Genomic DNA, 57,671 nt, shown 5'->3' on the forward strand with positions numbered 1-57,671 from the left:
ATCTGCAAAAAGGCGAACAGCGTTATTTTTCGGAAGGAGAGCTGATACGGCCGTTATTGGCTTCCGCCGCCCTTCCCCCTGTTTTCAGTCCTGTAGAACTTGAGGGTGAACTATTCGCAGACGGGGGTATAATGAACAATTTTCCGCTGGAACCTGTCATGGGAAATGTAGATTATATAATAGGAAGTAATGTTTCAAAAGTGAGCGAACTCTATAAAAACGCCCTAAAAAACTCGTGGCAGATTACCGGTAGGGTAACCAGTTTAATGATATACGCTGTCAACCGCCAAAAATTGGAGTCTTGCGATCTGCTATTGGAATTTCAGGCTTTGGAAAAAATTGGGGTTTTAGACCGTAAGGGTATCGAAAAGGCCTATTTGGTCGGGTACGAATATGCCAGTCGGGTGTTGGATGATGTATTGGAATAAACTACCCTAAAAAGTGTAGCATTTTATTCTTTTATGTGTTTATGCCCTGTTTTATGTATTACTACTGCCAACTTTTTTAAACATCATCATAATCCACTTTCAAGACCGGCGTCAATGGATGCGCCTGGCATGTAAGTATGAATCCTTCCGCAATTTCGCCATCGGTCAAAATCTGGTTTTTGGCCATTTCGGCCTTACCCTCGGTGACACGGGCAATACAGGTGCTGCAAACGCCGCCTTGGCACGAGTATGGAGCATCGATGTTCTGTTTTAGCACGGCATCGAGTACACGTTCCTTTTTCTCCATGGTCAGCTCGAAAACCTCGTCATCGACCGTGACCGTAAGCTGGGTCTTGCCGTCGGGCCTGTCGGGCAGCTCGTCCAAAATTTCGGTGCTGGTAAAGAGTTCGAAATGGATTTTATCCTTGGGGATATCGTTTTCTTGTAAGGTATCGGAAACCAGATCGATCATGGCTTCAGGCCCGCAGAGATAATAGGCATCGAAATCCGTATTCTTATGCTTGTTCTTTAAGGCGTAGTTGACCATGGAGGTATCGATACGGCCGAAACGGGAATCGTCTTCCTGGGTCTGACTGGTCACGAAATACACAAAGAACCGGTCGGAATGGTCCAGTTCCAACTTCACCAAATCAGTGTAGAACATGGTATCCTTGAATGATTTATTGCCATAGACCAAGACAAATTTACTCTTCGGATGGCTATCCAGTACCGCTTTGGCTATGCTCATAATCGGGGTAATACCGCTGCCGGCGGCAAAAGCGGCCATTGTTTTCGGCTGACCGGTAGCTTGAAAAGTAAAACGGCCTTCGGGCGGCATGACCTCCAAGGTATCGCCAACGGACAATTGGTTATGGGCAAAATCTGAAAACCCACCTTTATCGACTTTTTTGACGCCAATGGTAAAGCAATCCTTTCTTGGGGAAGAGCATATGGAATAAGCCCTGCGCAATTCCTTTCCTTTGATTAAAGTTTTGATGGTGATGTACTGTCCCGGGATAAAGTCAAAAGTCTGAATCAATTCCTTGGGAATACTGAACGTAATCGCCACTGCATCCGGCGTCAGCGGTTTGATGTGTTTTACGGTTAAGGGATGGAAATCTGCCATGGTTTATCAAGTAAAAATTTAAAAGGTACATACTGCCAAATGCAACGATGGCTGCCTACCTCTTTTAAGAGGATTGCAAAAATACGGATTGGGAAATCGAATTAAAACGGAAAAAGCAAAAAAACATACCTCGAATTCTTATGCATAAGAAAATTATGTATATATTTGAATGTCCATGGCAAACTCAAAACTATACAAAGGAAGTCTGAACACCATCATCCTAAAATTGTTGGAAGAGCAGGGAAAGATGTACGGCTACGAGATGGCCCAAAAGGTCAAAGAACTGACCAAGGGCGAACTTAACATCACCGAGGGCGCCCTGTATCCCGCCTTGCACAAATTGGAAGCCGAAGGTTTGCTCGATGTCGAGGTCGCCAAAGTTGACAATCGCCTTCGCAAATATTACAAACTCACCGAACAAGGAGAAAAAGAAACCATAAACCGCCTTGCCGAACTCGAAGAATTTATACGCAGCATGCAACGTTTAGTCAACCCGGATTGGAGTATCAATTAAATCTTTGGAAGATGAACCTCACCCAAGACCAAATAAAAGACCCCTCACGATTTCACTCGAATGCAATACCTCGAGCACTTCGACCTAAAGACCGAACCCATAGGCCATTTAGCCAATGAACTCCTCTCCGAGATTTATCCGGAATATAAAATGGTGTAACAAATTTTGTAGATGGACTACTAACCTTAAGATCAACCTCCGAACCCTATGCTCAAACACTTCCTAAACCTCCAAAGGAAATCATTTTTTAGGGCCGCCTCCTTCAAGACCAACTTGATTTTCAAGTTCTTTATGGGCTTTATGGCGTTGTATTTTATGGTTGTCTTTCTTTCGATGGGCGTCGGGGCGTTTTATCTTCTCGAAAATTCCGGGTTGGGCGACCCACTTAAAATTGTAAACCAATTTTTGATTTATTACTTGGCGATCGATCTAGCTTTTCGGTATGCCGTTCAGAAAATGCCCATCACCAATATAAAGCCTTTGCTGTACCTGCCGTTTAAAAAAGCACAGGTGGTGCGCTACTCCTTGGGCAAAACGGTAGTGTCCTTTTTTAATCTGGCCCATGCTTTTTTCTTCGTACCGTTTTCGATTGTGCTCTTGATCGAAGGATATTCTCCGTTAGGGGTCATAGGTTGGCATTTGGGCATCATGGCGCTTTTCTACTGCAACAATTTTTTGAATGTCCTTTTGAATAATAAAGATAGCATCCTCATTCCTTTGGCCGTGGTCTTTGCCATTTTAGGAATTTCGCAGTACTACGACTATTTTGACATTACCCAGTACACCGCTTTCTTTTTTGATGCCCTCTATGATGTACCGTGGATGGCCATACTACCATGGGCACTTCTTGTAGGACTTTATACCGCGGCATTTAACTATTTTAAAAAACACATGTACTTAGATGCCGGTCTCGCACAAAAACATGCCGTGGCCAAGACCGAGGATTTCACTTGGCTGGACCGTTTTGGAAATCTGGGGCTCTTCCTAAAAAACGATATCAAGCTTATCAAACGTAACAAACGTTCGAAGACTACGGTGTTGACCAGTGTTTTCTTTCTATTTTATGGACTGTTATTTTTTACCGGAGCTATTGAAACCTATGAGGGTCCGGTCTGGAAAATTTTTGCCGGGATTTTTATTTCCGGTGGATTCCTGTTCACTTTCGGACAGTTCGTGCCGAGTTGGGACAGCTCGTACTATCCTCTGATGATGAGCCAGAACATCAGGTATAAAGACTATTTGAACTCCAAATGGTACCTGATTATAATTGCCACCCTGATCAGTACGGTACTCGCATCGCCTTATTTGTATTTCGGCTGGGGCGCATATGTAGCGGTTTTGGTAGGGGCGGTTTATAACATGGGCGTTAACTCATATCTGGTGCTATGGGGCGGAGCCTATATTAAAACGCCCATCGACCTGACGTCCAATAAAAAAGCTTTTGGCGACAAACAGTCTTTTAACCTAAAGACCATGTTGCTGACGATACCAAAATTACTCTTGCCTTTGTTGATTTATGGCCTAGGGCATTATCTGCTCAATCCGACAGCGGGTTACATTTTTGTAGCCTTGACCGGTGTTGCAGGTTTCGCTTTTAAGAATATCGTATTCAAACAAATAGAGAAAGTCTATAAGAAGGAGAAGTACAAGACGCTTTTGGCGTATAAGCAAACCTCCTGAGATTGAAAGTTAAAGAGAAAAACGTATGATAACAACGCAGAACCTCACCAAAACATACAATTCCCAAACTGTTTTAAATATCAAAAACCTAGAAATTCCCAAAGGCCAAAGTTTTGGCCTTGTAGGTAACAACGGCGCTGGAAAGACCACTTTCTTTAGTCTGTTGCTCGATCTCATCCAGCCTACCACGGGCCATATTATCAATAATGAGGTTCAAGTGGACCAAAGCGAGGCGTGGAAACCTTTTACCTCGGCCTTTATTGACGAGACTTTTTTGATCGGATACCTAACCCCCGAAGAATACTTCTACTTTATCGGGGAATTGCGCGGACAAAACAAGGCAGATGTAAACGCCTTGCTCGCGAATTTTCAGGATTTCTTCCATGGCGAAATCCTAGGGCAGAAGAAATACCTTCGCGACCTCTCCAAAGGCAATCAAAAAAAGGCAGGTATCGTCGCCTCCTTTATCGGCAACCCCGAAGTGATAATTTTGGACGAGCCTTTTGCCAATCTCGATCCCACCACCCAAATCCGCCTCAAAGACATCATAAGGGATTTGGCATCGAAGCAGGGTGTTACCGTTTTGGTGTCGAGCCATGACCTAATTCATGTGACCGAGGTCTGCGAGCGCATCGTAGTGCTGAACAAGGGCGAAATAGTTAAAGATATCGTGACTTCGGCCGAGACACTGAAGGAATTGGAGCTGTTTTTTAGTGGAAATGAGGGGACGGAAAGCGCCTTTTCGGAAAGAAATACTTCTCTTTGAGCGATTCTTAAAACTGACCGGGTAGTCGGTTTTAGTCTCTCGTTATCCTGATTAAAATTAAATTTACTTCGATTTATGGTCAAAAAGCACCCACAAATCACCAAAAACACGAAGGTATAATTGGCGAACGGCTAATTTACAAACTAGGTGGTCACTTTTCTCGACGAACCACATAATAATCCAACTGTTTTTCAGTTAAGATTACATAGGTACCTTTGCAATCTTGAAACATCCATACAAATACATCCTTTTTATTCTTTTGGTGAGCCTCGTTTTTAACGCCTGCTCTACCAAAAAGGATAAATTCGTGAACCGCAACTGGCACGCGCTGAACACCAAGTACAACACTTTGTACAATGGCAACATCGCCTTTGAGGAAGGCCGCGAGGAACTCAACACGAATTATAAGGACGATTACTGGGAAATATTGCCCGTAGAACGTCTAGAGGTTACCGAAGATATCAAACTCGATTCCGAAGACAACAATCCCAATTTTATCATTGCGGAAGAAAAGGCGAGCAAGGCCATACAGAAACATAGTATGGATATCAAGGATGAGGAGCGCAATCCGCAGACCGATGAGGCTTTCCTGTTATTGGGCAAGGCGCGCTACTTCGACCAACGGTATATTCCCGCTTTAGAGGCCTTCAACTATATCATCAACAAATATGATTACAGCGACAAACTGGGCGAGGCGCATATCTGGCGTGAGAAGGTCAACATCCGTCTAGAGAACGAAGACCTTGCGATCAAGAACCTCAAACGTGTTTTCAAATATGAAAACCTTGACGATCAGGAGTATGCCGACGCAAGAGCTATGCTGGCACAGGCGTATATAAATCTAGATTCTTTGAGCAAGGCTGTGCAGCAGTTGAAAATCGCATCCTATCATACCAAAAAAAATCCTGAAAAAGGACGGTATTATTTTATTATCGGGCAGCTCTATAACCGATTGGAGCAGAAAGACAGCGCCAATTATGCGTTCGACAAGATTGTTGAACTGAACCGCAAATCTCCACGGGTATACATGATCAATGCGGAAATCGAAAAGATAAGGAATACCGAAGTTACCCCGGAAAACAAGTTGGAAATGCTAGAATTCCTTACTAAAATGGAAGAAAATCGCGAAAATCGGCCGTTTTTGGACAAAATCTACCGTCAAGTCGCGGAATACCATCTCGAACAGGAAAACGATAGTATGGCCTTGGTATACTTTAACAAGTCGCTGCGCGCTACGGAAATCGAACCGAAATTGAACGCGCTGAATTATGAAAACCTGGCCGTGTACAACTTCGACCAGAACGAATACAAGCTGTCAGGAGCCTATTACGATAGCGTATTGACCAATCTTGAGGATAATACCAAGAAATTCCGTTCGACCAAGAAAAAGCTGGATAATTTGGAGGATGTCATCAAATATGAGGATATCGCCCAAAATGCCGATAGCATTATTACACTATACAAGCTTCCGGTTGACGACCAGATTGCCTATTTCGAAAAATATGTGGCCCAACTGCAAGCTGAAAAGGCCGCCGCCGCTAAAAAGGAAGATGAACGTATTACCGCCGGTTTCGCCCAGTTCGCCGAAAGCAAAGGCGGAAAGGAAAATAAGGGGAAGTTCTACTTCTACAACCTGACCAGCCTAGGCTACGGCAAGAACGATTTCGTTCAAAAATGGGGAAAACGGCAACTCGAAGACGACTGGCGCTGGAGCAAAAAAAACAGATTATTGCCTTCCGAAGCGACGGGTGAACTAGTCGCTGCCAACGACAGCCTAAACGACGAACCGACCGAGGAGGAAAGGTTGACAGTCGATTTTTATATGGATAGAATCCCAAAAGAAGAATCTTTTATCGACAGCCTGAAGACCGAACGCAATTTTGCCAATTATCAATTAGGACTCATCTACAAAGAAAAGTTCAAGGAAAATGGCTTGGCCGCTGGAAAGTTGGAAGATGTGCTGGCATCCGATCCCGAAGAACGATTGATTCTTCCATCCAAGTACAACCTGTATAAAATATATGAGGAAGAAGGCAGTCCGCTGATGGCGCAGATGAAAGCGAACATTCTACAGAACCATGCCAATTCTCGGTATGCTGAGATATTATTGAATCCAAGAGCGGTTCTGGAAGATGATGCCGATAGCCCCGATGCCCGCTATGCCGCGTTGTACCGGTTGTACCAAAAGCAAGAATTTTTACAAACGATTACCGGTGCTGAAGAAAATATTGAGAAATATACCGGGGACCCGATCGTACCAAAATTCGAAATGTTGAAAGCAAACGCCATCGGAAGGTTGAACGGCTTCGTACCCTTCAAGGAGCAATTGGATTATGTGGCATTGACCTATCCCAACAATCCCGAAGGTAAAAAAGCGGAACAAATGGTGGCCGAGCAATTGCCAAAATTGGCTATAAAAGATTTCTCTTCGGAAACAGGTTCTTCAGGCACGGGCAATTGGAAAGTCGTTTTTCCGTTTAGAAGAAGTAATAACGAAATAGCGCTAAGGGTACAGCACGACTTGGAAGAAGCCATAAAAGATTTAAAGTACAAGAACATGGTCTCCAAAGATATTTACACGCTGGAAGATCAATTTGTGGTCGTTCACGGCTTCCCATCGAAGGACTACGCCTTAGGCTTCGCCGAACTTATAAATTTTAACAAGGATTATCTTATAAAGGAAGAGAATTTTGTAATTTTATCTTCCAACTATAAAATAATCCAAGTACATAAAAACTTACAGGAATATAAGGAGCAAATATTGAATTAAATCATTTCGATATACTAAACCACCCAATTATTTCGTTGAACTAATCTAAACTATCGATAAAGGTGTTTAGGAGTTCACTAACCCCAAAACCATAACAAATGTTTTCTGACAACAAAAAACCAAGAACCATGAACGAAATAGGCGGACAACCCAACAGAATTGAAAAGAATACCAAGATCACGGGTAATATTGAATCCGAGGCGGATTTCCGCATCGACGGAAAACTGGACGGTAACGTAAAGACTTCCGGCAAGGTCGTTATCGGTAAAGATGGCTATATTCACGGAAAAGTGGAATGTGTAAACGCCGATATCGAAGGTAGCTTCAACGGTGAGCTTTTAGTTTCCGATTTGTTATCTTTGAAATCCTCGGCGGTTATCGAAGGTACCGTCGAGGTCTCCAAACTTGCCGTTGAGCCGGGGGCGACCTTTAACGCCACCTGTTCGATGAAGGGCAAGAGCGGATCGTTAAACCGGAACACGAGCGATTCGAGTTCAAGTTCATCGGCGACCAACGATTTTAAATCATCATTGACAAACACCAGCCCGAGTAGAAGCAATGAAACCGCAAAAGCCTCCTAAAGAGAAAAATAGTACGGTCAAGAATGTAGCCCTACTTTCGGGCATTGCCTTCGAAATGGGCGCCATCATCTACTTGGCAGCCCAGGGCGGTATTTGGCTCGACGAAAAGTATCAAAACGAAAAACGGATCTATACGGCGATTGCCACACTCATTGGTGTGGCAATTTCACTATGGGTGGTGTTGCGGCAAATTAAGAATGTGAAGTATTGACTGGGGTAATGAACTGCCCTGATGCATACAATATATCAAATTCTAAAAATAAATTCCAAATTCCAAAGAAGGAAAACTATGCAAGTGGCGGGAATTATGACCCTAGTTAAACGTCGCCTACGTCTTGAAAATTAGTATTTTTGGCTCCGGATCATTCAAAATCAAGAGCCATACCAATGCCCAAACTGAATCCCATCACTCTCTTTCTCCTTATTTTAGTCACCCTGCTAGGGGCGAGCTTCTTCTTCCACACCATCATCCTACAAAACTATAGCCTCCCAAAATATGGTGACAAGATTGTACTATCCTATATCATAAACTTCCTAGTAGCTTCTATCATTTATATGGGTCTTTATAGGTTCAGAAATAAATTAAAGACCCAGATCGGATTCGTTTTTATGGGCGGTAGTTTTTTGAAATTCATCCTGTTCTTTATCCTTTTTTATCCATCCTATAAAACGGACGGGGAAATGGATAGCTCGGAATTTGCCGCATTTTTTGTGCCCTACGCCATTTGCTTGGTCGTAGAGACGCTTTTTACCGCCAAAATGCTTCAGAAAATGGAATAAATCAACACCTGGAAATCACTAGAAAATAAACCATTGTAATGCTTTTTTATTTTTGAAAGAATACCGTACATTTGCACGGATTTTCAGAGAACCCTTTTTGGGCCTAGAGACCGATATTTTCGAGTGATATGCAAAACTTCTTCGTAAAATTACTTTTTGTTACCACATTGTTTATAGGCAATGGTGCTTTCGCTCAAGACCATGAAAGTGAGCCGACCGATAAGAAGACCGAGGTCAAGGCATATATTCAACATCACCTCAAAGACTCTCACGACTTTAACCTGTTTTCCAGTACCGACGAAAGTGGTGAAGTGCAACACTACGGTTTTCCATTACCGGTTATTTTATGGGATGGCGGACTAAAAGTCTTTTCTTCTTCGAAATTTCATCATGGTGAAACCTTGGCCGAGGTTGATGGCAATACCTATAAATTATACCATAGCAAAATCTATAGGACCGATGAGGAAGGAACCATTAACTATGATGAAGAGCAACATCCCGCCAATCCTAAACCTCTAGATTTTTCGATTACCAAAAGTGTAGTAATGATTTTCATTACCGGTCTTTTGATGTTGTGGTTATTTTCCAGTCTTGCAAAATCATACGCAAAGAATGGGCTTATAGCCAAGGGTGCCGGTCGCTTTTTTGAACCTATAGTACTCTACATACGTGATGATATAGCACGATCTAACATTGGCGAAACGAAGTACAAAAAATATATGCCGTATTTATTGACCATATTCTTCTTTATATTTTTCTTGAATATTTTTGGTCTGACCCCACTCGGAGTAAACGTGACGGGCAATATTGCCGTAACGGTAGCTTTGGCATTGATCACTTTTTTACTAACGAATTTTACGGGGACCAAAGACTACTGGAAGCATTTGTTCGACCCGTTGGGAAACACAATGCCATGGTATGCCAAGATACCTTTATATATTATTTTGGTCCCAATTGAGTTGTTGGGCCTGATCATTAAGCCTTTTTCACTGTTGATTCGTTTGTACGCGAATATGCAGGCCGGTCATATCGTTTTGATGAGTTTGATCGGGCTAATGTTTATTTTTAAGAGTTGGTTAGGCAGTTCATTATCTTTCGGTTTGGCTTTCGCCATTTCTTTGATAGAGATTTTGGTTGCACTTTTGCAAGCCTATATATTTACGATGCTTTCGGCACTGTACTTTGGTTTTGCGAGCGAAACCCACGATCACGCAGATGGACACGAAGGAGAGATACAGCATTTATAATTTAGGTACATTATTATTCCGGTGAAGGCCGGGATTTGTTGCATTGAATTTTTAATTTTTAAACTAGATAGATTATGGAAATTCCAGTAATGGTAGGTGCAGGTTTGGTTGTTATCGGTGTTGGTATCGGTATCGGTAAAATCGGGGGTTCAGCGATGGACGCAATTGCCCGTCAGCCTGAAGCTTACGGTAAGATTCAAACAGCGATGCTGATTGCAGCAGCGCTTATTGAAGGTATTGGGTTTGCTGCCCTTTTCGCAGTATAATCAGAAATTGGACATTGGCCACAACGGTTGGTTGTGGCCGATGTTTTTAAAAATTAAGGATTCATAAGGTTTTTATATTATGGAAAAGCTAATAAATGAGTTTTCAGTAGGTTTGTTCTTCTGGCAGACCGTTCTGTTCATAATTTTACTTTTATTATTGCGCAAATTTGCTTGGAAGCCTATTCTCGACGCAGTGAATGATCGTGAAGCTGGGATAAAAAATGCTTTAGTTGCCGCTGAGGAAGCCAAAAAGGAAATGCAAAACGTAACGGCGGACAGCGAAAAGCTTTTGAAGGAAGCCCGCACCGAACGGGAGGCCATGCTCAAGGAAGCCCGCGAGATCAAGGACAAAATGATTGCCGATTCCAAAGAACAGGCCAAGATCGAAGGCGACAAAATGATCAAGCATGCCCAGTCCGCCATCGAAAGTGAAAAGAAAGCGGCCGTGGCCGACATCAAAAACCAAGTGGCCGAACTTTCTATCGCGATTGCAGAGAAAGTTTTAAAGGAAGAATTATCCAACAAAAAAGAACAGTTAAAACTCGTCGAGAACTTGCTCGGCGACGTCAAGCTGAATTAAATTAGTATGAACGATTCAAGAGCAGCCTTACGTTACGCAAAAGCAGTCTTGGACCTAGCGGTCGATAACAAGGCGACCGCCGCGGTCGAAAAAAACATGCGCAGCGTTGCGGCGACCATTGCCGGCAGTAGTGAGTTACGGTCGGTGTTGGCTAGTCCAGTAATAAATGGCGAATCCAAAAAAGGGGCCTTGAACGTTATTTTTAAGGAGGGCGGCGAGATTACCAAAGGCCTTATTAACACCTTGACCGAAAACAAGCGTATCGGTCTTTTGAACGAGGTGGCCTTGAAATACATCATCCTCAACGAAGACCTAAAAGGTGAGGGCGTTGCCTATGTCACTACGGCCGTACCCCTGACTCCCGAACTGGAGAAAAAGGTCTTGCAACAGCTAGCCAAAATTACGGACGATAAGGTAACCATCGAAAACAAAATCGATGAAAATATTATCGGAGGATTTATACTGCGCGTCGGCGATTTACAGTACGATGCCAGCGTATCAAACAAATTGAGCAACATTAAAAGAGAGTTCACAAATAGTTTATAAGACACTTGTTGAATATTAGGAAAAGGGTAATGCCCATCGTCTAATAGCTTACGTCTAACATCTAAACGTCTAGAAAAAATGGCAGGAGTAAAAGCCGCCGAAGTATCGGCAATCTTAAAAAAACAATTATCCGGATTCGATTCATCGGCCACATTGGACGAGGTAGGAACGGTATTGCAGGTAGGTGACGGTATTGCCCGTGTCTACGGACTATCTAACGTTCAATACGGCGAATTGGTAGAGTTCGAAGGCGGACTCGAAGGCATCGTTCTGAACTTAGAGGAAGACAATGTGGGTGTGGTACTTTTAGGCCCATCCAGATACATTAAAGAAGGTGATACGGTAAAACGTACCCAGCGTATCGCCTCCATCAAAGTGGGCGAAGGTATTGTAGGCCGTGTCGTTGATACTTTGGGAACTCCCATAGACGGGAAAGGACCTATTGCAGGGGAAACTTACGAAATGCCCTTGGAGCGCAAGGCACCGGGCGTAATTTTCCGCGAGCCGGTAACGGAACCTTTGCAAACCGGTATAAAAGCGATCGATGCCATGATTCCCGTGGGGCGTGGACAAAGGGAGTTGGTTATCGGCGACCGTCAAACAGGTAAGACTACCGTTTGTATCGATACCATCCTGAACCAAAAAGAATTTTACGACGCCGGCGAACCGGTATACTGTATCTATGTAGCCATCGGCCAAAAAGCATCTACGGTCGCCGCTATCGCGCAGAACTTAGAAGATAAAGGCGCTTTAGCCTATACAACCATTGTGGCCGCAAACGCATCCGATCCTGCGCCGATGCAGGTGTATGCTCCCTTTGCGGGGGCATCCATAGGAGAATATTTCAGGGATACGGGCCGACCTGCCTTGATTATTTATGATGATTTATCGAAACAGGCGGTTGCCTACCGTGAGGTATCCTTGCTTTTGCGACGTCCACCAGGGCGTGAAGCTTATCCCGGCGACGTTTTCTACCTTCACTCCCGTTTGTTGGAGCGTTCGTCAAAAGTCATCAACGATGATAAGATTGCACAGAACATGAACGATTTGCCCGACGTGTTAAAACCGATGGTCAAAGGCGGTGGTTCGCTAACGGCCCTGCCGATCATCGAGACACAGGCAGGTGACGTATCCGCATATATCCCTACCAACGTAATTTCAATTACAGACGGACAGATATTCTTGGAGCAAGATCTCTTCAACCAAGGGGTGCGCCCCGCGATTAACGTAGGTATCTCGGTATCTCGTGTGGGAGGTAATGCCCAGATCAAATCCATGAAAAAAGTGGCGGGTACGCTGAAATTGGACCAAGCTGCCTTCCGAGAGTTGGAAGCTTTTGCCAAGTTCGGATCCGATTTGGATGCCGCAACCCTCAACGTCATCGAAAAAGGACGTCGTAACGTTGAAATCCTAAAACAGGCCGAAAACGATCCATTTACGGTAGAAGACCAAATCGCCATCATCTACGCCGGTTCGAAAAACCTATTGCGTGATGTACCCGTTAATAAAGTAAAAGAATTCGAAAGGGATTATCTGGAATTCTTAAACGCCAAGCATCGTGATACTTTGGATACGTTGAAAGCTGGGAAACTGACGGATGAGGTTATTGACACACTGACGACAGTTGCTAAGGATTTATCCGGGAAGTATAGAAATTAGTAGTGAGTACAAAGTATTAAGTATTAAGTAATTTGTTAAGAGGTTTAAACTCATCTATACTAACTACTTACTACTCCATACTAAATACTAAGAAAAATGGCCAATTTAAAGGAAATACGAAACAGAATCTCATCGGTATCTTCGACCATGCAGATTACGAGTGCCATGAAAATGGTATCCGCGGCAAAGTTGAAGAAAGCACAGGATGCCATAACGGCCATGCGACCGTATGCAGATAAACTAACGGAACTGTTGCAAAGTCTAAGCGCCAGCTTGGATGATGATTCCGGAAGCAAGTATTCCGATAACCGGAAGGTCAATAAGGTGTTGATTGTTGCTATTACCTCGAACAGAGGTCTTGCAGGTGCTTTCAATTCCAACATTTTAAAACAATGCACGCTGTTATTAAACGAGGTCTATGCGGGCAAGCAGGTCGACTTTATGGCTATCGGGAAGAAGGCGAACGATTTTTTAAAAAAGAAATCCACCGTAATTTCAAATCACAGCAGCCTGTATGAAGACCTGACCTTTGACAATGCATCTACCATCGCCGAAGAGCTGATGGCCCAATTTACGTCGGGAAATTACGACCGTATCGACATTGTATACAACAAGTTCAAGAACGCTGCCACACAAATTGTGATGACAGAGCAATTCCTGCCCATCGCACCTGCGGAAGGCGCAGAAAACCTCAGTACCGATTACATATTTGAGCCTTCGAAAATCGAAATCGTAGAGCAGTTGATTCCGAAATCGCTCAAGACCCAGTTGTACAAATCTATACGGGATTCCTTCGCCAGTGAGCACGGGGCCCGTATGACGGCTATGCACAAAGCTACCGATAACGCCACTGAACTTCGTGACGACTTGAAGTTGAAATACAACAAAGCACGTCAGGCATCGATTACTAATGAGATTTTAGAGATTGTTGGTGGGGCAGAGGCTTTGAACAACTAATCCACTATATCCACTTTATTAGGTTGCTGGGTATGGCAGAAGTTTTCTCCGCAGGCCATAGCATAAAAAATGTAAGACGAGACATAAACCCCACCAACCAGTGGGGTTTTTTATTTTTATTTACTAAATCCATGTTAGGTTTTTATCCATTTTTTAAACGACTTTTGCATCGTTTATGACCTCCAAAAAATCCGCCTTACTCTTTATCTTTATCACTATTCTGGTCGATGTCATCGGTATAGGTATCATCCTTCCCATAATTCCTGATTTGATAATGGAACTGACCGGAGAAGGCATAGATACAGCGGTTATTTATGGCATGTGGTTGACTACCGCCTTTGCGGGTATGCAGTTTTTGTTTTCGCCGGTTTTAGGGGAAATCTCCGATCAGTATGGTAGACGGCCGATTCTGTTGATTGCGCTACTCGGCTTGAGCATCGATTATTTGATACATGCTTGGGCGCCTAGCATCGCATGGCTGTTTTTAGGACGTTTTCTAGCGGGTATTACGGGAGCCAGTTTTACCGTGGCTTCGGCTTACATTGCCGATGTCAGTACGAAGGAAAACAAGGCCAAAAACTTCGGATTGATCGGTGCGGCCTTCGGATTGGGTTTTATCATTGGCCCCGGTATCGGAGGGTTTTTTGGTGAAATCGATATCCGTCTGCCTTTTTATATCGCTGCGGGCCTGACTTTTGCCAATTTTCTCTTCGGATGGTTCTTCGTTCCGGAATCTTTGGTGCCCGAAAATAGAAGACCGCTCGATATCAAAAAAATGGTTCCCGGGGTTTCCTTGGTGAGCCTTCGAAACTATAAGGGGGTGTTGCTACTTATTCTTGCCTTTTTCCTAGCCAATTTAGCGGGACAGGCTTTGCCCTCTACCTGGTCGTATTACGGCATAGAACGTTATAACTGGAGTCCAAAGGAAATCGGGGTTTCATTAATGGTCGTCGGACTTTTGGTCGCCATCGTTCAAGGTTTTTTAGTCGGGGTTGTAGTCAAGAAATTCGGGAAACGAAATGCAATCACCTTCGGTTTCCTATTTTGGACTATCGGCATGTTCCTCTTTTCGCTGGCTACAGAACCATGGATGTTGTATGCCTTTTTAGTTCCCTATGCGCTCGGTGGCATTGCCGGACCGACGGTGCAAGGCGTTATTTCAAATCAGGTATCCGAAAAAGAACAGGGCAACTTACAGGGGGCCATTACCAGCTTATTGAGCATCACCGCTATTTTAGGCCAATTGGTATTTTCTCCGGTTTTCTATTTCTTTATCCGTCCGGAAGGTGATATTTACTATCCAGGCGCACCCTATACTTTGGCAGCGTTGTTTTTATTGACCGCTTTTGTTTTTGCACTTCTGGCAATGAGAAGCATGAACCTTCAAGATGAGGAGTGAGATAGTCCGCTCGGACTGATTGAAATACAGGCCATAATCAGCTAAGTGCAGAATAATAAAGTCAGGTACGAGAGAATAGATGGCATCCAGCAGAAGCTACTGGTTATCTATCCGACCGAATCGGCCAAAACTAAGCAATAGCCCTGAATTTGTAGATGAGGGATTCAAACTTTGCCACATCCCCATAAAGAGGTACTTTTGGGACTTAATCCGCACTGGTATTGAACCCGCTCAAAAAACTCTTCCAACAAACCGCAATCTATGGTCTGGCAACTGTACTACCCCGGATGCTCTCCTTTCTTTTGGTACCTATCTATACCGAGGTCATGGCGCCCGAAAAATATGGTGTTGTTACCATTATCTTTTCGTGGTTTGCCATCTTTAATGTTTTTTTGGCCTATGGAATGGAAACCGCTTTTTTTCGATTTTACAACAAAGCGGAGAATAAGGAATCTGTAGTATCCACTACCTTAATTTCATTGTTGGGAAGCACTTTATTTTTTTTGGTAGTGGGTCTGCTATTTCAAGGTTGGTGGTCCGCTATTTTAGATATCGAACGCGTTTATGTTAAATATCTTTTTCTGATTTTGTCTTTGGATGCGCTGGCTATCATACCGTTCGCATGGCTTCGGGCCAATGAGAAACCCATGAGATATGCGCTTATAAAAACGACAAATGTCGCCATCTACCTCGGGCTAACGATTTTTTTTCTATTGGTCTTGCCAAATCTTGGGAAAGGAAACTCCGATGGATGGGTGCAAAATCTATACATTCCGGATTTTGAAATTTCCTATATTCTTATTTCCAACCTTGTTGCGAGTGGCATAACGCTCTTAATCATGTTTCCTCTGTACCTTAAAAATAAGTATGTTTTCGACCAAGATCTATTCAAGCGTATGATGAACTACGCCTGGCCAGTGCTCATTGCAGGGATTGCCTTTACCATAAACGAAGTTTTCGATAAAATACTGCTTGACAAATTACTTCCGGTCGAAATGGCCGAAAGCGAAGTTGGCAAATATGCCGCCTGTTACAAATTGGGTATGTTCATGACCCTTTTCGGCACCGCCTTTCGCTTGGGTATCGAACCTTTTTTCTTTAGCCATGCCGGAACAAAAAACCCACAGCGAGCCTATGCACAGATTACAGATTATTTCGTGGTAATCGGTAGCATCATTCTTTTGGCGGCAGTGGTTTTCGCTGATGTTTTAAAGGTGCTTTTCATTCGAAACGAATCCTACTGGGAGGCCATGGCCGTAGTGCCACTGATACTTTTAGCTAGTTTCTTTCTAGGCATCTACCACAACTTATCCGTGTGGTACAAAGTCACCGACAAAACCCGCTATGGAGCCGTAATATCAATTATTGGAGCTATTATAACAATCAGTATAAACTATTTATTTATTCCCTCTATGGGATATATGGCCTCTGCAATCGCTACGCTTTTCGCCTATGGCTCTATGATGGTGCTGTCGTATTATTTTGGAAAATCGCGCTATCCCATTCCCTATAATTTCAGGAAAATGCTGTTTTATTTGGGGATTTCCACTTTGTTCTCCGTCCTATCCTTTTATGTTTTCGATAGGAATCTGTATATCGGAAGTATATTACTTTTACTATTCCTAGGTTTGGTATATAAGTTGGAGAACGATATATTGAGGAAGGTTTTTTCGAAACGTTGAAATTAAAAGGTCGGATGCACGAAGCTTGGGGCTCGGTGTAAAACGAAGTAGTATTTACCAAAAACCTTGCATCTAGCATCCAACACCTAGCCAATAATCCATAAATTATAGCAATGAATATCAAAATCATCAATAAATCAACCCATAAACTCCCCCACTACGAAACCGATGCCTCTGCAGGTATGGATCTCCGGGCCTATCTTGCGGAAGCCGTGACCTTAGCACCTTTAGGGCGGGCCATCATCAAAACGGGACTTTTCATCGAGCTTCCCGTAGGCATCGAGGCGCAGGTAAGACCCCGGAGCGGTCTGGCGGCCAAAAAAGGGATAACCGTACTGAACGCCCCTGGCACGATTGATGCAGATTATCGGGGAGAGGTAGGCGTAATACTGGTAAACCTATCCAACGAATCGTATACGATTGAAAATGGTGAACGCATCGCCCAACTCGTTATTGCACATCACGAAAGGGCGGAATGGGAAGAGGTCGGCGAGCTTTCGGAAACGGATAGGGGCGCTGGTGGTTTTGGGAGTACGGGAATTCATTAAGATTTTTCTGCTGATATGCCTCTGTACCGCAGTCCAAGGCATCGGGTACAGTAAAATTGAAGTTCACAACATGTATAAAGCACTTTTCACACTAATAGGCTTACTGGGATTTCTACTAATCCCAATCCAAAGCCGTGCCCAAGAAAACCCGGATCCCGACCCCGACCCTGACGTCGAAAACAGCGCAGAAGTCTTTCTAGAGGCCTATTCCGATGATTTTCAGGAAAATTTTTTCGAAGCACTCAAGCAAAAAGGTATCGAGAACTACGACAAAGCTATCAACTCTTTTTTAAAATGCAAACAGCTTGATGCCACGAATCCGGTAATCGACCACGAGCTGGCTAAGGTCTATTATGAAACCAAACAATATCCGCTGGCCGAGGAATATGCGCTGACTGCCGTGAAAGCGGAACCTGAAAACCTGTGGTATGTCGATACCTTAATAGCGATTCTGCAGAAACAGGGAAAATCCACCGAAACTATGACGGCGGAGCTTCCATTCGACCAACCCGAGTTCAGCGAGAACGCAGCTTCCGTTTATTTCGAGAAAGGAAATTATGAAATTGCGTTACGTATTATTAACAAGGCAATACAAAGCAAATTTGCTGCCACCCTTACTGCAAAAATCAACGATTCCATTGAAAAACGCGAGGCGCGCCCGACAAGCACTACCCTCGCCCTTGAAAAACCAAATATAGCGTCAAATCCCGTGGAAGATTATAAATTCCGAATGGAAGGTTTAATACAAGCTGATAGTCTTCCCCTCTTGCAACAGCTCTCCGAAGAGGCTTTGGAAAGCTATCCATCACAACCTTATTTCTATTTCGCCCAAGGCTACGCGCTGAACAAAACGGGCAAACATCAAGAGGCCGTTGAAACTCTCGAAGCCGCACTCGATTATTTGATCGACGACACATCCCTAGAGAACAAAATTTTTCAGCAATTGGCAGATGCCTACACCGCCCTCAACAATGCTGTAAAGGCAAATACGTATCTTCGTAAGATAAAACCTGGATTTTAAAGTCCGATACATACATGATGCATATAATTTTCAGATCATTCCCCAGATATATCGCCATTATTGCGTTTGCGATGCTGGCGTTTTCCTGTAAATCAAAAAAGGTGGTTACCGATGGCACACTCGATGAAAATCTATCCGCCAAAGCCATTATACGCACACATTACGATAATGCCCTTGATTTTAAGACGCTGAGTGGCAAAATGCGTATCGATTATTCCGATGGCGAAGATTCGCAAGGTGTAGCGGTAAGCCTGCGTATGGAAAAGGATAAAGCCATTTGGATCAGTGCGCCCTTCGGTGTGGTAAAAGCCTACATCACCCCTGGCAGGGTAACCTTCTACAACAAACTGCAAAAAGAATATTTTAATGGAGATTTTGCCTACCTCAGCAAATTCGTGGGGATAGAACTTGATTTCGAACAGGTGCAGAACCTATTGTTGGGGGAAGCGTTACTCGATTTGAAAGCTGCCAAATACGACGCCTCCATCACTGGCGTCAACTACCAATTGAAGCCCAAAAAGGCTTTGGAGCTGTTCAAGGTGCTCTTTGAGATCGAGCCCAAAAATTATAGGATGGCCTCGCAACAATTGTCCCAACCCCTAAAAAAAAGATTGCTACAGATTAATTATACCGATTATCAAAAAATAAATAAATGGGTGCTCCCGCAGAAGATAGCAGTCGCCGCCATAGAGAAAGACAAACGGAGTATAATCGACATAGAATACCGAAACATCGAGTTCGACCGGCCGCTCAGTTTTCCGTATGAAATACCGAATGGTTTTGACGAAATCAAATTGAAGGATGATGCGTTGTAGAGCGAATGTTATCGTCTTTTTATATGTATTTTTTTCTTTTGGATGCCACGCCGTCTTCTCCCAGGTCGATGAGCAGGAAGTTTTGGAGGCGAAGCGCGAACAGCTACAAAAGGAAATCGAACAAATTAACTTGCTATTGTTCGATCAAAAGGAAAAACGCGGCAACGTACTGGAACAAATGGAGGCACTTAATCAAAAGATTGACGTACGCCAGCGACTGATCGATGTGACCAACGAGCAATCGAACCTACTGGACCGAAAAATCAATACCAACGTCAACGCCATATCAGAACTAAGGGCGGCATTAGCCAAACTCAAGGAAGATTACGCGCTAATGATACAAAAGGGCTATCAGAGCAAGATTCAGCAGAGCAAACTGATGTTCCTACTATCTTCCGAAAACTTTTTTCAGGCCTTTAAACGACTGCAATACATTAAGCAATACACGGACTTCCGAAGGCAGCAGGGCGAGGAAATCGTAATCAAGACCGACACCCTGACCAAATTGAACATTGACCTTAGCGAACAGCGAAAACAGAAGGAACGCTTGATAGCGGAAAACCGAAGCGCGAAACGGGAGATGGAGCAAGAAAGAAATTCCCAACAATCGTTATTGGGCTCTATCCGTAAAGACGAAACCAAATATGCATCGGCCATTCGCGACAAGCAACGCGAGACCAAGGAAATCGATCAGCAGATCGAAAAACTGATTAAAGAGGCCATCGCCGCCGAGAATGCGGCCTCCGGGAAAGACAATTCCGATCCCAGTAAATTCTTGTTGACTCCAGAAGCCGCCATCGTAGCCAATAGCTTTACCGCCAACAAAGGCCGATTGATCTGGCCGGTAGAAAAGGGATTCAAGAGCCAAGGTTATGGGGTTTACGCCGATGCCATTTATCCCGGAATCAAGCATGAGAGTAACGGTGTAGTCATCACCACGGATGCCGGTGCCAAGGCCAGGGCCATTTTTAGGGGCGAGGTTATCGCGATCCTGTCCATTCCTGGGGGTAATAAAGCCGTGCAACTTAAGCACGGAAACTTTATAAGCACCTACTACAACCTGAGTACTATTTACGTTAAAAAGGGAGACCGCGTCGATGCCAAAACCATATTGGGAGATATTTATACCAATCGGTCTAATGGCCAGACCCGTCTGAAATTCTACCTGCACCAGAATACCTCAAAGCTGAACCCGGAGGAGTGGGTGTATCAGTTGTGAAAAGGAGTTAGGTAAACAATGCCTTCAGCTCCGTAGCTTCATCGGGCTTCATTTTGCCGGCGAGTACCAAGCTTAATTGCTTTCTGCGTAGGGCACCATCATAGCGTTCCTTTTCCAGTCCGGTTTCAGGCGCCAACGGCGGCACTTCGGTAGGCCTTCCCATTTCGTCGACGGCCACAAAAGTATAAATGGCTTCGTTGGCCTTTGAGCGTTCGCCGCTAAATCGGTCTTCCATCCAAACATCGATATACACCTCCATGGAAGTCCGGAACGCTCGGGACACTGCTGCGTCAACGGTCACTACACTCCCCACGGGCACCGATTGGTTAAAGGCCACATGGTTTACCGATGCGGTTACCGTAATGCGGCGGCTATGGCGGCGAGCTGCAATACTGGCGGCACGGTCCATACGGGCCAAAAGTTCGCCGCCGAAAAGATTGTTCAAGGGGTTGGTCTCACTAGGAAGCACCATATCAGTCATTATAGTGCGGGATTCGCTGGGATGTTTGGGCTGCATACTTTATATTTTCGCCAAAGATACGGCCTTCCGAAAAAAGTGGATGGGTTATTCCATATCCTTCAACTGAATGGAAAGCGCTTTGGTAGAAAGTTGTACTTCGATGAGCGAAAGAATCAGGGACACCATCAGCGCAAAAAGGCTGATACCAAAGATGAGATTGGCTCAAAACCGCAATTCCACATAGATCAATGACATCGTTATCACTGCCAGCAAAAAGCTGAAAATTGCCGTGGCCTGCATGTTCTTAATTAGGGTCAGGCGTTTGCTAAGTTGTTTCACTTGAAGACCGATCGATTTTGATTCCGTTTCCTGATATTTTTGGTGCAATTGTCGGATCAGGGCCGCAATCGCCAAATATCTAGCATTATACGCCAACATGGTCAACGAAATAGCCGGAAAAAGAAGGGCCGGTATACTTAGGGATAATTCCATAATATTTCATTTAGAAAACCTAAACCGACCTTGGACCAAAGGATACAAAATGTAAGACAAGAATTCGAAATATAGACTAGTGCGGTTGCTCTTGGTAATTTGAAACCATACGACTTAACGCCTGTTTGGGGCCAGGTCTTAAATCGAATAGGGTAATCAAGCAAGGTCAATGACAAACAATCACTTCTTCTCAAATTTGCGAGAACTTGAACGGTCCGCCGTCGGAAAATCATCGGGAATATCTTGGGTCACTTTTCCCGTTGCCGCCCATTCCGCTCCCCTAAGCATCGCAGTCAAGAAGCCAACGCCCATGACGGAATAGTCCGCATGGCCCATGATGTTGTGGAAAATCCGGCCCTTGCCGTAAGTTAAGGTCATTAATGCCGGTTCGTGATAGCCCGTTCCTTTATTATCCGGTTCGGAGTAGGCTGTGGCGAGGATTTCCATGTTTTCGGCGGGACCGCGCAGGCTGTTGTAAAGTTCGTCTTTGGTGTGCATCCAGGTTGACGGCATACCCTTTGTTATTGGATGTTGTGCGTTTCTGACCTGAATCCGGTATTCACTTTGTGGGCCGTGTGCACCGGCATTTCCGGGAGAAGCGTCGCGAATCAACTCTCCGGCGTCGTTGTAATACACATGTGGGCCATCCTTTTCGGTACGGTCTCCCCATCCGCCCAGACCGATCATCTGATTGTAAGCCTCCCATTTCGGAAAGCAGTTATCGGCGGCGTGAAACACCACTAGTCCACCCCCCTTTTTCATGTATTTTTCAAGTTTCTTTTGGGTCTTTTCAGGCCACGGGGCAGCATTCCATCCAAAGTTATTGATAACCACATCGTATTTGGAGAAATCGGGACTAAAATCGGGATCTGGTTTCGGTTCTGCCAAAGCTTGGGTCTTGGGCATGCCTTCAATGGCGAATTCCTCCAAAAATTCATCACCCTTCCAAGTATATTTAGAACGGACCACATCCACAGAAAACATCCCCGTTGCTTCCATCTCATGTTTTAGAATATAGGTCAACTTAGGCCATTGGTCGTGGTTATTCTGGCCATCTAGGATAAGCGCCTTTATTTTGACCGTGCTTTTTGGGGATTGTGAAAAAGTGGATCCGTAGCCTATCAGGGAAATCAATATCAATGGGATAAATTTGAACTTCTGCATAAATTCTATTTTTAGAGTAGCTAAATATAAGGGATTGTTTGGGAATTTGTTGCACCCGGCTAACCTTTAATTTTGTAGTTTTAGAAATCTAGTAAGCGCCATTCGCTTTGTGCTCTAAGCAAAAGTATGGATGGCTATCGGCTCAAAGCAATCATCTAATTGTCCCATACATCAAATCCCTAAAAAAACCTTTTCTATGTCCCTATCCCTAAAAAATAGTCCTTCAAAGCTTCCGAACGTCAAAACCACTATTTTCACGACCGTCGGCAATTTGGCCCGGAAACACCATGCCATTGATCTGTCACAAGGCTTTCCGAATTTTGATGCGGATAAAACACTGATGGATTTGGTTGCCAACGCCATGTATGAAGGCCATAACCAGTACGCCCCCATGCAAGGCTATTACGGACTTCGGGAAATTATTGCGCAAAAAATCGAAAAAATCCACAGAAAAAAGTATCATCCGGAAAAGGAAATCACTGTAACGGTCGGGGCAACTCAGGCCATATATACCGCCATCACGGCTTTCGTGCATCCGGGCGATGAGGTCATCGTATTAAAACCTGCCTATGATTGTTATGAACCGGCCATAAAAATCAATGGCGGAATTCCCGTTCCATTACAGTTGAATGCCAACGGATATCAAGTGGATTGGGAGGCCTTTAAAGCTAAGATTACTAGCAAGACACGAATGGTCGTCATCAACACGCCCCACAACCCCAGCGGACGAATTTTTTCAAAAGACGATATGCTGCAATTACAAGAGATTCTCAGGCCTACGAATATCATCCTGATCAGCGACGAGGTATACGAACATATCGTTTTCGATGGGAAGGAACACCAAAGTGCATCCCGCTTCGACGACCTCTCCTCCCGAAGTTTTGTCTGCGCCTCATTCGGAAAAACCTTTCATGTGACCGGATGGAAGGTAGGTTATTGTGCAGCACCTGCAGCGCTGATGCACGAATTCCGCCAAGTACATCAGTTCGCCGTGTTCTGTGTCGACCATCCCGTACAGCGAGCTTTGGCCGAATATCTTAAGGATGAAGAACGTTATTTAGGTCTGAACGCTTTCTACCAGCAAAAACGGGATTTTTTTTTAGAAGGATTGAGAGATTCCAAATTTAGGTTCACCCCGTCTCAAGGCACCTATTTTCAATTGTTGGACTATACGCCGATTACCCAAGAAGCGGATGAAGATCTCGCCGAACGCTTGATTCTTAACCATAAGTTGGCGAGTATCCCCATATCTTCCTTCAACGTTGATAATCGCGATGATAAGGTGTTGCGCTTCTGTTTCGCAAAAAAACGGGAGACGTTAGAGCAGGCGACAGCAATTTTGAGGGCTATTTCGTGAACCTTCTATAAGAGACCGGCCATCATAAGCTGATTGGGTGCAAACTCTCATAAAAATTTACCAATGGTCTAGAATCTTTGTGGAAAATTGTATTGGTCTCCAAAAAATATGAAGTTATTCAATGTCTACTAGTAGTTTTTGCAGAACCGTAAGTGCATTCTCTAAAAACGGTAATAAAAATATTTAGTATCTTGGGGGAAAACAACCATCTTATGTTTTGTTTGGTCTACAGATCGATTCAAAATCCTGCAATAGGACAGACTGAAATACTAAGTTTATTAGAACAGGCAAAAAAATTCAATCGTGCAAATGACATTACTGGGTGTCTATTGTCTTACAATAACGAATTCGTTCAGTATATCGAAGGTAGCAAACGGGATATCGAAACGCTATTCGAGAACATCAAACAGGATTGGAGACATAGCGAGGTCGATGTACTTATAAGCGGACATATCAATCATAGGGAATTCGAAACCTGGACCATGGCCTATGAAAATTTTAAGGGGCCAAATTCTCGTTTGGAATATCTCAAACTTCTGGTAAGTTCCTATTTTGAAAACAGCGATGCCTATACCTATTTAAACCCTGCCACAAAGAAATTTTGGGTCGTGGTCAAAACTTTATTGGCCACACAAGCAGTGGAGAAATTCAAATGAAGGATTTCGAAAAGCCTGAGGCAATTAGCGTATAGGGCACAAAAAAAGCGGCCTTTGGGGAAAGCCGCATTTTTTTGGGGAATCAATAGTAAGTAGGTTAAAGCATAAATAACTTTTTGGTCAACATGACGATTCCACTGATGAAATCGTTCTTGTACACTTGAATCTCTTCTTGTGGATGGTTCATTTGGACTTCCATAGCTTTATAGGTTTAGTTCAAGGTCCGATTTGGGGTTGGACTTTCAATTAATTACACTGTAAATGTACGATCGAACCGGGATAAAATAAAACTATTGTTGTGAAGGGCTACTAAACTGTTGTGAAAAATAGGAAGTGCTGATTTCATCGATGAAAAACCGCCATTTTCAAACCTCCATCTCGGGAACTTTGCCTTCGAAAACCAACTTGCCCTCCGTGACTTTTTGAATCTCTTCTACCGAAACACCGGGGGCTCTTTCTTTGAGCAGAAAACCTCGCTCCGTAACTTCAATAACTGCGAGATTCGTGACTATTTTCGTAACGCAGCCAACACCTGTAAGGGGTAGGGCACATCTCTTCAGGAGTTTCGATTCGCCCGCACGATTAGTATGCATCATGGCTACGATAATAGTTGACGCGGATGCCACAAGATCCATGGCACCGCCCATTCCTTTGACCATTTTTCCGGGGATTTTCCAGTTGGCGATATCGCCATTTTCGGATACTTCCATGGCGCCTAGGATAGTCAGGTCGACATGGCGCCCCCGTATCATGGCAAAACTGGTAGCGGAATCAAAGAACGATGCCCCCGGCAGTGCAGTAATGGTCTGTTTCCCAGCATTTATGAGGTCGGCATCTTCCTCGCCTTCGAAAGGAAAAGGTCCCATGCCCAATATCCCGTTTTCGCTTTGGAATTCCACATCGATATCGTCGCGGACGAAATTGGCGACCAAAGTAGGTATGCCGATGCCGAGATTAACGTAGTAGCCGTCTTTTACTTCTTTTGCGATTCTTTTTGCAATTCCGTTCTTATCCAACATCCCTTTCGATTTAATTCTAACGTTCTTTTATGCTTTGCCCTGTATTGCGGCCGCTGCCAGTTCGGCTTGGCCGTTACACTATTTTCTTTCACGAACCGTTCTCTGCTCGATCCGTTTCTCATAATCCCTCCCCTGAAAAATACGCTGCACGAAAATTCCCGGAATATGAATTTGATTCGGATCCAGTTCCCCGGCAGGCACCAACTCTTCGACCTCCGCTACCGTGATATTTGCGGACCCACACATACAGGGATTAAAATTCCGTGCCGTCCCTTTAAAAATAAGATTTCCGGCCTCGTCGCCTTTCCAAGCCTTTACGAACGAGAAATCGGCCTTGAAAGCTTCTTCCAAAACATACATCTTGCCGTTAAATTCACGAGTCTCTTTGCCCTCGGCAACCTCGGTGCCATAACCGGCAGGGGTGTAGAACGCAGGGAATCCGCCTTGGGCGGCCTGACATTTCTGGGCCAATGTGCCTTGGGGAGTCAGCTCGACTTCCATTTCACCGCTGAGCATCTGCCGCTCGAATTCCTTGTTTTCGCCCACGTAGGATGCAATCATTTTCTTTATCTGATGTTTTTGTAGCAGCTGGCCCAACCCGAAATCATCGACCCCGGCGTTGTTCGAGATACAGGTAATATCCTTAATATTCAAACGCACCAGTTCGGCAATGGCATTCTCGGGAATACCGCACAGGCCAAAACCACCGAGCATAAAGGTCATTCCGTCCTTCACTCCTTCCAGAGCCTTTTGAACGCTGTCTACTGTCTTTTTGATCATAATCGTTTAAATTGATGGGTTCCGAGTTATACTATCATCTAAATTTACGCATTTTAAATAAAAAAAGCCTTTTGCTTATTTGATAAAGCAAAGGGCTTATAGTAACCATCGTTTAAACGGACCTATGATGAGTTCATTGGGGCCGATCAGAAATCCAAATCGTCGAGATCCTCTTCTACATCGGTATCCTTGGGTTCTTCATCGACCTGTTTGTCACAATCGAGATTGATGGTCATATCTTCCGGCTTCGTAAATTCTTTATCGGAAATACCCAAATCCTTATTTTTATAGTTTGCCTTCATATATAGGCCCCAAATAGGCAAGGCCATTGCCGCACCCTGTCCGTATAGCGTCCTATCAAAATGGATCGGCTTGTCTTCCCCGCCTACCCATACACCTGTAACTAAATTCGGCACTATGCCCATAAACCAGCCGTCACTTTGGTTTTGGGTGGTACCGGTTTTTCCGGCGATTGGGTTGGTGAATTCGTAGGGATATCCGGTTACAATCTCTTTATATACGGTTACGTCCTTTTGGGATGAATGCCTTAGTCGGGCACCCGAACCGCTTTCGGTTACGCCCTCCATTAAATTCAACATGGTATAGGCCACCTCTTTGCTCAATACATCGTTGGTTTCCGGCACGTACTCGTAAAGCACCGTACCGTTCTTGTCTTCGATACGGGTCACCATGACCGGCTTCACATAAACTCCTTGGTTGGCGAAGGCACCATAGGCGCCCACCATCTCATAGACGTTAAAAGTGGGCGTACCCAGGGCTATGGAGGGTACTTCGGGAATCGGTCGGGTCAAACCCAAGTTTCTAACCATTGAAACCACCGATCCCGGACCTACCCTATCAATCAGTTGCGCAGTTACGGTATTGACCGAGTTGGCCAAAGCATCTTTTAGGGTATATTCTCTCCCTGAATAGCGTCCATCAGAATTCTTGGGGCACCATGGTTCGGGATTACCATGTTTGCCGGCCTCAATACAGTACTGGGTATCCGGAAATTTATCGCAGGGCGACAAACGTAGCTGGTCAATCGCAGCGGCATATACGAAAGGTTTGAACGTAGAGCCTACCTGCATCGATCCTTGTATCACGTTGTCATATTGAAAGTGACGGTAATCGATACCACCCACCCAAGCTTTTACATGGCCGGTCTGGGGTTCCATGGACATCATGGCAGCCCGTAAAAAAGTTTTATAATAGCGAATGGAATCCATCGGGGTCATGATGGTGTCTTTTTCCTTGGCGTCGCTGGTCCAATCAAAGACCCTCATTTCCGTTTTTTCGGTGAAAGATTCGCGGATTTCCTTTTCCGATTTTCCTGCGGCCTTCATTACACGCCACCGGGGGGAAGTTTTCATGGCCCTTTCCATGATGCGATCTATTTCAGGTTTTTCCATATCCAAAAAGGGGGCGGTCGGGTTCCGGTCGGGCGTATTCTGATGGAAAAATTCCGCTTGTAGATTCGTCATGTGTTTTTGAACGGCCGCTTCCGCATTGGCTTGCATACGGGAATCTATGGTCGTGTAGATTTTCAATCCATCTAGAAAAAGATTCCAGCGATTCCGTTGGCCCTCCAAGGCCGGTTTAGGGTTTTTAGCAATCCATCGGTTCATAAAGCCCTGCAAGTACATCCTGAAATAGGTGGCCAGACCTTCTTTATGTGATTCCGGATTAAAGCGGATGGCCATTTTTAAGGCCTGCAAAGAATCTTTTTCCTGCTCGGTGATATAATCGTACTTTGCCATTTGCGCCAACACCGTGTTTCTACGATTGACGACCAGTTCTTTTCTTCGGATGGGATTGTAATAGGATGAGTTTTTGAGCATCCCAATCAAGACCGCCGATTCTTCGGTCTTCAGCTCTTGAGGTTCCTTTCCAAAATAAATTTTCGCCGCCGAACGGATGCCGTCCGCATTGTAGAGAAAATCGTATTGGTTGAGGTACATGGCTATGATTTCCTCTTTAGTGTACTGTCTCTCCAAACGTGTGGCAAGTACCCATTCCATTGCCTTTTGCTGTAGGGTCTCGAATTTATTCTTCGAACGCACTCCTACAAAAAGTTGACGTGCCAATTGCTGTGTTATCGTACTTGCACCGCCCTTGGTGCCCAAATAGGCTACCGCCCGCAAAACGCCGAAAGCATCGATGCCCGAATGCTCGTAAAATCGGGCATCCTCGGTAGCGATCAGGGCATTGACCAAATTGTCGGGAAGACTATCGAAAGGGATGGGCGTACGGTTATCGTCGAGATAGAATTTTCCCAAGGTCTTTCCATCCGAGGAAATAATTTCGGTCGCCAGATTGGTCTGCGGATTCTCAAGGTATTCGTATTGTGGCATCGCCCCGAATACTCCCCAAGAAGCTAATAAAAATAGCAGTACTACCGATAGGATACCCGCGGAAAACAGTATCCAGAACCACTTAATAAATATAAAAAAACCTGTGATCTTTTTCTTTTTAGCAGCCTTTGCCATACGGAAGAATTACTGATTACTGATTACTGATTACTGATTACTAAAAATGTAAACTCCAATGTAAAAGTAGCACCACCTACTCCGAACTTTTATCGATCTCAAAGCCGACATCCGTTATACCTTCTAAATTGGCGACACCATTTACGCTACCGTTCTTGCGCATAGCTTGCGATATCCGTATTGTATATACGCCCGAAGTGGGGAAAACGATGTTCTCTTTGTACCAAAGCTTATTCTCCTTGATACTTCCAAAGCCCTTTCCCAACCATGTGCCATCGGGCAATGCCATTTCATACTGAAGGGTATCTTTAACGGTCTCCCCGGTGGGGAATTCCAATTCTGCGATTAGAAATAGATTACTATAGGGAAAAGTGGCATCATTACGTATGTTAATGAACATATTATGCCTTTGAACCGTATCTATTTCGGAAAAGTTAAATTCGATCGTATTGTCTTTGTTCCATGCGCCACCATTAGTGGCACGAAATTCGGATTTTACCAGTTCCGTATTACAGGAAAACAATACTGCAGAAATAGTCAAAATTAATAGGGCGCTACGCATTTTTGGGCCGTCTTCTTTTGTTGTTGTTCGATTTACCTTTGGTATTTTTTTCCTTATTGGTGCTCCGTCCTTGATTTCCCGATTGATTTTTGCCTTTGTTTCTTTTTCGGTTCCGGTTTTTAGATTTTTTGGGGCGGTCGAAACGGGTTAGGCTATCTTGGCCGACCACATTCTCGAACACCTTTTCTTCTTTAACGGAATTATCGACGGTATATTCCTCTAGACTTGCAACTTTTTCCTTCTTTTTGTTCTTTTCCAAAATTTCCCTTACTTGCTCTTTGGTCAGTTCGTGCCAATTTGAGGCATCCTCTTTGTATGAGAACCATAGTATCCCCTTAAAAATGTCCGTTTTTTGGCAGAATGCGAGTCCTTTTTCGGTGTAGAGTCTGGTGTCCGTGGATGGAAAATCCTTTAAAGCCTCCAAATACGTATCCAGTTCGTAATTCAGGCAGCATTTAAGCTTTCCGCATTGCCCTGCCAATTTCTGGGGATTTAATGACAATTGCTGGTACCGCGCCGCCGAAGTGGATACCGACCTAAAATCGGTCAACCAAGTGGAGCAGCACAGTTCCCGTCCACAAGATCCGATACCCCCCAAACGCTGGGCCTCTTGCCTATAGCCGATCTGCCGCATCTCGATACGGATGCCAAAAGCCTTGGCCATATCTTTGATCAGCTGCCTAAAATCTACGCGCTCTTCAGCCGTATAGTAAAAAGTGGCTTTCGAACCGTCGCCTTGAAACTCCACGTCGGAAATTTTCATCTGTAAGTCGAGGATGATAGCGATTTCCCGGGCCCGTTTTTTGATCTCTTCTTCGCGATCACGGCATTTTTGCCACTTGTCGATATCGCCCTGTGACGCTTTACGGTACACTTTGGGCACCTCATCGCTCTTAAAATCGACTTTTTTGCGCTTCATCTGCACCTTGACCAGTTCGCCCACTAGGGTGACCATTCCCACATCATGACCGGATTGCGCCTCGGTGGCCACAATATCACCAATGGAAAGGGAAAGGTTTTCGGTATTTCTGAAAAATTCTTTTCTACTATTCTTAAAACGGACTTCAACACAGTCGAACGGCTTGGTACCGTTGGGGAGCGACATGTTCGAAAGCCAATCAAAAACCGTTAATTTATTACAACCATCGGTACCACAAGTTCCGTTGTTCTTGCAGCCCTTGGGTTGTCCGTCCTTACCGGTCGAACAACTGCTACAGCTCATATGTTATATCTTGGTCGTGAAAATACCGTTCGGTCTTTCACGATTAGGTTCGTAAATTACTCTAATGTAAAGGTAATGAATTTTTGATGGGATTTGTAAAAGGTTAGGCCCATGTCTTGTCCTGGATGCAATATGTCGTAATACCTTGAGCCATGGGACTACAACTAGATCAGCTTGAATCTGCCAAGAACGGGACTTTAAATCTTGAAAAAACCAACGAATTCGAGACGATGTACACTCCGTTTCTAAGGGGAAGCTTCGAATGGTAACACCGGTGAACGAACGGGAATTCCGGTGTTTTTACCTTTTAAATTTCAGCACATCGGACCTTCCTTTCTTAAAAATCTTGTTACTGGCCGCCTTGCCCTTCCGCAGTTTTTTCTGTTCCTCGTAGGGCAAGTTATGGACGTCTTTGCAAGCCTCCGAACAACAACTATCCATTTGTTCACCGCAAGCCTCGCATTGAATGAACAAAAGATGACAAGCCTCATTGGCACAGTTGACATGGGTATCGCAGGGTTTTCCGCATTGGTGGCAGTGGGCGATAACATCATCGGTAATCCGTTCGCCGCGACGGTGGTCGAAAACGAAATTTTTTCCTAGGAACTTATTTTCCAGCTTCCTGTTTTCTACTTGCCGGGCGTAGTCGATGATACCGCCCTCCAACTGATACACCTGTTTAAAGCCCTTGTGTTTGTAATAGGCGCTGGCCTTTTCGCAGCGGATACCCCCGGTACAGTACATGACCAGTTTTTTATCCGCTTTATGATCCGCCAAATCCCTTTCGATACTATCCAAAGAATCCCGAAAAGTATCTACATCTGGGGTGAGGGCATTCTTGAAATGCCCGATTTCGCTCTCGTAGTGGTTGCGCATATCGACCAAGACCGTATTGGGATCCTCGATAAGGGCATTGAAAACTTCGGCATTCACATGGATGCCTTTGTCCGTGACATCAAAAGTGGCATCGTTGAGTCCGTCAGCTACGATTTTATGGCGCACTTTCACCTTCAATTTCAAAAAGGAAAGATTGTCTTGCTCGATGGCGATGTTCAGGCGCACATTTTCCAGAAAAGATATGCTATCCAAATGATTTTTAAAAGCCTCGAAATTTTCAGCAGGTACAGATAGTTGGGCGTTGATGCCCTCATGGGCGACATAGATACGTCCGAGCACGTCAAGTGCATTCCACTGGATAAAAAGATGGTCACGAAATAATTCGGGATTGCCGATATGTGCGTACTGGTAGAAAGAGATGGTCAGGCGTTCCTGCCCCGCTTCTTCGATAAGCGTTGCCCTTTCTTTCGCACTTAAGGTATTGTACAGTTGCATGCTATACGAATATTTTAAGTTCAAAAATTAATGAGGATGCAAAGATAGGGATTATTGGGATTAGATCTGGATAGGATATAGATTCGAGGCAGAGAGGATGTGCAGTACGACCGGACTATCCCCACTTTGAACGAAATGCCGGATAGAATTTCCATCCCAAAGGGGAATAAATGCAAAAGAAATAGTAAATTAGCAACCCTCGAAAAAGTACCCTTATCGCATTTAAAATCCCAATTATTAATGTCCAAATCCAAAGAGATGAGTTCCGAAAAAGAAGCAAAATTAAAAGCCCTGAAACTGACCCTTGACAAGCTCGATAAGACCTACGGCAAAGGCGCGGTGATGAAAATGGGCGATAGTGTAGTAGAAGATGTAGAGGCTATTCCCTCAGGTTCTCTCGGGCTTGATATTGCACTTGGGGTCGGCGGTTATCCCCGTGGTCGTGTCATTGAGATATACGGTCCGGAATCTTCCGGTAAAACGACCTTGACCTTGCATGCCATGGCCGAGGCCCAAAAAGCGGGTGGTATCGCAGCTTTTATCGATGCGGAACATGCTTTTGACCGTTTTTATGCCCAGAACTTGGGTGTTGATATCGACAACCTTATTATTTCACAGCCCGACAACGGGGAGCAAGCCTTGGAAATCGCCGATAATCTGATCCGTTCCGGGGCTATCGATATCGTGGTCATCGATTCTGTGGCAGCCCTTACCCCGAAAGCCGAAATTGAAGGTGAAATGGGCGATTCGAAAATGGGCTTGCATGCGCGTTTGATGTCCCAAGCTTTGCGTAAGCTCACCGGGTCGATCAGTAAAACCAAATGTACCGTCATATTTATCAACCAATTGCGGGAAAAAATCGGGGTGATGTTCGGTAATCCCGAAACAACAACCGGTGGTAATGCACTGAAATTCTACTGCTCCGTACGTTTGGATATCCGTCGTTCTACACAAATTAAAGATACCGATGGTAACGTAAAAGGAAATAAGACACGCGTAAAAGTAGTTAAGAACAAAGTGGCACCCCCTTTCAGGACGACAGAATTCGATATCATGTACGGCCAGGGCATCTCAAAGGTCGGTGAGATCATCGATCTCGGTGTCGAATACGAAATTGTCAAAAAGAGCGGCTCTTGGTTTAGCTACGGCGATACCAAACTTGGCCAAGGTAGGGATGCCGTTAAAGCACTTTTGTTGGACAACCCCGAGCTCATGGATGAACTGGACGGGAAGATTCGGGATGCCATCGGGGCATTGAAGGACTGATTTCAATAGCAGTTGGCAGTCGCAGTAAGCAGTTTAGGTTCATTGCTACTTCGTCTCCGTTCAAAAGTTCAAGATTAAAAACGATACCCTTTAGAGAACCTAAACTTGGTTATCGGTCGTTTGCAACAAATAGCCGGAAACGTACGTTTTAAAAAAACTTAGTTTCTATGCCAAATTCAAAATAAGGCACAACGCTACTGTAAAGCGTTGTGCTTTTTTGCGTTAAGCGGCCTGCGAAAAGCCTTGAGCGAAAATAGTCCACTTTCCAACGCAACCTTTTCTAATTGCTTTCATCTAGTAGAAAAAGAAGTAATAGTATGAAACGATTATATGTATTGTTATGTGCCGGTATAGTGGCCGTAATATCCGTGTCTTGCAGCCTTGATGACGACCAGACGAATTTTAAGTATGCCACGTTAAAAACGGTGAGCGCTAATTTGCCCGATACCTTTGAGTTAGGTAAGGTCTATAAAATTGATGTGAAAATGCTGCGACCAAATGAATGCACGTATTCTGAAACCTTCGATGTGAGTCGCGATTTTACCGATTCTACGAATATAAGGACCGTTGCGGCCATCGGAATCGTTCTCGATCAGGCGGATTGCGCTGTAGTAAACGATTCAATTCAAGATTCTTTCCAATTCGAGGTCATTTATTCGAACCCGTACGTATTTAAATTTTACACCGGTGACGATGAAAATGGCGAGGCCGAATTCTTGGAAATCGAAGTACCCGTAAAACACAATTAGTAGCCCGCAGAACGGTCATACTTCCTATACTATTTCAAAAGTAAATTGGTATTATATTTGGAGTGGTATAACCGTATTTAATCTAACCAAGAAGTTTGAGTCTCGAAGAACTCATTGATAGTTGCAAGCAGGGTAACAGGAAGGCGCAAGAACAATTGTACAGGGAATACTCCCCTAGCTTGTTCGGCACCTGCCTCAAGTATTCGCGCAATAAAACGGAAGCCGAAGACAACCTGCACGACAGTTTCATCACCATTTTTGATAAAATAGGACAATATACCGCCAAGGGTTCTTTTGAAGGATGGGCCAAGCGTATTGCCGTAAACACGGTGATGCAGAAATACCGCAAAGAGGAGCATTTAAAGGTGGTCAACGATAATTTAGAGGATGACCGCGAAGTCGAGGTAGATTCGGACTATGCCCATATCGGACTGGATACGCTTCTGGGCTATATTCAAGAATTGCCCAACAAATATCGATTGACCTTTTGTATGTATGTCTTAGATGGATATTCCCATAAGGAAATCGGAGCGCTTTTGGGCACCTCGCCAGGCACCTCGAAATCGAACTTGGCGCGGGCCCGATTGATACTAAAGGAAAAGATCGAAACCAAACGTAATATCGCTATCATCGGTATACTTCTATTTATCATTTTAGAAAGTTGTTTTTAGACAGGCAAATGCAATACCTAAGCCCTAAAAATGGATAAGAAAAAATTAGACGAACTCTTTCGGGAGAAGTTCAAGACCTTTCGGGAAGTCCCCGATAAAAAGGTCTGGACGGCTATCGAAAATTCGCTGGACAAAAAGCGAAAAAAGAGGGCAATTCCGTTGTGGTGGCAATTGGGCGGGGTAGCTGCGGTCTTGGCAATAGCGCTTTTTACTTTCTATTCGTTAACTGATTCGGAGGATGAAACCCCTGCAATTAGCAATACCGAAAAGAAGAATGTCAAAGACATCGAACAGGATGATCTCGATGCCGGTTTGAAGAAGGATGAAAAGGATGCTTTGCAAATTCCGGAAACCACAGAAGATGCCGTAGTAAATAGTTCTGGGGATACCGACTTGGAAAACACCGAAAAGTATCCTGCTGCCGAGGTCGATGGGGTTTCGGGCTCACAGAAATCCTACAGCGTCTATAAAAGCAAGGAACAAAAGGATGCTTTTCAGATTTCGGAAATCGACAAAGATGCTGTAGCCGATAGCAGGAAAGAAGATGAAGATACCGATAAGTATTCTAATCCGAAGACCGGTGCAGATTCTTTTCAGGATACGCTGCCGGATACTGATGTTTCGATTACGGATGCTACATTCCCTAAAGATAATAGCACGAAGGATTCCGTCACCAATTCTCCTGAAAAAACCGAGTTAACGACGAAGGAACTGGTTACTACTAGAAAGAATGACGATAGAGATTATGCATCGGAGGATAAAAAGAATATCGTTAAAATGGATAAACCCCATGTTATAGGCGATGAAAATAGGGATGCTGTCGCCATAGCTGAAGCAAATACATCGAAGAAAACGGATACTTCAAAAAAGGAGTCCATGAAAAACCCCCAAGATGGGACAGTGGTGAATCAAGAAAATCCAAAAACAATCTCTGAAAACCAAGAACGGGCCATCGCCCAAAATGATCAAATCGAAAAAGAAGGTACTAATACTAACGAAAATAAAAAATCCATTTTCAAAGCTCTCGAAGAGCAGGTCGGAGAAGAAAAGATAGCCCAAGAACCCAGCAGTCGTTGGTCGGTCGGACCAAATGTTGCCCCAGTTTACTTTAACGCTATGGGCGAAGGATCACCCATTGACCCGGGTTTTTCGCCAAATGCAAAGTCAGGTAGTACCAATTTAAGCTATGGAGTATCAATTGCTTACGACGTAACTAAAAAATTAAGAGTCCGTTCGGGCATACACAAAGCGGAATATGGGTATAATACTAATAATGTAGGGTTTTCACCGACATTGGCGGCATCCACAAGCGGCAGGTTGCAAAATATTGACTTCGCCAGTGGTTCGGTAAATTTTGCTGAAAGCAGTCCCAATTCAAATTTGGATTCCTCCAACGACTTGGCTCCGGAGTTCAGTTCCTTGAATGCCGCCCGTGATGGCACTATAGCCCAAAGTTTCGGTTATCTCGAAGTGCCTTTGGAACTCGATTACGCCTTAATCGACCGTAGGTTCGGCGTGAATTTGGTGGGCGGTATCAGCTCTTTGTTTTTAATCGATAATTCCATCATCCTGAATTCCGGTGAACTTACGACCGAAATCGGCGAGGCCCGTAATTTGAACGACCTTAACTTTAGCACCAATATTGGGTTTGGCGTCAATTACAGGTTTACCCCAAAGGTTCAGCTGAATATCGAGCCCGTTTTTAAATACCAATTGAACACTTTTTCAAATGTTTCGGGTGATTTTCGGCCGTTTTCGATTGGGGTGTACAGCGGGCTGAATTTTAAGTTTTAAAATTTTCTTTAGTCCCACAACCTAAGTTTTTTCGCCTATCTACCGGTGGATTTTCAATAAAATTGGAGAATTTAACGTGTTTCCAGTTCCGTTAGAATTACATGCCTAACCTCCTCCCTAAGACTCCCCTTATCCTCTTCCCCTAAAAGTCCCGTTTCAAAAAAGCGATGCACTTTTGCTCGAATTATCCCTGGTCCTCCACTAAAAAACGAGAAGGGAAACCGCCTTTTATTATCGAAGAAGGTCATCGGCACTACCGGAATTGTATGGGCAATGGCCATCTTAAAAGCGCCATCCTTAAATGTGTCCAATACAACAGTTTCGTCATCGGGCACACCTCCTTCGGGAAAAATACAGATACTGAGGCCTTGGTTCAAACGTTTTTGCGCCCGGCGATAGACTCCAGTTCTGCTTTTGGTATCCTCGCGGTCTACCAAGATACATACCCGTTTGTAGAAGAATCCGAAAAGGGGAATCTTTACCAATTCCTTTTTACCCACAAAAACAAAAGGATTTTTATTAACGTACAGCATCAACATAATATCGAGCATGCTAGTATGATTTGCCACCAACATATAACTTTTTTGGCTTTGCATTCGCTGCTCCCATTCGACTTTTGGCGGACATCCCATCCCATATAGAATTGGGGTCGCCCATAAATTCCGTGCCATCCAAAAAAATTGCGGATACCATTTTTCGGAAAGCGTGGCCAACACTAAAAAAGGAAAAAAAACTATAATGGGCAGGGTCACCAAAATATAGAACCAAATACGGTATAGGGTGTACCCTATTTTTTTAAGAAACACAGGCATTGATTACATGTAATGATTTCATTGGGTATTGCCGATTTCTCTATCTTTGGCCTCCCATGTGATAAAACCGGCTTTATAAGCGGAACGGTTAGAGATCCAGATTCGTGCAAATTAGTGTAATTCGTTTCGACCTTGGACTTGAATCGCGCTAAATTGTACTAAAATTTGGAAGTAAATTATCTACCGGTAATATTAAGAGGCATTTAGCAGAAATTATTTTTCATTTCCCGAGGGAATTCTCGAGAAATGAAACTCATGAAGAATCAACGAAAAAAATGGCAAGAATCTTAACAGGCATACAAAGCACGGGCACCCCGCATTTGGGCAACATTTTAGGGGCAATCATGCCGGCAATTGAGATGGCTCAAAATCCCGAAAACGAATCCTTTCTTTTTATTGCGGACATGCATTCGTTGACCCAAGTAAAAAATCCCGAACAATTACGACAGAATACCTATGCTATTGCAGCCACTTGGCTCGCTTTCGGCCTAAATATCGACAAAACTGTTTTCTATCGCCAGAGCGATGTGCCTCAAGTCACCGAACTGACCTGGTATTTGAGCTGTTTTTTTCCGTATCAGCGCCTTACCCTTGCCCATTCCTTTAAAGACAAGGCAGACCGATTGGGGGATGTCAATGCGGGACTCTTCAGCTATCCCATGCTTATGGCAGCCGATATTCTTTTATACGACGCCAATATTGTACCTGTTGGGAAAGATCAATTGCAGCATATCGAGATGACCCGCGATGTGGCTTCCCGTTTCCATGCCCAGATGGGAGAGGTTTTCGTAATTCCCGAAGGCAAGGTACAGGAGCAGACCATGTACGTACCCGGTACCGACGGTGAAAAGATGAGCAAAAGTAGGGGCAACCTCATCAACCTTTTTCAAACGGACAAACAGCTGCGTAAACAAATCATGGGCATTCAAACCGATAGTACGCCCATGGAAGACCCGAAAGATCCGGCCACCGATACTATTTTTGCACTATATAAACTATTGGGTTCCGTTGAACAGGTCGAAGAAATGAGCGCCAACTACCTCGCCGGAAATTACGGATATGGACATGCCAAACAGGCGTTGTTCGAACTCGTTCTACAAAAATTTGATGATGCCCGTGAGAAGTATGACTACTATATCAACCATCTAGATGAAGTGGAACAAGCCCTTGCCGTGGGTGCCGCAAAGGCGAAAAAAGTGGCGGATAAGGTGTTGGAAAGGGTCAGGAACAAGTTGGGCTACTAAGTATGAAAACATACCACCCAGTTTGTTTTTCAACGGATGTTTGACGGAATAAAATCACTACTAAAACAATAAAGGTCGGATTTCATCGATAAAGCATCCTTTTTTCCTCATGTCATCGATAAACGGAAATGGTACTGACCGATGGGTCGGTATGAGGGGTGTCTAGACCAACTTCTTAAACACGTACCGCTTGTTCAAATACAACAAAACAACCGGCGGAAAAATCAAGAGGCAACAGCTTAAGGCACCGTAATAATAATTCGCTTCCTTGATAAACAAGAACACTTTGATGGTCAGCGTCTGTACTTTGCCAATGCCGATAATCGAGGTCAGGCCGTATTCGAACCAGGATATCAGGAAGGTCTGGAAAAAGCAGATTAAAATTAGTCCTTTCGCCAAAGGAAATAGCACTTTTATAAAGGTCTGCCATCGGTTTCCGCCCAAGGTGGCGACCAAGTCTTCGTAGCTTTTTATCTTTTTATTCCAAAAACTGCTGAAAAATAAGAGGGCATAGGGAAAGGCGATGATGAACTGGGCGACGATGACACCCGTGATATTTCCGAACAGGCCCATTTTAAGGAAGAAAAAACTGAGACAGGCCGCAAAAACGACGGGAGCCAATATATAGGGGAAATAGGCCAGCAAGGTCAAGGTGTTTTTCTTTGGATGGTAGAATACCGCACGGCTGATCAGAAATCCAGAGGTCGTGGAAACGATCGCTACGGATAAGGATATTAGTAAGGAGGATACAAAACTTTCGAGAAGCCCTGCCTCCGAACCTAAGATGGTCGCCCAGTTTTTCAGCCCGAAATAGGAGGGTAGCAGGTCGGGAAACCGCCATTCGGAAGACAAGGATAGCAAGACAAGGTATACGAACGGAAACAGGATCAACAGCACCGCCACGCTTAGCGCAAATGGTTTCCAACTAAGCATTCGTTTCGACTCCCTTTTTCCTGATTCCACATATTTTGATAACGGTGACTTCACTTCCAACTTTTTAAATATCTCGTGCCTTAGAATCTTTGAAGTATCGCCAGAACCTCAAACTCTTGAAAATCAATTCCAATTTATTTTAGCCCTCCTTAATGTTCATACATACGACCTTTTCTGGGAAAGAAAAGCACTATTGCTGCCGCCGAAACTATCAAGGTATACATCACCGCGACCACATAGCCTTCTGATATTTTATCGAGATCGTACTGTTTTATTTCCCGGATGATCAACACGGATAGCATTTGCGGGGATTCCCGACCTAATATAAGGGGGACTTCATAAGCCCCTAGTAAAAAAATAAAATACAGCACAATCAGCACCCGTGTTTTTTTGATCAAAATGGGCAAGGATATGCGCTGGGTGACCTGTTTGGCGTTCGCGCCCAGCGATTGCGCCAAGATGGATAGTTCTTCGATACGTTCGTTTTTGTAAACGTTCAAAAAGAGCAGTACAAAAAAGGGCATGATCATCGTGATAAAAGAAAGTAGGATACCGAAAGCCAAGGCGTCGTTAACAAGGTCAGGAAACTGTGAGGCTTCGGTTATCCACCCCAATTGATAGCTTAGGCGCGCAAAAAATCCACCTTTTGAGAAAAGTTGAAAGGTAAAGAACCCGGTGACGATACCCGGAACCGCCAAAGGCAGGTAAATGATGAAGGACAGGAATTTTTGCTCCAAACGTTTTCGGAATTTTAGAGTCACCCATAAGGCTCCCCCTACCGAGACGGCCACAGCGACCAAGGCAATCAAAAAACTGTATAAAAAAGACGTGAAAAATTCACCGGAAGCTAATACCGATGTCCAAAATTCAGTGGTAAAGCCCTTGTTGGCTACCCCAATGACCCCAAAACTATACAGCAGTGCATAGATAAACGCGGCCACAAATGGCACTACGCCAATGGCAATGAAAAGGATAATTCCGAAATTTAGCCTTTTATTTTTCAATGACTTGGGTTCTAAAATCCTCATAAAGACGAATCATATATTCGGGGGCCGGTTCGGCGATAGCGTTCTTTTCCAGCTGTTTCATTTCAGGGCCATATTGGCGTTTCGCGACCGTTTTGAACTTTTCTTTCCAATCCGAAGGCAGGCTTTCAATGTCTAAGACGGTATTTGAGTTCATTCCATTTACATCCGCTTTTTTCAGTTGGGCTTCTGGGGAAAGCAAAAAATCGATTACCTGCATAGCTCCCGCCTTTTGGGGAGCGTTGTACAGTATCCCAAGATAATTTGAATTCTTAATCGTACCGTTTTCCCAGGCATACCCGCGGGTGGATTTAGGATAAAGACCGTTCAATACTTTTTCTTCGATACCCCCTTCACTAAAACCGTAGACCAACAAAAGTTCGCCGTTGGCATAGAGCTGTCCCATTTTGGATTGTTCTTTGGGAAAGGTACGGCCTTCCTTCCAAAAGTATTTTTTGTGACTATTGATATAGTCCCATAGTTTTTTAGAAAGCGAGTTATACTTTTCTTCGTCGAACGGGCCATCGAGACTGTTGGGACTTCCGCCGATTTCTGCCATAAAACTTTTGAGAAGTGTCATGCCCGTGAAATCATTGGATATGGTAAAGGTGCCCGGATACCGCTCGAGATATTCGGTCAATTGCGGCAGGTTTTTCGGAGGATTTTCAACCTTGACAGAATCGTATACGATAGCAAATTGATTGATACTCCACGGGGCTTCCATGCCCTTTACAGCTTGTTGGAAATCCGTATTTATAAACGGGTCGTTCATATTGACAAGTTTCGCATTCGGCAGTTGCTTTACAAACGGACCCCATAAGCCATCGACCTTGCGGAGTTGGAAAAAGGTCTCGCCATTTATCCAGACCATGTCGACTTGCCCACTTAGAATGTCCGCCTGTTTTTCGCCCATCACCAATTGAACGATTTCGGGACCTTGGCCGCCGCTGATCTTCAGATTGATATGGTATTTTTCTTTGACGGATGGTACTACGTAATTGTTAATGTAGTCGTTGATTGTGGGGCTGCCTTGCCACATCATGAAATTGACGGTGGTGCCGTTCGCCTTCTTAGTTATTTCTTGCCACGGGGCTGTTTTTAGCGCTTGGTCGTCGTTTATTGCCTTTTCGGAGCAGGACAGGATGACAAGAATAAACAAAATTGGAAACAGTGTTTTTTGGAGGATGGACATATTTCTTAATTTAATTCAAATTAGTTTGTTGGCGTGCTGATGCTTACCCTTATAGTAGGCTTGACAGATTGCCGCGTCTTAACTTACCGGTCGGCAAGTTGCAACTCGCAATTACTGCTTGCCACGACAGTCCTATCGGCAAACGCTCCTCACAATAACTGTTTACTGCAACCGCATCTGTCAACTATTCCTTCTCCCACCATCCTTTGCTGTTGATATCATCTCCACCAATACGCTCGACCGCTTCGGCGTAGTTGGCACTATTGGTCGCCTGCTCGGATTCTGGATAAAAATACCGAACGGGATATCGATTGTCATTAAGATTATCAGGGCCGGGTTTTAGGTTGGGAATTCCGGTTCTCCTTACATTGAACCAAGCCTCATGTCCGTTGGAAATTAGGCTTAGCCATTTTTGCATCAATATTTTATTGAGGTTGTCGGTGCCATTGAGAGCGATAGCGGTCCTTGTAAAATAATCGGATGGCAATTCGACGCCGTAGTATGCGAAACTTGCAGCGATTCCATTTTGGTAGAAGGTTTCGACATCTCCAATGATATAGCCCCTTTCCGCTGCTTCCGCCAAGGCGAACTGTACTTCGGAATATTGCATAATCTGGGCATCCACACCATCGGGAACTTCCCTGAAAATAGTACCGAAGGGGGAAATATCATCCAAATTAATACCGGCAGCCGATATGGTTTCCCGGTCTTGTCCGTTTAACAGACCTTTATAGGCAGGATTGCCTGCCTGTACGCTAACTTCTGTAGGCTTATACAACACGGTCACTCGTGGATCGTTCCAAAGGGTTAAAACGGAATCGACGGTTCGCGTCATACGATGCTCCAAATACAGGCCCAAGGAAGAATTGACCAAGGGATATTGATTGGGTGCGGCACTTAAGTAGGGTACTACAGCGTTCTGGTCGTTGCTTTCCATCAGTTTTCCAGAATTGGCCAAGGCCTGCAGTTCGGAAAAATCGGTCAGCCTTTTGCTGATACGTAGCAAGTAGCGCAGGCGCAACGAATTGGCAAAGCGTACCCATTTATCGAGATTTCCTGCAAACATGACATCGCCCTGAATGGACGAATTGGAATTTTCCAAGGTAGCAGCCGATTGCTCCAAGCTGGCAAGAATACCGGTTTCAGGGTCGGTATAAATACTTTCTTGGGTATCGTATTTCGGGGTGAACTGTCCGTCAAGTGCTTTTAGGGCATCGGTAAAGGGCACATCGCCCCAAAGATCGGTAAGCTGCGAGAACATATAGCTCTGCATAATATCGCCCACGGCGGCATAAGCTTCGTTGGATCCTTCGGATTTTTTCATAGATTCGATATCGGTCAACAACCGGAAAATGGTGTTCCAATACTCGCTATTCGTGCCCATTTCATAGCGGTCGATACGTTCGAACTCCACACTGGCAGCAAACTGGGCTAGGTAATTGGCCAACCGAAATCCCTGATAAAAGGCGTTTTGATCCGCCTCGACCGATATGACGTTGGCCAACAAAAACTGGGGTCCCACATTTTGGGGGGAGTTTGGATTTTCGTTAATGCTTTCGAAATTATCGGTACAGCTGGCCGTAAACAGGGCGATGCTGAAAAGGGTTAAAATATATTTTGTTTTCATATTATTCCTTTAACTATTTTTTTAATTGAAAAGTGGTTTGAGGGTTTAATTTTTATTGGTCAGCCCCTTCCCCCTTCGATATTTTTGCTTTCTATTGCTGCGCTTGTCGGAGACATGCAAAAAAAGAGGAGAATTTTCTATCCCTCTTTTTAGTAGCCTATGGAATACTATTAGTTGTAAATTTTTTTCATTTGAATTCAACTCAAAATACTATTACTTCCGATCAAAACTCAGTTTTCAAACTAAACCCAAAGCTTCTTGTAGACGGATACGAAAAATCATCAACCCCGTAAATAACGCTTCTTTCTTGAACAGCGTTGAGCTCGGGATCGAAATGGGGGTTTTCGGTGAACAACAATAAATTACTGCCTACTACTCCCAGTTTTATCTTTTCGAACCCTATGGAGTTGGTCAGCTTGTCTGGAAGGTTATAGTACAAAGCCACTTGCCGAAGTTTTACGTACGATGCGCTATACAAAGCGCTGGCCTCGTTGCCGCGATCATAAAAATTGTTGTAGAACGAACTGGCCGGCACCGACGTTGCATTTGGAGCGTATTGTGGATTTTCAACCGTACCCACGTTGACGATTCCATCCCCGATGACGCCATCCTCACGGCCTACCAAGGTTTCCTTTAAAACCCCGGAAGTACTTCCTAGGGCCTTGATCCTAGAGACTATGGTACCGCCTTTACGCCAATCCCATAAAATCGTCAGATCAAGGCCCTTATAAGAAAATTTATTATTGAATCCCACGGTAAAATCGGGATTATAATTGCCCAATAATCTAAGATTCGGGTCTTGGGTGGGCAGACCGTTCGCACCGTACAGTATCTGGCCGTCGACCTCTACAAAGCCCGTACCGTACATATCGCCTACTCGCCCGTCTTTACGGGCGATATACAACACTTGATTGCCCCCGGCACCGGAAAAAATATTGGCCGAACCCGTCACGAACTGATCGACACCTTCGGGCAATTCGGTCACAATGCTACGATACATCGAGTAATTCAGGGAAGATTCCCATTTAAAATCAGTAAGACGCACAACGGCTCCGTTCAAGGATGCCTCGAAACCCCTTGTACGCACTTCGCCGCCGTTGACGTTAAAATTCGCAAAGCCACTGGTCTGGGAAATGGGCCGGGAGATGATCTGGTCAATACTGGTATTTTGATATCCTGCCAGATCCAACTGTATCCTTCCGTTTAAAAACCAAGCTTCGACTCCCGCCTCGAGTGCGTTCAACCGTTCGGGTTTTAGGTTGGCGTTCTTTAGTGCCGTTTCGTTGGTCACACGGGCAGCGGCACCGTAGTTTTGGTTGAACAGAAAGCTCTGCGCATTTTGATACGGGTCGGTATCGTTTCCTACACTAGCCGCGCTTAATCGCAAATTTAAATAGGATATCACATCAGGGAACTCAAACATATTGCTTACTACATAGCTCAGACCAGCGGAATAATATCCGAAGAAATTGCTGTCACTGGGCAACGTGCTGCTCCAATCGTTCCGGTAGGTAAGGTCAAGGTAGAGGGAATTTTTGTACCCCAGATTACCCGTGCCGTAAACGCTGTTGATGCGCTTATCGAACACTTGGCTGTTTCCTTTTAACGGGGTACGTGAATTGGCCAAGGTATAGACCCCGGGAACGGAAAGCTGCGAGGCTTCGTCAAATTTGTATCGGATGCCCTGATCCAAAATATTGCTTCCTGCTGAAATTGTATATTTCCAATCATCGGCTATCGTATCGGAATAGGACAACAGCAGGTCGGCATTTACTTCCCTGAACCGTACAACATCCTCTCTATAGCTACCCAAGGGGTTGTTATTGGTACTTACCGCCCTTCTGAATTCGCGGTTATCATCATACGTATCCATACCGACGCGTACACCAAGGCTCAGTTTATCCGTAAATTTATAGGTACCGGAAACATTCCCCAAAATTCGGTTTTTGTTAAAACTGTTGGTGTTCTCAAAGACGGTCAAGTAGGGATTCGTCAACCAGAGGTAGTTGATATCATAATGCTGTATCCCTGATTGTCCGGCTTGCCAGTAGTCTTTCAGGGCCGAAATATCGGTCTGCCTACCCGTCCAGTTGAAACCGTAAAGCGGATTTTCATAACCATACCCCAAGTTGGGCCGGTTGCCGCTTCTACTATTAATGTAGTTCACAAAAGCCTTGACCTTGAGATGTTCGCCCACGTTTTGATCCAAGCTTATCGCCAGACCGTCCCGTTTCAGGTCTGTGTTCGGTACGATACCATCGTTTCGAAGGCCGCTATAGGAAATACGACTGCTGCCGTTATCACCAGATGAAGTAATAGCAATATTGTTTTGGTTGGTAATCCCGGGCTCAAAAAAGTTGCGCACGTTATCGGGCCGTGATATCCATGGGGTAGGGGTAATCGCAGAAAAAGAGCCGTTCGGTAAGGTTCTTGCGATTACGTCGCCGCCCCTAACCACATTGCCGTCAATATCGGTAGACGGACTATCGAACTGGGCGATCAGCTGCCCTTGGTCCAACCGCGGGCCATAACTACTGATACCCCCATCGTTGGTTCCTGCACCGATACCGTTCTGAAAGGCATATTGGCCGTTCGACCCAAGTCCATACTCGTTCTGGTAGTCGGGCAGGGTCAACAGAGTTTCAATGGTCAGGGAACTGCTGATGCTTACGCCCAATCCCTTGTGTCGACGCCCCCGTTTGGTAGTAATGACCACGACGCCGTTCGCAGCGCGGGCACCATAAAGCGCAGCTGATCCCGCACCCTTTAAAATGGAAATGGAAGCAATGTCATCGGGACTTATCTCCGATCCGCCGTTGCCGTAATCCACTTCCTGCAAGGCTCCGTCGTTGACCAAATCGCTGGTAATCTGTTCATTGCTGATGGGCACGCCATCGACCACAAAGAGCGGCTGGTTACTTCCGCTCAAGGAATTTTCACCCCGGATAATAATCCGCGAAGAAGAGCCGACCCCGGAAGAGCCGTTGGTAATCTGCACCCCGGCCACTTGCCCCGCCAAGCTGTTTACCAAGTTGGTCATTGGCACCTCAGTTAACTGTTCGGGCGTTACGGTAGTAACCGCGGATACCAAAGACTGCCTTTCGCGTTCGATGCCCAAGGCAGTGACCACGATTTCCTCTAACTGCTCCGAAGACGTTTCAAGCGTAATGGTACTGGACAAGTTTCCCCCTTCTACGGAAATCTCCAAAGGTTTAAAGCCGATCGACGTAATGCTTATCGTAAAATCGGTGGCTTCGGTGGTGATGGTGAAAAGCCCTTCGACATCAGCGGTCGTGTAATTATTCGTGCCCAATTCCCTTACCGCAGCAAAAGGTATGGGCCTGTTTTCGGTATCTACCACCGTGGCGGTGTAGGTGTTTGTCTGGCAAAATGCCATAGCCGCACAGAGCTGCAATAGCCCTATCAGTGCTGTGTTCATGTAGTGGAATAAAATTATCTTGAATTGTTTTTCGGATGGATGTTCCGCAGGTTTACGGCATCTTTAAATAACCATCACGAGTGCAAGGCTACGCAGCCTTTCGAACACTTTCGGTATAGGTTTGGGTGTTTGGGGGACCACGAAGAGTCAAGAAAGAGGGATGCACATCGATAAAAGTGATAGCTACCCGATGGCCGCAACTAACTTTTGAACGAAATAAATGTATGAGGATAAAATCTACCAAAAAACGGTCCGAAGTACGCTGGACAAATTGTAAAAGGGATGCTGTATCATCGATATCGGAAAAGAAATCTAATGAAAAGCTGCCGCCTTGCTGCCAATAGACACTTTTTGCAAGGGCATCGCAAAGGGAATCTTGGAGCCAAGGAAGGTTTAAAAACTCATCGGTATTAAAAAGGGAACCGTTCAGCCCGAGCAAGTAAACCCCGCCATCGGTCGATGGGCCGACCACCAAATCGTTTTGTTGCATTTCGGCGATAGCCTTACGTAGGGTCTCCGCATTAAGCTCGGGGGCATCGTTGCCGATGGAAACCACTTTAGAATAGCCTTTGTCAAAAAGGTCCTGAAAGGCGTTGGCGTAGCGCTCGCCGAAAGTATGGCCCCGTTGTTTGCCCTCGTCGATAAAATAAACGTCCGCCCCGCTGGCGGAGGCAAGTTTTTTGGTGCGGCCGATCAGGATGTCGAAAAATTCGCCCGCGCCCTGCTTTTTGCCCCCACCGAACAGCCTTTTTCTCTCGGCTTCCCGTCTAGCGGAAAGCGAAAAAATAAGTACGGCGGTATCCCTGTTTTTTTGGTCCATGAATTCGATTGGTCGTCAAACCTGAAGAAAACTTATTTTCTGATGCAAATTAGTGAAGAAGAAGATAATCTTACCTTGGATTTTGAAATTTAGTTGCTTTTTCTTACAAAACAATTAGGTTGGTTCTCCCAGAAAAATCTCTTAGAACTCAAGATACGTTTCCTTTGCCTGCGACAGCTATTATTGTTAGGTTCTGGGATGCCATAGTTACTTTAGTTCTAGTGGATCAACTTTAGGCTTTGCGCAATCTCACTTCCGTTCAAGTTTAATGTCGTTTTCGTCCCCAAGCAATTCCACGGTCTTATAATCCGAAGAAAATTGATAATTAAGCACTACGTTCGACCTCTTTGTAGTCAGGATAAGTTCTTCTGGGTTAAAAGAACCTTCGAGATAATCGGTTTGGGTCTTTGTACCATCAAAGGACGCATCAACTTTTATCCCATAGATATTGTCTTTGATATGCGTGATGTGATACATGATTTTTTGATTGTCGCTGTCACCAACGGATTCGTAGCTGCCTACGATTGTATCCTCGGACGATGCATTTTTACAACTTACCGACAGCAGTATCAAGCCTATTGTGATTACTGGCATTAGGGTTTTTAAGATTTTCTTCATGGTTCAGCTATTTGTTCGAATGAGGCAGATCGTCATAGGTTTGAGGAATAGTGGATAGGTAGCGATTTTCTGGACGCATTGCAGAGGTACTTTTACAGTTATGCTATCAAATTTACAACTTTTATATAGCAACTATGGTTGTTTTTTATCATCATGCGACCTGCTTAGCAGCGGATAGCAATGAACGAAAGAGAAATAAGCTATAGCTAGCAAGAATAATGGATGCTAGCGAGGATTTTTTTTCTATAAATTCCGTGAATTCGTTTGAAGATAACCGTTTTACGCTAAGAAAGTACGAGGTCTTGTCTCCCTAAATGGGACGGAATGGTTTAAATTTAGTATATTTAATCATACAACCTTAAATATCAATCTATTATGACAACACTAATCAAACCTCCCAAAAGCTTTTGGGTCATTGCCGTCTTAGCATTACTGTGGAACCTCATAGGGGTGTCCCAATTTTTCATGGCCACATTTATGCTTGACTCCATGGTAGCAAATTTACCCGAAGTTCAGGCCGATATGTATAGGTCAATACCCCTGTGGTACACTATTAGTTTTGCTATTACTGTATTTTCGGGACTTTTAGGAGGCATTACCATGTTGCTCCGTAAAAAAATAACGATAGCTCTTTTTGGCATTTCGCTATTGGCCGTACTGGTGGCCCAGGGCTACTGGATTTTAGGAACGGACGTCATGGAAGTTATGGGTACATCTACCGTTATCATGCCGCTGATTGTAATCGTGATTTCAATTTTCCTATATTTCTACAACAAGGGAGCCGCTAAAAACGGATGGTTCAAATAGGGTAAATAGGCGTTCCAATGGTTTGCCGCGAAAGTTTTTCTATTTTAAACCCACCCTTCTACCAACTATCCAGTTTGTGCCGGCCTGATTTAAGGCGATAGTCCATCCATTTTATGTCACATAGCGAATAAATCTGCCACACATCCATCCATTTTAAATAAAAAGGATTCCCTAAGGTTTTATTGACAAGACCCATCGGTCGGTTTAACTTTTTAAACATCAATATTATGGAAAAGAGCCTCAAACGCATGGCCACCATGCAACGAATGCAAGTCACCGGATTGGAACTGTTCTACAAAAACGGGTATTACAACACAAGCGTAGATGATATCTTAAAGGAACTATCGCTTTCAAAAGGAGCGTTTTACTATCATTTCGATTCCAAGGAGGATTTTTTCATCCAGATTATCGAAAACCTTCTGGCCCGTAAAATGTATAGCATGTTGATCGAACCTATCGAAGGCCATGAGAATACACTGGACCTCATCATGAACTGTTTTGAGGACGCCCTTGAAACCGCAGTTCACAACGAACGCGATTTCGGTTTTGTGCTCAGCAATTTTATCAACGAGTTCAACGGCCGCAACGAAAATATCATGAAACATTTGAACGACATCCTCAAAATTTGGGAGGTCAATCTCGTTACCGCCATACAGCGTGGAAAATTTAATGGCCATATCGACAGACACGTCGATAGCGAGGGCGTTGCCGTATTTCTTATGAGTGCCTATATCGGTGTTCGGACCTTAATGGTCGAGACGTCCCCGAGTGCAAGAAAATACCGTTTTATGTCGCAGTTGCGGAATTATTTTAAGGCTATGGAACCTAAGACCACAATGATATAAAATTGTTTTTATACGTCGTAGTCCATCTTTCCGGTTTCCTATTTTTTCAGGACGCTTCACGATGTCTGCTTGCCGACAAGCTGCCCTGTAGACATACATCGGTCTATATCGATTTTGCCCCCCTAGAGACATCAAGGGGAGCCCGTGAGATTCTGCACCTAAGATTAGGTTTAAAAAAACAGGTGGATAGCTAACCGTCAGCGCGACAGATTCAGTATAACCATGGAACAGTTGGTATGTTATTATCGGTTCAAAACGGCCTCAACCTTCTCAAACACATCCCCCGGTAAAATCGTTTGCATCGCCGTTTCATATCCCTTTGGCATTTTGTTGCCATAGACCGAAGTTGGGATCAGCGGAAATTTTTCTCGATTTGCCAAAAGGGCATTATCGGCATCTTGACCAAAAGGATAAAAGCCCGCAAACGGATGGGTAATGCCCCAGAGCGTAATCACCGGAATACCGTACATGGCCGCCAAATGACCGTTGCCACTATCCATGGACAGCATACCATCAAGGTTAGAGATCAAGGCAAGTTCTTCGGGAAAAGAAAGTTTTCCGGAGACGTTGATACAGGATGTAAAATGGGTCGCTAACGCCTCGAGCTTTTTCTCTTCTTCCTTACCTCCGCCAAAAAGAAAAATAGCATACTTTTCGGTATCGTCGAGCTTCCGGATGACTTCCTCCATCAAACGTAAAGGGTACATTTTTCCCTCGAAAGCGGCGAACGGAGCGATTCCCAACCATTTTTTGGTGTTCGAACCAATAAGTTCCACTGTATTTTCGGACAGTTCTTCTTTGGACAAGGGGACTGCCTTAGACAGATCTACCGGAAAACCCAATGCACTAAAAACATCCACATAGCGCTGATGGGTGGTCTTCAGGGGTGTAAAAATCTTATTTTTTGAGGCGGTCAATCCCTTTTTATCCGCCCGTCCCTTATCAATTTGAAAAAATGGGATTCCCCCAAAACGGAAATAGCGTTTTAAAACTTTGCTTCGAAGTACATTGTGCAGGTCCGCTACGGCATCTATGTGGCGTGCGCGAAGATCTTGGTAAAGCGTATAGAGTCCGAATACCCCTTTATGCCTTCCTTTTACATCCGCTTCGAATACTTCTACATTCTTGAATTGAGCGAACATCGGAGCGAAGAAATTTTTGGTGAGTACCGTTATTTTTAGATTTGGATAGTCGTGGGTCAGCGCGGAAAGCACCGGTATTGTCATGGCCACGTCGCCCATGGCAGAGAGGCGGATGATAAGAAGTCTACGTCCCTTAACGTCCACATGGGGAGCCACTTTTGAAATTTCTTCGCCCTGTTTCATGTATTTGAGGAAAGGTAGTTTTTGTTTATCCCATAAAATACCTTATTTTTTCCTGCATTTTACCCTTTAAGGGATTAGGGAGCCTTTCGTAATACGGGATTCAACTCCTCGTCATTGTACATCTTCATCTGTTTATAAACTTTCATGTATTTGCTTCCGGATTCGATATCCGCCAAAAGTTGATCGATGGCCGTGGAAAGGTCCTTACGTTGCTCGAGCAGCACATTGAGTTTGTCACTACATTTGTTTATGTGTTCGGCGGACGCATCGGTTCGCTCGGCCTCTTCTTGCATGTGGTAGATCTTTAGGGCCAAAATGGAGAGACGGTCGATGGCCCAGGCCGGACTTTCGGTGTTGATGGTGGCATCCTCCTTAACATCTACAGCACTATACTTTTCAAGGAAATAGCTGTCAATAAATTCCACCAGGTCCGTCCTGTCCTGATTGCTGGCATCTATCTTTCTCTTAAGGTTCAAAGCCGCTTTGGGTTCGATATCGGGGTCGCGGATGATATCCTCATAATGCCACTGCACCGTATCTATCCAATTCTTCCGATAGAGCAAACGGGCGATATCGTCTTTAGCGTAAGGGTTTGCAAAAGGCTGATACACATCGTTCTTGACGTGGTACTTATCTATACTTTCCTGAAAAATTTTATAGGCGAAGGCACTGAAATCCATACGTATTCTTTTAAACAAAGTTATAGATTATTATCGAAGTTCGTGCCTTCAAGGGTTTAAGGTTCAATCGCTATACTTCCCAACAGCACCAGGAAAGGAACAACAATTGCGGCGATGAGCACAATTTCTTTGATATGTGCCCTTCGTATCGACTCGATGTATTTGGTCATAAAAACTACGGCCGGAAAAAAGGCAATCATCACAGGGTATACATTATCCGAAAGTTTGAGCAGGTTCACCACTAGCCCAATAACGAACGAAAATGCGATCAGGCGCATGGTAACTACCCTTCCAAATCCGGACTTACCCAATTTCAAAAATGCCAAAAGGCCCGTTAAAAACGTTACAGAAGCGAACAAAATAAGTTTTGTGCTGTGACCCCAATACGAGAAATAGCCAACGTCGAAGGAAAAATGCAACTGATAGTGTTCGACCAAAAATTCCTCATGACCTGCCAAAATCAAAATACATTTCGTAACCATGTACACCGCAAACAGACCTGCAAAAGGCACAAGCCAATTACGTATATTTTTTGGCGCGTAAAAATAGATAGCGGCAAAGACCAGTATAAGGAACAGTATGGCCCAATCGTAGAACAAACTGGAGACCAAGACCCATATCGTGGCATCGAAAATCTTAAACTTGGTTTCTCTTGAAGAACGCATGCTGATCAACCTTCTTGTGGCCAACAAAAGAAAAAAACTACATAAAATGGCATTCGAATCGAGCAGTGTTTCCGGAAAGACTACGGTCAACAGTACATAAAAAAGTATAGAAAACGAATTCGAACCCGTGACCTTGTTCCGTTTTACGATAAAATTGACCAAGAAAATACTGAAAAGCAAAGCCCCTAGAACCAACATGTTCTGCAACAACTGCGGGGACGCGTAAATTCTTCCGAACAGGAAAAAATGGACCCCCCAATAAAAAATGAACAGAAACGTTAAAACAATTATGTAGTTGATTGGCTTTGTTTTGCCAAAAATGATGGAAATCATCCCGACTTTTTATATTTTTGCTTTGTAAATATAGCTAAGATGACTTCATTTTTTAAAGGAATAGAGGATTTGTTCGTAAACCATCTTTTTTGGCCGTTAGACCAATTGCGGTATATGGACAGTTGGTGGGGGGCCAATTTTTTCAACTGGATCTTGTTTCTAATCGGTTCCGCGGCTTTTATCTACTGGATGCTTCAATTGAAAAAGTTTGATGAGAGCGGAGAAGAGAATACGAAATCGGTGCCAACAACATGGAATTACGAATAAGCCGAGACCTCTATAGGCCATAATTGAAGGTCAAAGGTCGAACCCGATATCATTTCGGTAGTTCATTCCCTCGAAACCAATTTGGTGAATGTTTTGATAAGATATATTTAGTGCTTCCTTGAAATTTTTCCCATAGGATGTGATTGCCATTACCCTTCCACCGTTTGTGACCGTTTTGCCATCTTTGTTCGTTGTACCCGCATGGAAAACCAGCGAATCATCGATTTTTTCAAAACCTGTGATTGTTTTTCCTTTTTCATACCCTCCGGGATAGCCTCCTGAAACCAACATGACCGTTGCCGCCGTGCGCTCGTCGATTTCCAGATCAACGGCATCTAAACTCTGATCGGCAACGGCTTCGAAGAGGGATACCATATCATTTTTGATCCGCGGAACGACCACCTCGGTTTCCGGATCGCCCATACGCACGTTATACTCGATGACCTTGGGGTCGACGCCAACCTTGATCAATCCGATAAAAATAAAGCCCTTGTAAGGTAATTCATCCTTTTTAAGGCCCTCTACGGTCGGTTTGACGATGCGCTGGTGGACTTTATCCATAAACGCGGTATCCGCGAAGGGAACGGGGGAAATTGCGCCCATTCCGCCGGTATTGAGTCCGCTGTCTCCTTCTCCGATGCGTTTGTAATCTTTTGCGGTGGGAAGCACCTTGTAGCCCTTTCCATCCGTCAGTACAAAAACGCTCAACTCGATACCCGATAAAAACTCCTCAATGACGACTGTAGTACTGGCAGCACCGAATTTCGCATCGACCAACATGGATTCTAGTTCATTTTTGGCCTCTAGCAAATCGTTCAAGATAACCACCCCTTTACCGGCGGCCAGACCATCCGCTTTCAAAACATAAGGGGGGTCGAGGGATTCTAAAAAAGCAAAACCTTTCTGCAAGGTATCGGCCTTGAAACTTTCATAGGCCGCCGTGGGGATATTGTGGCGCATCATGAATTTCTTGGCAAATTCCTTGCTGCCTTCCAGCTCCGCTGCGGCTTTTTGGGGGCCGATTACCGGAATATGAGCCAAATCGTCATCATTGAGAAAAAAATCATGGATGCCATTGACCAAAGGATCTTCAGGGCCGACGATTACCATATGAATACTTTCTTCTAAAACTGATTTTTTTATGGCATCGAAATCATTTACCCCGATTGGTATGTTCTTGGCGATTTCGGCAGTACCTGCGTTGCCCGGGGCAACGAAAAGATTAGTTAATTTCGGGCTTTGCTTAAGTTTCCAGGCCAAAGTGTGCTCGCGGCCGCCGGAGCCTAGGATGAGGATGTTCATGGATGTCGGTGTTGAAGTGGTTTTGGTCAAAAATAAGGTTTGAAATGGACTTTATTCGAGAAATATCCAATTTTGGATTAGGACAGTTTGGTCAGCTTAGAGAGATTCCGGCTAAGTTGATGTTGAAAACAGTTTAAGTCCGGTTCTATTGTGCCATATCGATTAACGTGTTTCGAATCGTATACGATACTGCAGTCGTTTCTCATGAATTCACTAAATAAATCTCATCGAATTACAAATACCCAATTTATACAGTTTCGGAATCGGATTCCGAAACTGTGTAAACTAATTTTTCCTAAACCTCGTCGATTGATGAGTCTTCGCTCTTTTTGCTTTCCATCTTCCTTTTCTTAGAACTTTTTTCCTCCACCTTTGATTTAAACCGTTTGACCTTTCGTTTTAGTAAGATTTTCTGCTTTAAGGTTGTGAAATTATAGTTGTATTTAAAGAAAATATATCCCAAAAAGATAACCACGGACACCAACATGATTACCATACCCAAATTTTTGGCCGTACTGCCTAAAACAATAAACAGGGTTACAAAGAGTAGATTAAAGCAGCCTATGATAAAACTCGCCTGTTTGTGCGTAAGGCCCCAATAATCGATTAAAACGTGGTGTGTATGGTTTCGATCAGGTGAAAACGGACCTTTTTTGTTGGCGATACGGATGGCAAAGACTCTGGCCGTATCAAAAAGCGGAACGATAAGTATACTTATGGCTATCAACGGCGCGTTTTCTAATAAAAATGGGAGGTCGGTATAAGCAACAGGGCGCAATGCCAAAAATTTTAGTGTAAGCACACTAATAATAAAACCTACAATTAATGAACCCGTATCTCCCATAAAAATCTTTTTATCCGAGGAGAGATTAAACCCCAAAAAAGACATAAGACTGGCGTTTAAAGCTATAGCCAATAAAGCGAAAAAATATTCTTCAGTCAAATAAAATATGGTGGTATAGATTACTAAAATAACAATACCTACAATAGAGGCCAAACCATCGATACCGTCAATAAGATTGTAAGAATTAATGATTGTGATCATCATGAAACCACCAATAATTAAATACAGGTAATAAGGTATTTCATTGATGTTCAAAAAACCATTCAGAGAGTGGATTGTAAAGCTAGGGTTGGCCAGTATGAAGGAGATAGCGAAGACTTGGGATATAAGTTTTGCGCCTGGGGATATGACTACGAGGTCGTCTTTAAGACCCACTATGAAGAGTATTGTTAGGCCGGGTATAATGTACATAGCTTCATCGAAAGCGTCTCTGCCATTTATGAAAAATAGAGCAAAAATTAAGGTATAGAAAAAGGATACTCCCCCTAGGGTAGGCGTCCTCAAAGTATGGGAACTTCTATTATTCGGACTATCCATTAATCTTTTGTACTCGACAACGCTGATTATCTTTGGTATCGTCAAATACGTAAGAAGAAAAGCCCCAATAAAAAGCGATATGGCAGTTTCTAGAAAAAACAAAACGAATGTTTAGGCTCTAAAAGTAGCAAAAGTTGAATCAACAATGAGAATTTCGATTGAAATAGTGCAAAATGGGCTAGGCGAAAAACACTCCAAATCATGCGCTCCATAAATTTTCATAAGATTCGCTAATGAATTTCCAAGTATATCTTTTTTTAGCGGTCTGTTTCATTTTCAAAGCCACGGTGTCCAAATTTTTGGCATATGCTAGGTCATTTTTTAACAATTTCAATAAATCTTCACCAGTCTTGAAGTAAAGTGCCTCGTTATTTGTTGTATAACGGTTGTAATCAACATCAAATGCAACTATAGGAAGACCCAGATACATCGCCTCGACCAAGGAAGGATTGGTGCCCCCCGCACTATGGCCATGAACATATAGAAAACAGTTAGCCCTTAACTCGTTCAGTTTGTTTGGATCATATATTGGGTCCAAAAGATATAAATTTTCTTTATTCACATATATTTCCCGTAATTCTTTCCCGTATTCACTGTTATTCCAATTGCCTACCACTACCAAATTAACCGTTGTTTTGCCGAAGGCCTCTAAAATAATATGGATATTGTTTTCTGGTTCAATCCGGCATACCTTAAACGCGAAGTTCTTAGGCAAACACAATTCTTCCAAGGTTGATTTGCTTAACTCTTTATAAAATACATGATCTGCACCATAGGCAATAAGAGTACTCGGTTTTGCGTATTCGTGAAATACATGATTTTCAATTCCCTCATTATCCACAACGGTTACGTTGCTAAACCTCACCGCAATCTTCTCTTGCATTTTTAAATATTTTTTGGCGATGTCGCCCCATTTATCGCGCTTCCATTCCAGTCCGTCGATATTGGTAATTATCTTCTTATTCGTGAACCATTTTATTACAGGAATCATAAAGGCCCCGCTTACACCCAAAATCAAAAGGACATCCGCAAAGAACATCGCATGAACAATTGATATAACATCATAAATTATGCTTGATTTACCGTTTGCGTGGAAAGGAAGATATCTTAGTCTGGCGCCCAAGTAAGTTTCCTGACGCTCGCCCCTGTAATTTGGTGAACTACAATAAATCGTAAAATCGTATTTACCTCCAAGTTGGTCGACCAAGTTTTCGGCCAAAGTCTCGAACCCGCCATATTTAGCTGGTATACCCACAGTTCCGATAATCGCTATTTTCAAAGTGTTGGATTTTTCAAAAATTATTTGTCAATTTGGAAAGCAGGTCAACCGATTAAAATAGTTTTATCCATCAAAAAGATGAGCAGCTCCGTTTTAATTTTCTACTTTCGTTTTCAAACACGAAGCACGTGTCACTGGACAAAGTTAAGAATATAGCACTCTTTTTCGTAGTGGCAAGCATCCCATTAGCCAGGCTCTACAACATCAATTCTTACGCCGTCGCACTATTTTCTGCCCTATACCTATGTTCGCCGAGAAAGAGATTTATTCCCCCGTTAAACACCTCAACGATTCTTTTTTTTCTCTACTATGCCATTTTGGGGATTAATCTGTTCGTCGTCGAACAACCTAAAATAGATTCGACGCTGATTAAATATCTCCCCCTGTTATTATTACCGTTTTCGGTTTCGTTTATTAAGTTTAAAAAGTGGGTGCTTCATGTCTTTCTATATACCGTTCTTTTCTCTTGCCTTGTTTGTA

At 44.1% G+C, this 57,671-nt stretch carries 54 protein-coding genes and 1 pseudogene (2 of these 55 running past the window's edge); 31 read left to right on the forward strand and 24 right to left on the reverse strand.

The window, feature by feature from the left end:
• A protein-coding gene (locus tag BLT07_RS02150; RefSeq protein WP_091865234.1) for a patatin-like phospholipase family protein crosses the window boundary here: on the forward strand, window positions 1-428 show its 3' portion. Its footprint begins 346 nt before the window's first position; 428 of the gene's 774 nt are visible here — the last part of the coding sequence; its start codon lies off the left edge, out of view; its stop codon occupies window positions 426-428.
• 76 nt (window positions 429-504) lie between these two features.
• Here BLT07_RS02150 and BLT07_RS02155 read toward each other — a convergent pair whose 3' ends face one another.
• A complete protein-coding gene (locus tag BLT07_RS02155) occupies window positions 505-1,554 on the reverse strand; it encodes a ferredoxin--NADP reductase (RefSeq protein ID WP_091865236.1) in 1,050 nt (349 codons plus the stop codon).
• A gap of 175 nt (window positions 1,555-1,729) precedes the next feature.
• On the opposite strand from BLT07_RS02155, the gene BLT07_RS02160 reads away from it, so the two are divergent.
• From BLT07_RS02160 to BLT07_RS02250, 19 genes are all read left to right on the forward strand, one after another.
• Window positions 1,730-2,068, forward strand: coding sequence for a PadR family transcriptional regulator (locus BLT07_RS02160; protein WP_091865621.1), 339 nt, complete (start codon window positions 1,730-1,732; stop codon window positions 2,066-2,068).
• A gap of 207 nt (window positions 2,069-2,275) precedes the next feature.
• A complete protein-coding gene (locus BLT07_RS02165) occupies window positions 2,276-3,748 on the forward strand; it encodes a DUF5687 family protein (protein WP_091865238.1) in 1,473 nt (490 codons plus the stop codon).
• 25 nt (window positions 3,749-3,773) lie between these two features.
• A complete protein-coding gene (locus BLT07_RS02170) occupies window positions 3,774-4,514 on the forward strand; it encodes an ABC transporter ATP-binding protein (RefSeq protein WP_091865239.1) in 741 nt (246 codons plus the stop codon).
• A 223-nt stretch (window positions 4,515-4,737) separates the two neighbouring features.
• Window positions 4,738-7,284 carry a type IX secretion system periplasmic lipoprotein PorW/SprE gene (porW, locus tag BLT07_RS02175; RefSeq protein ID WP_091865241.1) on the forward strand — a complete coding sequence of 849 codons (2,547 nt, stop codon included), beginning with the start codon at window positions 4,738-4,740 and terminating at the stop codon, window positions 7,282-7,284.
• Window positions 7,285-7,382: 98 nt separating this feature from the next.
• Window positions 7,383-7,865, forward strand: coding sequence for a bactofilin family protein (locus BLT07_RS02180; RefSeq protein WP_091865243.1), 483 nt, complete (start codon window positions 7,383-7,385; stop codon window positions 7,863-7,865).
• The gene (locus tag BLT07_RS02185) at window positions 7,843-8,076 is read left to right on the forward strand and encodes an AtpZ/AtpI family protein (RefSeq protein ID WP_091865244.1); all 234 of its coding nucleotides are present in this window, start codon (window positions 7,843-7,845) and stop codon (window positions 8,074-8,076) included. Before BLT07_RS02180 ends, BLT07_RS02185 begins: the two co-directional genes overlap by 23 nt.
• A gap of 176 nt (window positions 8,077-8,252) precedes the next feature.
• Window positions 8,253-8,645: a DUF6168 family protein gene (locus tag BLT07_RS02190; RefSeq protein ID WP_091865246.1), complete on the forward strand. Its 393-nt coding sequence runs from the start codon at window positions 8,253-8,255 to the stop codon at window positions 8,643-8,645.
• Between the two features lie 128 nt (window positions 8,646-8,773).
• Complete coding sequence (gene atpB, locus BLT07_RS02195; protein WP_091865247.1) at window positions 8,774-9,892, forward strand: F0F1 ATP synthase subunit A; 1,119 nt, start codon at window positions 8,774-8,776, stop codon at window positions 9,890-9,892.
• Window positions 9,893-9,966: 74 nt separating this feature from the next.
• Window positions 9,967-10,158, forward strand: coding sequence for an ATP synthase F0 subunit C (atpE, locus tag BLT07_RS02200; protein WP_091865249.1), 192 nt, complete (start codon window positions 9,967-9,969; stop codon window positions 10,156-10,158).
• Window positions 10,159-10,237: 79 nt separating this feature from the next.
• On the forward strand, window positions 10,238-10,738 hold the full coding sequence (locus BLT07_RS02205) for a F0F1 ATP synthase subunit B (protein WP_091865251.1): 501 nt from the start codon (window positions 10,238-10,240) through the stop codon (window positions 10,736-10,738).
• 6 nt (window positions 10,739-10,744) lie between these two features.
• On the forward strand, window positions 10,745-11,284 hold the full coding sequence (atpH, locus tag BLT07_RS02210; protein ID WP_091865253.1) for an ATP synthase F1 subunit delta: 540 nt from the start codon (window positions 10,745-10,747) through the stop codon (window positions 11,282-11,284).
• 78 nt (window positions 11,285-11,362) lie between these two features.
• Window positions 11,363-12,943, forward strand: coding sequence for a F0F1 ATP synthase subunit alpha (gene atpA / locus BLT07_RS02215; protein WP_091865255.1), 1,581 nt, complete (start codon window positions 11,363-11,365; stop codon window positions 12,941-12,943).
• A gap of 96 nt (window positions 12,944-13,039) precedes the next feature.
• Entirely contained in the window at window positions 13,040-13,900 is an 861-nt protein-coding gene (gene atpG / locus BLT07_RS02220; protein WP_091865257.1) for an ATP synthase F1 subunit gamma, read from the forward strand.
• Window positions 13,901-14,075: 175 nt separating this feature from the next.
• Window positions 14,076-15,299 (forward strand): TCR/Tet family MFS transporter, encoded by a 1,224-nt coding sequence (locus tag BLT07_RS02225; protein WP_091865259.1) that lies wholly within the window; start codon window positions 14,076-14,078, stop codon window positions 15,297-15,299.
• A gap of 221 nt (window positions 15,300-15,520) precedes the next feature.
• Entirely contained in the window at window positions 15,521-16,981 is a 1,461-nt protein-coding gene (locus BLT07_RS02230; protein ID WP_091865261.1) for an oligosaccharide flippase family protein, read from the forward strand.
• Between the two features lie 113 nt (window positions 16,982-17,094).
• Window positions 17,095-17,529, forward strand: coding sequence for a dUTP diphosphatase (gene dut, locus BLT07_RS02235; RefSeq protein ID WP_091865263.1), 435 nt, complete (start codon window positions 17,095-17,097; stop codon window positions 17,527-17,529).
• Window positions 17,530-17,599: 70 nt separating this feature from the next.
• Window positions 17,600-18,550: a tetratricopeptide repeat protein gene (locus BLT07_RS02240; protein ID WP_091865265.1), complete on the forward strand. Its 951-nt coding sequence runs from the start codon at window positions 17,600-17,602 to the stop codon at window positions 18,548-18,550.
• A gap of 14 nt (window positions 18,551-18,564) precedes the next feature.
• Window positions 18,565-19,365, forward strand: a complete 801-nt coding sequence (locus tag BLT07_RS02245; RefSeq protein WP_245726423.1) for a lipoprotein insertase outer membrane protein LolB1 — start codon at window positions 18,565-18,567, stop codon at window positions 19,363-19,365.
• Window positions 19,352-20,584 carry a murein hydrolase activator EnvC family protein gene (locus tag BLT07_RS02250; RefSeq protein ID WP_317040736.1) on the forward strand — a complete coding sequence of 411 codons (1,233 nt, stop codon included), beginning with the start codon at window positions 19,352-19,354 and terminating at the stop codon, window positions 20,582-20,584. The genes BLT07_RS02245 and BLT07_RS02250 overlap by 14 nt, the downstream gene beginning before the upstream one ends.
• 7 nt (window positions 20,585-20,591) lie before the next feature.
• On the opposite strand, the gene BLT07_RS02255 is transcribed toward BLT07_RS02250, so the two are convergent.
• The 3 genes and pseudogenes from BLT07_RS02255 to BLT07_RS02265 all read right to left on the reverse strand — a co-directional run bounded on the left by BLT07_RS02255 (window position 20,592) and on the right by BLT07_RS02265 (window position 22,700).
• Entirely contained in the window at window positions 20,592-21,101 is a 510-nt protein-coding gene (locus BLT07_RS02255) for an acyl-CoA thioesterase (protein WP_091865269.1), read from the reverse strand.
• Window positions 21,102-21,149: 48 nt separating this feature from the next.
• Window positions 21,150-21,536, reverse strand: a pseudogene (locus BLT07_RS02260) (DUF2721 domain-containing protein).
• A 180-nt stretch (window positions 21,537-21,716) separates the two neighbouring features.
• Entirely contained in the window at window positions 21,717-22,700 is a 984-nt protein-coding gene (locus BLT07_RS02265; protein WP_091865271.1) for a ThuA domain-containing protein, read from the reverse strand.
• Between the two features lie 196 nt (window positions 22,701-22,896).
• On the opposite strand from BLT07_RS02265, the gene BLT07_RS02270 reads away from it, so the two are divergent.
• Both BLT07_RS02270 and BLT07_RS02275 read left to right on the forward strand, forming a co-directional pair.
• The gene (locus BLT07_RS02270) at window positions 22,897-24,057 is read left to right on the forward strand and encodes a methionine aminotransferase (protein ID WP_091865272.1); all 1,161 of its coding nucleotides are present in this window, start codon (window positions 22,897-22,899) and stop codon (window positions 24,055-24,057) included.
• 212 nt (window positions 24,058-24,269) lie between these two features.
• Window positions 24,270-24,713: a BLUF domain-containing protein gene (locus BLT07_RS02275; RefSeq protein WP_139205090.1), complete on the forward strand. Its 444-nt coding sequence runs from the start codon at window positions 24,270-24,272 to the stop codon at window positions 24,711-24,713.
• Window positions 24,714-25,078: 365 nt separating this feature from the next.
• Here the strand turns inward: BLT07_RS02275 and BLT07_RS02280 are convergent, their stop codons facing one another.
• From BLT07_RS02280 to trhO, 6 genes are all read right to left on the reverse strand, one after another.
• Window positions 25,079-25,732 (reverse strand): CoA transferase subunit B, encoded by a 654-nt coding sequence (locus BLT07_RS02280; RefSeq protein WP_091865276.1) that lies wholly within the window; start codon window positions 25,730-25,732, stop codon window positions 25,079-25,081.
• Between the two features lie 78 nt (window positions 25,733-25,810).
• Window positions 25,811-26,512 (reverse strand): CoA transferase subunit A, encoded by a 702-nt coding sequence (locus tag BLT07_RS02285; RefSeq protein ID WP_091865278.1) that lies wholly within the window; start codon window positions 26,510-26,512, stop codon window positions 25,811-25,813.
• A gap of 146 nt (window positions 26,513-26,658) precedes the next feature.
• On the reverse strand, window positions 26,659-29,001 hold the full coding sequence (locus BLT07_RS02290; protein ID WP_091865280.1) for a penicillin-binding protein 1A: 2,343 nt from the start codon (window positions 28,999-29,001) through the stop codon (window positions 26,659-26,661).
• Window positions 29,002-29,077: 76 nt separating this feature from the next.
• Window positions 29,078-29,563 carry a gliding motility lipoprotein GldH gene (locus BLT07_RS02295; protein ID WP_091865282.1) on the reverse strand — a complete coding sequence of 162 codons (486 nt, stop codon included), beginning with the start codon at window positions 29,561-29,563 and terminating at the stop codon, window positions 29,078-29,080.
• On the reverse strand, window positions 29,556-30,785 hold the full coding sequence (locus BLT07_RS02300) for a PSP1 domain-containing protein (protein WP_091865284.1): 1,230 nt from the start codon (window positions 30,783-30,785) through the stop codon (window positions 29,556-29,558). The genes BLT07_RS02295 and BLT07_RS02300 overlap by 8 nt, the downstream gene beginning before the upstream one ends.
• Before the next feature lie 300 nt (window positions 30,786-31,085).
• Entirely contained in the window at window positions 31,086-32,117 is a 1,032-nt protein-coding gene (gene trhO, locus BLT07_RS02305; protein ID WP_091865286.1) for an oxygen-dependent tRNA uridine(34) hydroxylase TrhO, read from the reverse strand.
• A 258-nt stretch (window positions 32,118-32,375) separates the two neighbouring features.
• Here trhO and recA point away from each other — a divergent pair, with 258 nt between their 5' ends.
• From recA to BLT07_RS02325, 4 genes are all read left to right on the forward strand, one after another.
• Window positions 32,376-33,383, forward strand: a complete 1,008-nt coding sequence (gene recA, locus BLT07_RS02310; RefSeq protein ID WP_091865626.1) for a recombinase RecA — start codon at window positions 32,376-32,378, stop codon at window positions 33,381-33,383.
• Between the two features lie 317 nt (window positions 33,384-33,700).
• Window positions 33,701-34,132: a hypothetical protein gene (locus tag BLT07_RS02315; protein WP_091865288.1), complete on the forward strand. Its 432-nt coding sequence runs from the start codon at window positions 33,701-33,703 to the stop codon at window positions 34,130-34,132.
• Window positions 34,133-34,227: 95 nt separating this feature from the next.
• On the forward strand, window positions 34,228-34,803 hold the full coding sequence (locus BLT07_RS02320) for an RNA polymerase sigma factor (RefSeq protein ID WP_091865290.1): 576 nt from the start codon (window positions 34,228-34,230) through the stop codon (window positions 34,801-34,803).
• 30 nt (window positions 34,804-34,833) lie between these two features.
• A complete protein-coding gene (locus tag BLT07_RS02325) occupies window positions 34,834-36,597 on the forward strand; it encodes an outer membrane beta-barrel protein (protein ID WP_091865291.1) in 1,764 nt (587 codons plus the stop codon).
• A gap of 71 nt (window positions 36,598-36,668) precedes the next feature.
• On the opposite strand, the gene BLT07_RS02330 is transcribed toward BLT07_RS02325, so the two are convergent.
• Window positions 36,669-37,409 carry a lysophospholipid acyltransferase family protein gene (locus BLT07_RS02330; RefSeq protein WP_091865293.1) on the reverse strand — a complete coding sequence of 247 codons (741 nt, stop codon included), beginning with the start codon at window positions 37,407-37,409 and terminating at the stop codon, window positions 36,669-36,671.
• A 275-nt stretch (window positions 37,410-37,684) separates the two neighbouring features.
• On the opposite strand from BLT07_RS02330, the gene trpS reads away from it, so the two are divergent.
• Complete coding sequence (trpS, locus tag BLT07_RS02335) at window positions 37,685-38,653, forward strand: tryptophan--tRNA ligase (protein WP_091865295.1); 969 nt, start codon at window positions 37,685-37,687, stop codon at window positions 38,651-38,653.
• A 162-nt stretch (window positions 38,654-38,815) separates the two neighbouring features.
• On the opposite strand, the gene BLT07_RS02340 is transcribed toward trpS, so the two are convergent.
• The 7 genes from BLT07_RS02340 to BLT07_RS02370 all read right to left on the reverse strand — a co-directional run bounded on the left by BLT07_RS02340 (window position 38,816) and on the right by BLT07_RS02370 (window position 48,307).
• Window positions 38,816-39,640, reverse strand: a complete 825-nt coding sequence (locus tag BLT07_RS02340) for an ABC transporter permease (protein WP_245726424.1) — start codon at window positions 39,638-39,640, stop codon at window positions 38,816-38,818.
• A gap of 95 nt (window positions 39,641-39,735) precedes the next feature.
• The gene (locus BLT07_RS02345; RefSeq protein WP_091865628.1) at window positions 39,736-40,590 is read right to left on the reverse strand and encodes an ABC transporter permease subunit; all 855 of its coding nucleotides are present in this window, start codon (window positions 40,588-40,590) and stop codon (window positions 39,736-39,738) included.
• Window positions 40,580-41,803, reverse strand: coding sequence for an ABC transporter substrate-binding protein (locus BLT07_RS02350; protein ID WP_091865299.1), 1,224 nt, complete (start codon window positions 41,801-41,803; stop codon window positions 40,580-40,582). Before BLT07_RS02350 ends, BLT07_RS02345 begins: the two co-directional genes overlap by 11 nt.
• 184 nt (window positions 41,804-41,987) lie before the next feature.
• A complete protein-coding gene (locus BLT07_RS02355; protein WP_091865301.1) occupies window positions 41,988-43,430 on the reverse strand; it encodes a SusD/RagB family nutrient-binding outer membrane lipoprotein in 1,443 nt (480 codons plus the stop codon).
• 223 nt (window positions 43,431-43,653) lie between these two features.
• Window positions 43,654-46,869 carry a SusC/RagA family TonB-linked outer membrane protein gene (locus tag BLT07_RS02360; RefSeq protein ID WP_091865302.1) on the reverse strand — a complete coding sequence of 1,072 codons (3,216 nt, stop codon included), beginning with the start codon at window positions 46,867-46,869 and terminating at the stop codon, window positions 43,654-43,656.
• An 88-nt stretch (window positions 46,870-46,957) separates the two neighbouring features.
• On the reverse strand, window positions 46,958-47,689 hold the full coding sequence (locus tag BLT07_RS02365; protein ID WP_091865304.1) for a TIGR04282 family arsenosugar biosynthesis glycosyltransferase: 732 nt from the start codon (window positions 47,687-47,689) through the stop codon (window positions 46,958-46,960).
• A gap of 249 nt (window positions 47,690-47,938) precedes the next feature.
• A complete protein-coding gene (locus BLT07_RS02370; RefSeq protein WP_091865306.1) occupies window positions 47,939-48,307 on the reverse strand; it encodes a hypothetical protein in 369 nt (122 codons plus the stop codon).
• A gap of 375 nt (window positions 48,308-48,682) precedes the next feature.
• On the opposite strand from BLT07_RS02370, the gene BLT07_RS02375 reads away from it, so the two are divergent.
• Together BLT07_RS02375 and BLT07_RS02380 are read left to right on the forward strand one after the other, a co-directional pair.
• Complete coding sequence (locus BLT07_RS02375) at window positions 48,683-49,114, forward strand: hypothetical protein (RefSeq protein WP_091865308.1); 432 nt, start codon at window positions 48,683-48,685, stop codon at window positions 49,112-49,114.
• Between the two features lie 227 nt (window positions 49,115-49,341).
• On the forward strand, window positions 49,342-49,959 hold the full coding sequence (locus BLT07_RS02380; RefSeq protein WP_091865310.1) for a TetR/AcrR family transcriptional regulator: 618 nt from the start codon (window positions 49,342-49,344) through the stop codon (window positions 49,957-49,959).
• A 242-nt stretch (window positions 49,960-50,201) separates the two neighbouring features.
• Here the strand turns inward: BLT07_RS02380 and BLT07_RS02385 are convergent, their stop codons facing one another.
• The 3 genes from BLT07_RS02385 to BLT07_RS02395 all read right to left on the reverse strand — a co-directional run bounded on the left by BLT07_RS02385 (window position 50,202) and on the right by BLT07_RS02395 (window position 52,962).
• Window positions 50,202-51,284 carry a glycosyltransferase family 9 protein gene (locus BLT07_RS02385; protein WP_245726425.1) on the reverse strand — a complete coding sequence of 361 codons (1,083 nt, stop codon included), beginning with the start codon at window positions 51,282-51,284 and terminating at the stop codon, window positions 50,202-50,204.
• Between the two features lie 74 nt (window positions 51,285-51,358).
• Window positions 51,359-51,964, reverse strand: coding sequence for a DUF4254 domain-containing protein (locus tag BLT07_RS02390; RefSeq protein WP_091865312.1), 606 nt, complete (start codon window positions 51,962-51,964; stop codon window positions 51,359-51,361).
• Window positions 51,965-52,020: 56 nt separating this feature from the next.
• Window positions 52,021-52,962 carry a DUF6427 family protein gene (locus tag BLT07_RS02395; protein WP_091865315.1) on the reverse strand — a complete coding sequence of 314 codons (942 nt, stop codon included), beginning with the start codon at window positions 52,960-52,962 and terminating at the stop codon, window positions 52,021-52,023.
• A 39-nt stretch (window positions 52,963-53,001) separates the two neighbouring features.
• Between BLT07_RS02395 and BLT07_RS02400 the strand changes: the two genes are divergently transcribed.
• The gene (locus BLT07_RS02400) at window positions 53,002-53,229 is read left to right on the forward strand and encodes a DUF6341 family protein (protein ID WP_091865316.1); all 228 of its coding nucleotides are present in this window, start codon (window positions 53,002-53,004) and stop codon (window positions 53,227-53,229) included.
• A 30-nt stretch (window positions 53,230-53,259) separates the two neighbouring features.
• Here BLT07_RS02400 and purD read toward each other — a convergent pair whose 3' ends face one another.
• The 3 genes from purD to BLT07_RS02415 form a co-directional block, all read right to left on the reverse strand.
• Complete coding sequence (gene purD, locus BLT07_RS02405; RefSeq protein ID WP_091865318.1) at window positions 53,260-54,531, reverse strand: phosphoribosylamine--glycine ligase; 1,272 nt, start codon at window positions 54,529-54,531, stop codon at window positions 53,260-53,262.
• 295 nt (window positions 54,532-54,826) lie between these two features.
• Complete coding sequence (locus tag BLT07_RS02410; protein ID WP_091865320.1) at window positions 54,827-56,014, reverse strand: glycosyltransferase family 4 protein; 1,188 nt, start codon at window positions 56,012-56,014, stop codon at window positions 54,827-54,829.
• Window positions 56,015-56,111: 97 nt separating this feature from the next.
• Window positions 56,112-57,191, reverse strand: a complete 1,080-nt coding sequence (locus BLT07_RS02415) for a DUF1972 domain-containing protein (protein WP_245726426.1) — start codon at window positions 57,189-57,191, stop codon at window positions 56,112-56,114.
• A gap of 128 nt (window positions 57,192-57,319) precedes the next feature.
• Here BLT07_RS02415 and BLT07_RS02420 point away from each other — a divergent pair, with 128 nt between their 5' ends.
• On the forward strand, window positions 57,320-57,671 hold the start of the coding sequence (locus tag BLT07_RS02420) for an O-antigen ligase family protein (RefSeq protein ID WP_175455229.1). Its footprint extends 830 nt past the window's final position; only the first 352 of its 1,182 coding nucleotides appear in the window; its start codon is at window positions 57,320-57,322; its stop codon lies beyond the right edge, outside the window.

Source organism: Pricia antarctica (assembly GCF_900101815.1).
Lineage (GTDB): Bacteria > Bacteroidota > Bacteroidia > Flavobacteriales > Flavobacteriaceae > Pricia > Pricia antarctica.

Excerpts from the sequence above, each read along its gene's own strand:
- BLT07_RS02155 (WP_091865236.1), bottom strand. The coding sequence starts at position 1,554 with ATGGCAGATTTCCATCCCTTAACCGTAAAACACATCAAACCGCTGACG.
- BLT07_RS02160 (WP_091865621.1), top strand. The coding sequence starts at position 1,730 with ATGGCAAACTCAAAACTATACAAAGGAAGTCTGAACACCATCATCCTA.
- BLT07_RS02165 (WP_091865238.1), top strand. The coding sequence starts at position 2,276 with ATGCTCAAACACTTCCTAAACCTCCAAAGGAAATCATTTTTTAGGGCC.
- BLT07_RS02170 (WP_091865239.1), top strand. The coding sequence starts at position 3,774 with ATGATAACAACGCAGAACCTCACCAAAACATACAATTCCCAAACTGTT.
- BLT07_RS02180 (WP_091865243.1), top strand. The coding sequence starts at position 7,383 with ATGTTTTCTGACAACAAAAAACCAAGAACCATGAACGAAATAGGCGGA.
- BLT07_RS02185 (WP_091865244.1), top strand. The coding sequence starts at position 7,843 with ATGAAACCGCAAAAGCCTCCTAAAGAGAAAAATAGTACGGTCAAGAAT.
- BLT07_RS02190 (WP_091865246.1), top strand. The coding sequence starts at position 8,253 with ATGCCCAAACTGAATCCCATCACTCTCTTTCTCCTTATTTTAGTCACC.
- atpB (WP_091865247.1), top strand. The coding sequence starts at position 8,774 with ATGCAAAACTTCTTCGTAAAATTACTTTTTGTTACCACATTGTTTATA.
- atpE (WP_091865249.1), top strand. The coding sequence starts at position 9,967 with ATGGAAATTCCAGTAATGGTAGGTGCAGGTTTGGTTGTTATCGGTGTT.
- BLT07_RS02205 (WP_091865251.1), top strand. The coding sequence starts at position 10,238 with ATGGAAAAGCTAATAAATGAGTTTTCAGTAGGTTTGTTCTTCTGGCAG.
- atpH (WP_091865253.1), top strand. The coding sequence starts at position 10,745 with ATGAACGATTCAAGAGCAGCCTTACGTTACGCAAAAGCAGTCTTGGAC.
- atpA (WP_091865255.1), top strand. The coding sequence starts at position 11,363 with ATGGCAGGAGTAAAAGCCGCCGAAGTATCGGCAATCTTAAAAAAACAA.
- atpG (WP_091865257.1), top strand. The coding sequence starts at position 13,040 with ATGGCCAATTTAAAGGAAATACGAAACAGAATCTCATCGGTATCTTCG.
- BLT07_RS02225 (WP_091865259.1), top strand. The coding sequence starts at position 14,076 with ATGACCTCCAAAAAATCCGCCTTACTCTTTATCTTTATCACTATTCTG.
- dut (WP_091865263.1), top strand. The coding sequence starts at position 17,095 with ATGAATATCAAAATCATCAATAAATCAACCCATAAACTCCCCCACTAC.
- BLT07_RS02240 (WP_091865265.1), top strand. The coding sequence starts at position 17,600 with ATGTATAAAGCACTTTTCACACTAATAGGCTTACTGGGATTTCTACTA.
- BLT07_RS02245 (WP_245726423.1), top strand. The coding sequence starts at position 18,565 with ATGATGCATATAATTTTCAGATCATTCCCCAGATATATCGCCATTATT.
- BLT07_RS02250 (WP_317040736.1), top strand. The coding sequence starts at position 19,352 with ATGATGCGTTGTAGAGCGAATGTTATCGTCTTTTTATATGTATTTTTT.
- BLT07_RS02255 (WP_091865269.1), bottom strand. The coding sequence starts at position 21,101 with ATGCAGCCCAAACATCCCAGCGAATCCCGCACTATAATGACTGATATG.
- BLT07_RS02265 (WP_091865271.1), bottom strand. The coding sequence starts at position 22,700 with ATGCAGAAGTTCAAATTTATCCCATTGATATTGATTTCCCTGATAGGC.
- BLT07_RS02270 (WP_091865272.1), top strand. The coding sequence starts at position 22,897 with ATGTCCCTATCCCTAAAAAATAGTCCTTCAAAGCTTCCGAACGTCAAA.
- BLT07_RS02275 (WP_139205090.1), top strand. The coding sequence starts at position 24,270 with ATGTTTTGTTTGGTCTACAGATCGATTCAAAATCCTGCAATAGGACAG.
- BLT07_RS02280 (WP_091865276.1), bottom strand. The coding sequence starts at position 25,732 with ATGTTGGATAAGAACGGAATTGCAAAAAGAATCGCAAAAGAAGTAAAA.
- BLT07_RS02285 (WP_091865278.1), bottom strand. The coding sequence starts at position 26,512 with ATGATCAAAAAGACAGTAGACAGCGTTCAAAAGGCTCTGGAAGGAGTG.
- BLT07_RS02290 (WP_091865280.1), bottom strand. The coding sequence starts at position 29,001 with ATGGCAAAGGCTGCTAAAAAGAAAAAGATCACAGGTTTTTTTATATTT.
- BLT07_RS02295 (WP_091865282.1), bottom strand. The coding sequence starts at position 29,563 with ATGCGTAGCGCCCTATTAATTTTGACTATTTCTGCAGTATTGTTTTCC.
- BLT07_RS02300 (WP_091865284.1), bottom strand. The coding sequence starts at position 30,785 with ATGAGCTGTAGCAGTTGTTCGACCGGTAAGGACGGACAACCCAAGGGC.
- trhO (WP_091865286.1), bottom strand. The coding sequence starts at position 32,117 with ATGCAACTGTACAATACCTTAAGTGCGAAAGAAAGGGCAACGCTTATC.
- recA (WP_091865626.1), top strand. The coding sequence starts at position 32,376 with ATGAGTTCCGAAAAAGAAGCAAAATTAAAAGCCCTGAAACTGACCCTT.
- BLT07_RS02315 (WP_091865288.1), top strand. The coding sequence starts at position 33,701 with ATGAAACGATTATATGTATTGTTATGTGCCGGTATAGTGGCCGTAATA.
- BLT07_RS02325 (WP_091865291.1), top strand. The coding sequence starts at position 34,834 with ATGGATAAGAAAAAATTAGACGAACTCTTTCGGGAGAAGTTCAAGACC.
- BLT07_RS02330 (WP_091865293.1), bottom strand. The coding sequence starts at position 37,409 with ATGCCTGTGTTTCTTAAAAAAATAGGGTACACCCTATACCGTATTTGG.
- trpS (WP_091865295.1), top strand. The coding sequence starts at position 37,685 with ATGGCAAGAATCTTAACAGGCATACAAAGCACGGGCACCCCGCATTTG.
- BLT07_RS02350 (WP_091865299.1), bottom strand. The coding sequence starts at position 41,803 with ATGTCCATCCTCCAAAAAACACTGTTTCCAATTTTGTTTATTCTTGTC.
- BLT07_RS02355 (WP_091865301.1), bottom strand. The coding sequence starts at position 43,430 with ATGAAAACAAAATATATTTTAACCCTTTTCAGCATCGCCCTGTTTACG.
- BLT07_RS02360 (WP_091865302.1), bottom strand. The coding sequence starts at position 46,869 with ATGAACACAGCACTGATAGGGCTATTGCAGCTCTGTGCGGCTATGGCA.
- BLT07_RS02365 (WP_091865304.1), bottom strand. The coding sequence starts at position 47,689 with ATGGACCAAAAAAACAGGGATACCGCCGTACTTATTTTTTCGCTTTCC.
- BLT07_RS02370 (WP_091865306.1), bottom strand. The coding sequence starts at position 48,307 with ATGAAGAAAATCTTAAAAACCCTAATGCCAGTAATCACAATAGGCTTG.
- BLT07_RS02375 (WP_091865308.1), top strand. The coding sequence starts at position 48,683 with ATGACAACACTAATCAAACCTCCCAAAAGCTTTTGGGTCATTGCCGTC.
- BLT07_RS02380 (WP_091865310.1), top strand. The coding sequence starts at position 49,342 with ATGGAAAAGAGCCTCAAACGCATGGCCACCATGCAACGAATGCAAGTC.
- BLT07_RS02385 (WP_245726425.1), bottom strand. The coding sequence starts at position 51,284 with ATGAAACAGGGCGAAGAAATTTCAAAAGTGGCTCCCCATGTGGACGTT.
- BLT07_RS02390 (WP_091865312.1), bottom strand. The coding sequence starts at position 51,964 with ATGGATTTCAGTGCCTTCGCCTATAAAATTTTTCAGGAAAGTATAGAT.
- BLT07_RS02395 (WP_091865315.1), bottom strand. The coding sequence starts at position 52,962 with ATGATTTCCATCATTTTTGGCAAAACAAAGCCAATCAACTACATAATT.
- BLT07_RS02400 (WP_091865316.1), top strand. The coding sequence starts at position 53,002 with ATGACTTCATTTTTTAAAGGAATAGAGGATTTGTTCGTAAACCATCTT.
- purD (WP_091865318.1), bottom strand. The coding sequence starts at position 54,531 with ATGAACATCCTCATCCTAGGCTCCGGCGGCCGCGAGCACACTTTGGCC.